General features: G+C 71.8%; 60 protein-coding genes (2 of these 60 only partly in view). 30 read left to right on the plus strand and 30 right to left on the minus strand.

Annotated features, from left to right (window positions below; genetic code table 11):
* Positions 1-442 carry the 5' portion of a YceI family protein gene (locus JSX79_RS07325; protein WP_229085610.1) on the minus strand. The gene continues 269 nt to the left of window position 1, outside the view, so only the first 442 of its 711 coding nucleotides appear in the window; the start codon lies at positions 440-442; the stop codon falls past the left edge of the window.
* A gap of 64 nt (positions 443-506) precedes the next feature.
* Between JSX79_RS07325 and JSX79_RS07330 the strand changes: the two genes are divergently transcribed.
* The 4 genes from JSX79_RS07330 to JSX79_RS07345 all read left to right on the plus strand — a co-directional run bounded on the left by JSX79_RS07330 (position 507) and on the right by JSX79_RS07345 (position 3,892).
* Entirely contained in the window at positions 507-1,784 is a 1,278-nt protein-coding gene (locus tag JSX79_RS07330; protein ID WP_229085611.1) for a hypothetical protein, read from the plus strand.
* On the plus strand, positions 1,781-2,089 hold the full coding sequence (locus JSX79_RS07335) for a thiamine-binding protein (protein WP_070416362.1): 309 nt from the start codon (positions 1,781-1,783) through the stop codon (positions 2,087-2,089). The genes JSX79_RS07330 and JSX79_RS07335 overlap by 4 nt, the downstream gene beginning before the upstream one ends.
* A gap of 94 nt (positions 2,090-2,183) precedes the next feature.
* Entirely contained in the window at positions 2,184-2,363 is a 180-nt protein-coding gene (locus JSX79_RS07340) for a hypothetical protein (protein WP_139199272.1), read from the plus strand.
* Positions 2,364-2,626: 263 nt separating this feature from the next.
* Positions 2,627-3,892: an MFS transporter gene (locus JSX79_RS07345; RefSeq protein ID WP_229085612.1), complete on the plus strand. Its 1,266-nt coding sequence runs from the start codon at positions 2,627-2,629 to the stop codon at positions 3,890-3,892.
* A gap of 171 nt (positions 3,893-4,063) precedes the next feature.
* Here the strand turns inward: JSX79_RS07345 and JSX79_RS07350 are convergent, their stop codons facing one another.
* From JSX79_RS07350 to JSX79_RS07375, 6 genes are all read right to left on the minus strand, one after another.
* Positions 4,064-4,735, minus strand: a complete 672-nt coding sequence (locus JSX79_RS07350) for a response regulator transcription factor (RefSeq protein ID WP_070416359.1) — start codon at positions 4,733-4,735, stop codon at positions 4,064-4,066.
* Between the two features lie 114 nt (positions 4,736-4,849).
* Positions 4,850-6,172, minus strand: coding sequence for a hypothetical protein (locus JSX79_RS07355; RefSeq protein WP_083294960.1), 1,323 nt, complete (start codon positions 6,170-6,172; stop codon positions 4,850-4,852).
* Complete coding sequence (locus JSX79_RS07360; protein ID WP_071296181.1) at positions 6,169-7,326, minus strand: sensor histidine kinase; 1,158 nt, start codon at positions 7,324-7,326, stop codon at positions 6,169-6,171. Before JSX79_RS07360 ends, JSX79_RS07355 begins: the two co-directional genes overlap by 4 nt.
* Before the next feature lie 136 nt (positions 7,327-7,462).
* Positions 7,463-8,677: a homoserine O-acetyltransferase gene (locus JSX79_RS07365; RefSeq protein ID WP_071302568.1), complete on the minus strand. Its 1,215-nt coding sequence runs from the start codon at positions 8,675-8,677 to the stop codon at positions 7,463-7,465.
* A gap of 304 nt (positions 8,678-8,981) precedes the next feature.
* Positions 8,982-10,313 (minus strand): bifunctional o-acetylhomoserine/o-acetylserine sulfhydrylase, encoded by a 1,332-nt coding sequence (locus JSX79_RS07370; RefSeq protein ID WP_071302567.1) that lies wholly within the window; start codon positions 10,311-10,313, stop codon positions 8,982-8,984.
* 277 nt (positions 10,314-10,590) lie between these two features.
* Complete coding sequence (locus JSX79_RS07375; RefSeq protein WP_229085613.1) at positions 10,591-11,679, minus strand: acyltransferase family protein; 1,089 nt, start codon at positions 11,677-11,679, stop codon at positions 10,591-10,593.
* Between the two features lie 80 nt (positions 11,680-11,759).
* Between JSX79_RS07375 and JSX79_RS07380 the strand changes: the two genes are divergently transcribed.
* The 5 genes from JSX79_RS07380 (at position 11,760) to JSX79_RS07400 (ending at position 15,198) form a co-directional block, all read left to right on the plus strand.
* Positions 11,760-12,536: an SDR family oxidoreductase gene (locus JSX79_RS07380; RefSeq protein WP_229085614.1), complete on the plus strand. Its 777-nt coding sequence runs from the start codon at positions 11,760-11,762 to the stop codon at positions 12,534-12,536.
* A gap of 111 nt (positions 12,537-12,647) precedes the next feature.
* Entirely contained in the window at positions 12,648-13,181 is a 534-nt protein-coding gene (locus tag JSX79_RS07385; protein WP_175473674.1) for a phosphoribosyltransferase, read from the plus strand.
* The gene (locus tag JSX79_RS07390; protein ID WP_229085615.1) at positions 13,178-13,897 is read left to right on the plus strand and encodes a Type 1 glutamine amidotransferase-like domain-containing protein; all 720 of its coding nucleotides are present in this window, start codon (positions 13,178-13,180) and stop codon (positions 13,895-13,897) included. The genes JSX79_RS07385 and JSX79_RS07390 overlap by 4 nt, the downstream gene beginning before the upstream one ends.
* A 4-nt stretch (positions 13,898-13,901) precedes the next feature.
* Positions 13,902-14,585 (plus strand): uracil-DNA glycosylase, encoded by a 684-nt coding sequence (locus JSX79_RS07395; protein ID WP_229085616.1) that lies wholly within the window; start codon positions 13,902-13,904, stop codon positions 14,583-14,585.
* 10 nt (positions 14,586-14,595) lie between these two features.
* Positions 14,596-15,198, plus strand: coding sequence for a GNAT family N-acetyltransferase (locus JSX79_RS07400; protein ID WP_070416352.1), 603 nt, complete (start codon positions 14,596-14,598; stop codon positions 15,196-15,198).
* A 328-nt stretch (positions 15,199-15,526) separates the two neighbouring features.
* On the opposite strand, the gene JSX79_RS07405 is transcribed toward JSX79_RS07400, so the two are convergent.
* Positions 15,527-16,225 (minus strand): FadR/GntR family transcriptional regulator, encoded by a 699-nt coding sequence (locus JSX79_RS07405; protein ID WP_229085617.1) that lies wholly within the window; start codon positions 16,223-16,225, stop codon positions 15,527-15,529.
* A 206-nt stretch (positions 16,226-16,431) separates the two neighbouring features.
* Here JSX79_RS07405 and JSX79_RS07410 point away from each other — a divergent pair, with 206 nt between their 5' ends.
* Positions 16,432-17,994, plus strand: a complete 1,563-nt coding sequence (locus JSX79_RS07410; protein ID WP_229085618.1) for a GntP family permease — start codon at positions 16,432-16,434, stop codon at positions 17,992-17,994.
* Between the two features lie 38 nt (positions 17,995-18,032).
* Complete coding sequence (locus JSX79_RS07415; RefSeq protein WP_083403481.1) at positions 18,033-18,512, plus strand: gluconokinase; 480 nt, start codon at positions 18,033-18,035, stop codon at positions 18,510-18,512.
* Here the strand turns inward: JSX79_RS07415 and JSX79_RS07420 are convergent.
* The 3 genes from JSX79_RS07420 to JSX79_RS07430 all read right to left on the minus strand — a co-directional run bounded on the left by JSX79_RS07420 (position 18,484) and on the right by JSX79_RS07430 (position 21,288).
* The gene (locus JSX79_RS07420) at positions 18,484-19,215 is read right to left on the minus strand and encodes a 3-keto-5-aminohexanoate cleavage protein (protein WP_229085619.1); all 732 of its coding nucleotides are present in this window, start codon (positions 19,213-19,215) and stop codon (positions 18,484-18,486) included. The genes JSX79_RS07415 and JSX79_RS07420 overlap by 29 nt on opposite strands.
* Positions 19,216-19,252: 37 nt before the next feature.
* Positions 19,253-20,917: an ABC-F family ATP-binding cassette domain-containing protein gene (locus JSX79_RS07425; protein ID WP_229085620.1), complete on the minus strand. Its 1,665-nt coding sequence runs from the start codon at positions 20,915-20,917 to the stop codon at positions 19,253-19,255.
* Between the two features lie 65 nt (positions 20,918-20,982).
* On the minus strand, positions 20,983-21,288 hold the full coding sequence (locus tag JSX79_RS07430; protein ID WP_229085621.1) for a putative quinol monooxygenase: 306 nt from the start codon (positions 21,286-21,288) through the stop codon (positions 20,983-20,985).
* A 119-nt stretch (positions 21,289-21,407) separates the two neighbouring features.
* On the opposite strand from JSX79_RS07430, the gene JSX79_RS07435 reads away from it, so the two are divergent.
* Together JSX79_RS07435 and JSX79_RS07440 are read left to right on the plus strand one after the other, a co-directional pair.
* Positions 21,408-21,968, plus strand: a complete 561-nt coding sequence (locus tag JSX79_RS07435) for an RNA polymerase sigma factor (RefSeq protein ID WP_071302559.1) — start codon at positions 21,408-21,410, stop codon at positions 21,966-21,968.
* On the plus strand, positions 21,965-22,825 hold the full coding sequence (locus tag JSX79_RS07440; RefSeq protein WP_229085622.1) for a hypothetical protein: 861 nt from the start codon (positions 21,965-21,967) through the stop codon (positions 22,823-22,825). Before JSX79_RS07435 ends, JSX79_RS07440 begins: the two co-directional genes overlap by 4 nt.
* Before the next feature lies 1 nt (position 22,826).
* Here JSX79_RS07440 and JSX79_RS07445 read toward each other — a convergent pair whose 3' ends face one another.
* From JSX79_RS07445 to JSX79_RS07465, 5 genes are read right to left on the minus strand one after another with little or no spacing between them, the layout of a single operon-like run.
* Entirely contained in the window at positions 22,827-23,711 is an 885-nt protein-coding gene (locus JSX79_RS07445; RefSeq protein ID WP_229085623.1) for a biotin-dependent carboxyltransferase family protein, read from the minus strand.
* On the minus strand, positions 23,708-24,361 hold the full coding sequence (locus JSX79_RS07450) for an allophanate hydrolase subunit 1 (RefSeq protein ID WP_229085624.1): 654 nt from the start codon (positions 24,359-24,361) through the stop codon (positions 23,708-23,710). Before JSX79_RS07450 ends, JSX79_RS07445 begins: the two co-directional genes overlap by 4 nt.
* The gene (locus JSX79_RS07455; protein WP_229085625.1) at positions 24,358-25,125 is read right to left on the minus strand and encodes a LamB/YcsF family protein; all 768 of its coding nucleotides are present in this window, start codon (positions 25,123-25,125) and stop codon (positions 24,358-24,360) included. Before JSX79_RS07455 ends, JSX79_RS07450 begins: the two co-directional genes overlap by 4 nt.
* Before the next feature lie 25 nt (positions 25,126-25,150).
* Entirely contained in the window at positions 25,151-26,041 is an 891-nt protein-coding gene (locus tag JSX79_RS07460) for a universal stress protein (protein WP_229085626.1), read from the minus strand.
* Positions 26,038-26,583: a DUF308 domain-containing protein gene (locus JSX79_RS07465; RefSeq protein ID WP_229085627.1), complete on the minus strand. Its 546-nt coding sequence runs from the start codon at positions 26,581-26,583 to the stop codon at positions 26,038-26,040. The genes JSX79_RS07460 and JSX79_RS07465 overlap by 4 nt, the downstream gene beginning before the upstream one ends.
* A 144-nt stretch (positions 26,584-26,727) precedes the next feature.
* On the opposite strand from JSX79_RS07465, the gene JSX79_RS07470 reads away from it, so the two are divergent.
* The 4 genes from JSX79_RS07470 to JSX79_RS07485 all read left to right on the plus strand — a co-directional run bounded on the left by JSX79_RS07470 (position 26,728) and on the right by JSX79_RS07485 (position 29,244).
* The gene (locus JSX79_RS07470; RefSeq protein WP_229085628.1) at positions 26,728-27,084 is read left to right on the plus strand and encodes an HIT family protein; all 357 of its coding nucleotides are present in this window, start codon (positions 26,728-26,730) and stop codon (positions 27,082-27,084) included.
* Between the two features lie 52 nt (positions 27,085-27,136).
* Positions 27,137-27,436 carry a hypothetical protein gene (locus JSX79_RS07475; RefSeq protein ID WP_229085629.1) on the plus strand — a complete coding sequence of 100 codons (300 nt, stop codon included), beginning with the start codon at positions 27,137-27,139 and terminating at the stop codon, positions 27,434-27,436.
* A gap of 2 nt (positions 27,437-27,438) precedes the next feature.
* Complete coding sequence (locus JSX79_RS07480; RefSeq protein WP_229085630.1) at positions 27,439-28,461, plus strand: S66 peptidase family protein; 1,023 nt, start codon at positions 27,439-27,441, stop codon at positions 28,459-28,461.
* 252 nt (positions 28,462-28,713) lie between these two features.
* The gene (locus JSX79_RS07485) at positions 28,714-29,244 is read left to right on the plus strand and encodes a glyoxalase superfamily protein (RefSeq protein ID WP_229085631.1); all 531 of its coding nucleotides are present in this window, start codon (positions 28,714-28,716) and stop codon (positions 29,242-29,244) included.
* A gap of 123 nt (positions 29,245-29,367) precedes the next feature.
* Here the strand turns inward: JSX79_RS07485 and JSX79_RS07490 are convergent, their stop codons facing one another.
* Positions 29,368-29,955 (minus strand): GNAT family N-acetyltransferase, encoded by a 588-nt coding sequence (locus JSX79_RS07490; RefSeq protein WP_229085632.1) that lies wholly within the window; start codon positions 29,953-29,955, stop codon positions 29,368-29,370.
* Positions 29,956-30,055: 100 nt separating this feature from the next.
* Here JSX79_RS07490 and JSX79_RS07495 point away from each other — a divergent pair, with 100 nt between their 5' ends.
* From JSX79_RS07495 to JSX79_RS07510, 4 genes are all read left to right on the plus strand, one after another.
* Complete coding sequence (locus JSX79_RS07495; RefSeq protein ID WP_229085633.1) at positions 30,056-30,460, plus strand: GNAT family N-acetyltransferase; 405 nt, start codon at positions 30,056-30,058, stop codon at positions 30,458-30,460.
* A gap of 93 nt (positions 30,461-30,553) precedes the next feature.
* Positions 30,554-30,772 (plus strand): hypothetical protein, encoded by a 219-nt coding sequence (locus JSX79_RS07500; RefSeq protein WP_229085634.1) that lies wholly within the window; start codon positions 30,554-30,556, stop codon positions 30,770-30,772.
* A 240-nt stretch (positions 30,773-31,012) separates the two neighbouring features.
* Entirely contained in the window at positions 31,013-31,237 is a 225-nt protein-coding gene (locus JSX79_RS07505) for a cold-shock protein (RefSeq protein ID WP_229085635.1), read from the plus strand.
* Between the two features lie 119 nt (positions 31,238-31,356).
* Entirely contained in the window at positions 31,357-32,439 is a 1,083-nt protein-coding gene (locus JSX79_RS07510) for a hypothetical protein (RefSeq protein ID WP_229085636.1), read from the plus strand.
* 59 nt (positions 32,440-32,498) lie between these two features.
* Here JSX79_RS07510 and JSX79_RS07515 read toward each other — a convergent pair whose 3' ends face one another.
* Positions 32,499-32,927, minus strand: a complete 429-nt coding sequence (locus tag JSX79_RS07515) for a hypothetical protein (protein ID WP_229085637.1) — start codon at positions 32,925-32,927, stop codon at positions 32,499-32,501.
* A 145-nt stretch (positions 32,928-33,072) separates the two neighbouring features.
* Here JSX79_RS07515 and JSX79_RS07520 point away from each other — a divergent pair, with 145 nt between their 5' ends.
* Complete coding sequence (locus tag JSX79_RS07520; protein WP_229085638.1) at positions 33,073-33,984, plus strand: phosphotransferase; 912 nt, start codon at positions 33,073-33,075, stop codon at positions 33,982-33,984.
* Positions 33,985-33,992: 8 nt separating this feature from the next.
* Here the strand turns inward: JSX79_RS07520 and JSX79_RS07525 are convergent, their stop codons facing one another.
* The 3 genes from JSX79_RS07525 to JSX79_RS07535 all read right to left on the minus strand — a co-directional run bounded on the left by JSX79_RS07525 (position 33,993) and on the right by JSX79_RS07535 (position 36,274).
* Positions 33,993-34,538 carry a cysteine hydrolase family protein gene (locus JSX79_RS07525; RefSeq protein WP_229085639.1) on the minus strand — a complete coding sequence of 182 codons (546 nt, stop codon included), beginning with the start codon at positions 34,536-34,538 and terminating at the stop codon, positions 33,993-33,995.
* A gap of 114 nt (positions 34,539-34,652) precedes the next feature.
* Complete coding sequence (locus JSX79_RS07530; RefSeq protein ID WP_139202001.1) at positions 34,653-35,231, minus strand: hypothetical protein; 579 nt, start codon at positions 35,229-35,231, stop codon at positions 34,653-34,655.
* 872 nt (positions 35,232-36,103) lie between these two features.
* Positions 36,104-36,274 (minus strand): hypothetical protein, encoded by a 171-nt coding sequence (locus tag JSX79_RS07535; protein ID WP_175475883.1) that lies wholly within the window; start codon positions 36,272-36,274, stop codon positions 36,104-36,106.
* Positions 36,275-36,729: 455 nt separating this feature from the next.
* Between JSX79_RS07535 and JSX79_RS07540 the strand changes: the two genes are divergently transcribed.
* Genes JSX79_RS07540 through JSX79_RS07550 form a run of 3 tightly spaced genes read left to right on the plus strand, consistent with a single transcriptional unit; the run spans position 36,730 to position 38,581 of the window.
* Positions 36,730-37,035, plus strand: coding sequence for a hypothetical protein (locus JSX79_RS07540; protein WP_092386890.1), 306 nt, complete (start codon positions 36,730-36,732; stop codon positions 37,033-37,035).
* Complete coding sequence (locus tag JSX79_RS07545) at positions 37,032-37,931, plus strand: NmrA family NAD(P)-binding protein (protein ID WP_229085640.1); 900 nt, start codon at positions 37,032-37,034, stop codon at positions 37,929-37,931. The genes JSX79_RS07540 and JSX79_RS07545 overlap by 4 nt, the downstream gene beginning before the upstream one ends.
* 41 nt (positions 37,932-37,972) lie before the next feature.
* Positions 37,973-38,581, plus strand: coding sequence for a dihydrofolate reductase family protein (locus tag JSX79_RS07550; protein ID WP_229085642.1), 609 nt, complete (start codon positions 37,973-37,975; stop codon positions 38,579-38,581).
* Between the two features lie 59 nt (positions 38,582-38,640).
* Here JSX79_RS07550 and JSX79_RS07555 read toward each other — a convergent pair whose 3' ends face one another.
* From JSX79_RS07555 to JSX79_RS07570, 4 genes are all read right to left on the minus strand, one after another.
* Complete coding sequence (locus JSX79_RS07555) at positions 38,641-39,312, minus strand: response regulator transcription factor (RefSeq protein WP_229085644.1); 672 nt, start codon at positions 39,310-39,312, stop codon at positions 38,641-38,643.
* On the minus strand, positions 39,309-40,715 hold the full coding sequence (locus JSX79_RS07560; RefSeq protein ID WP_229085646.1) for a sensor histidine kinase: 1,407 nt from the start codon (positions 40,713-40,715) through the stop codon (positions 39,309-39,311). The genes JSX79_RS07555 and JSX79_RS07560 overlap by 4 nt, the downstream gene beginning before the upstream one ends.
* Positions 40,702-41,670 carry a CPBP family intramembrane glutamic endopeptidase gene (locus JSX79_RS07565; RefSeq protein WP_229085648.1) on the minus strand — a complete coding sequence of 323 codons (969 nt, stop codon included), beginning with the start codon at positions 41,668-41,670 and terminating at the stop codon, positions 40,702-40,704. Before JSX79_RS07565 ends, JSX79_RS07560 begins: the two co-directional genes overlap by 14 nt.
* Positions 41,671-41,822: 152 nt before the next feature.
* The gene (locus tag JSX79_RS07570) at positions 41,823-42,608 is read right to left on the minus strand and encodes a glycoside hydrolase family 16 protein (protein ID WP_092386902.1); all 786 of its coding nucleotides are present in this window, start codon (positions 42,606-42,608) and stop codon (positions 41,823-41,825) included.
* A gap of 280 nt (positions 42,609-42,888) precedes the next feature.
* Here JSX79_RS07570 and JSX79_RS07575 point away from each other — a divergent pair, with 280 nt between their 5' ends.
* Positions 42,889-44,334: an amidase gene (locus JSX79_RS07575; RefSeq protein ID WP_071296216.1), complete on the plus strand. Its 1,446-nt coding sequence runs from the start codon at positions 42,889-42,891 to the stop codon at positions 44,332-44,334.
* A gap of 28 nt (positions 44,335-44,362) precedes the next feature.
* On the opposite strand, the gene JSX79_RS07580 is transcribed toward JSX79_RS07575, so the two are convergent.
* Genes JSX79_RS07580 through JSX79_RS07590 form a run of 3 tightly spaced genes read right to left on the minus strand, consistent with a single transcriptional unit; the run spans position 44,363 to position 47,941 of the window.
* Entirely contained in the window at positions 44,363-46,018 is a 1,656-nt protein-coding gene (locus tag JSX79_RS07580) for an extracellular solute-binding protein (protein ID WP_229085649.1), read from the minus strand.
* A 49-nt stretch (positions 46,019-46,067) separates the two neighbouring features.
* Positions 46,068-46,961 (minus strand): carbohydrate ABC transporter permease, encoded by an 894-nt coding sequence (locus tag JSX79_RS07585; protein WP_229085651.1) that lies wholly within the window; start codon positions 46,959-46,961, stop codon positions 46,068-46,070.
* Positions 46,958-47,941, minus strand: a complete 984-nt coding sequence (locus JSX79_RS07590) for a sugar ABC transporter permease (RefSeq protein WP_229085653.1) — start codon at positions 47,939-47,941, stop codon at positions 46,958-46,960. The genes JSX79_RS07585 and JSX79_RS07590 overlap by 4 nt, the downstream gene beginning before the upstream one ends.
* A 132-nt stretch (positions 47,942-48,073) precedes the next feature.
* Here JSX79_RS07590 and JSX79_RS07595 point away from each other — a divergent pair, with 132 nt between their 5' ends.
* From JSX79_RS07595 to JSX79_RS07610, 4 genes are all read left to right on the plus strand, one after another.
* On the plus strand, positions 48,074-49,183 hold the full coding sequence (locus JSX79_RS07595) for a substrate-binding domain-containing protein (RefSeq protein ID WP_229085655.1): 1,110 nt from the start codon (positions 48,074-48,076) through the stop codon (positions 49,181-49,183).
* A gap of 176 nt (positions 49,184-49,359) precedes the next feature.
* Positions 49,360-50,343, plus strand: a complete 984-nt coding sequence (locus JSX79_RS07600; RefSeq protein WP_229085658.1) for a hydroxyacid dehydrogenase — start codon at positions 49,360-49,362, stop codon at positions 50,341-50,343.
* A gap of 14 nt (positions 50,344-50,357) precedes the next feature.
* Entirely contained in the window at positions 50,358-52,226 is a 1,869-nt protein-coding gene (locus JSX79_RS18195; protein WP_267484187.1) for a heparinase II/III family protein, read from the plus strand.
* Positions 52,223-52,891, plus strand: a complete 669-nt coding sequence (locus JSX79_RS07610; protein ID WP_229085660.1) for a ThuA domain-containing protein — start codon at positions 52,223-52,225, stop codon at positions 52,889-52,891. The genes JSX79_RS18195 and JSX79_RS07610 overlap by 4 nt, the downstream gene beginning before the upstream one ends.
* Before the next feature lie 52 nt (positions 52,892-52,943).
* Here the strand turns inward: JSX79_RS07610 and JSX79_RS07615 are convergent, their stop codons facing one another.
* Both JSX79_RS07615 and JSX79_RS07620 read right to left on the minus strand, forming a co-directional pair.
* Entirely contained in the window at positions 52,944-54,479 is a 1,536-nt protein-coding gene (locus JSX79_RS07615; protein ID WP_229085662.1) for a DUF4832 domain-containing protein, read from the minus strand.
* 107 nt (positions 54,480-54,586) lie between these two features.
* A protein-coding gene (locus JSX79_RS07620) for an ABC transporter ATP-binding protein (RefSeq protein WP_229085664.1) crosses the window boundary here: on the minus strand, positions 54,587-54,916 show its end. 453 nt of this gene lie beyond the right edge of the window; 330 of the gene's 783 nt are visible here — the last part of the coding sequence; its start codon lies off the right edge, out of view; its stop codon occupies positions 54,587-54,589.

Here is a 54,916-nt window from a genome sequence, read left to right on the forward strand (position 1 = left end):
AGGTCGCGGTGGGGAACGCCGACGTGTCGAGCGCCGAGTCGCGGAAGTACGAGTCGCGCTGGGCCGAGTCCGTGGCGATGTCGGCGACCTGCACGGTGATGGTCGCCTTCGTGATGGCGGTGCCGTCGACGGTCGCGCTGCCGGTGACGCTGTCGGTGCGCCCGGTGACGGTGACGTCCGAGCCGTTCAGGACCTCGTGGACGCGGTACCCGGCCTCGGAGTCCCCGCCGACCGTCCACGCGCCGGACAGGTCCGCGGCGTCGAGCGTCGACGGGGCGCGGCTCGCGGCGACGCTCGGGGCGGCGGAGGCCTTGGCGTTCTCGCTGCTCGTGTAGAGGTTCGTGCCGACGATCGCGGCGACGACGCCGATGACGACGACCGCGGCGACGACCGCGATCCAGATGACGGCTCTGCGGCGCGTGCGCGGGGTGTCGGAGGTCACGAGGGGAACGGTGACACGTCATGCTCGGGGGAACCTGTGACGGGCGTGCCGCTACGCTCGTCCGGTGCAGAGGACGGTGTGGCGTTCGCGGTGGCGTTCGCGGTGGCCCGAGGTCGCGGCGTTCGTCGTGGCGTTCGCCGCCGTGCACGCGGTCCTCTGGTGGCTGACCTCCGTGTCGGCGAACCTGCCGCTCGGCGACGTCACGATCACCTACCGGCGGTGGATCGAGACCGGGCACGCGTCCGGGTTCTGGGTCGGGATCGACGAGGACTGGGTGTACCCGATCCTCGCGATCGTCCCGATGGCCGCTGCCGCCGTCGGGGGCGTGACGTCGATCGGCACCGGGTGGCTCGTGCTCATGGTCGTGCTCGACGCCGTCGCGTGCGCGTTCCTGTGGCGCTTCCGTGGGCTCGGCGTGCGCGTCGTGTGGTGGTGGCTCGCCTTCCTGCTCGCCCTCGGGCCGATCGGCCTCGGACGCATCGACACCGTCGCGACCGTCCTCGCCCTGGTCGGGGTGGCCTTCGTCGCGTCGCGGCCGGCCGTCGCCTCGGCGCTCTTCACCGCCGGTGCGTGGACGAAGGTCTGGCCCGCGGCGCTCGTGGGCGTGCTCCTGCTGCTCCGCCGTGGACACCGCCGCGGGGTGCTCGTCGGTGCGCTCGTGCTGACGGCGCTCATCGTCCTCGTCGACGTCCTGTACGGGGGAGCGGCCCACCTGTTCTCGTTCGTGGGGCAGCAGAGCGGCCGTGCGCTGCAGATCGAGGCGCCCCTCGCGACCCCCTTCATGTGGGCGGCGGCGCTCGGCGTCCCCGGTGCCGCGGTCTACTACGACCAGCAGATCCTGACGTTCGAGGTGTCCGGCGCGGGGACGCACGCGGCAGCCGCGGTGTCGACGCCGCTCATGGCCGTGGTCGTCGTCGGCGGGGTGCTGCTCGCGCTCTGGGCCGTGCACAGCGGCGCGCACCGGGCCGAGGCCGCGCCGCTGCTGGCACTGCTCCTGGTCGCCGCGCTGGTCGCCGCGAACAAGGTCGGGTCGCCGCAGTACATCGGGTGGTTCGCCGTGCCGATCGTGTGGGGGCTCGTCGCCGGTCGTCCGAGCGCCCGGCGCTTCTTGCCCGTCGCCGTCGCCGCGATCCCGATGGCGCTGCTGACGCAGGTGATCTACCCCGGGTTCTACGACCAGGTGCTCACCGTGCAGCCCTGGGTGCTCGTGGTCCTCACGCTCCGGAACGCGCTCGAGGTCGGGGTGCTGGTCTGGAGCGTCGTCGCGATCGTCCGGCTCGGCGTGCGGGCCCGTACCACCGCTGTGCCGGTCGTCCCGGCAGGGGGCAGGATGGACGCATGATCGTCGCGTTCTCCGTCGCCCCGTCCGGTGGTCCCTCCGCGAGCTCGGACGGGTCCGTGCACGACGCCGTCGCGGCCGCCGTGCGGATCGTCCGCGAGAGCGGCTTGCCGAACCGCACCTCGTCGATGTTCACCGAGGTCGAGGGGGAGTGGGACGAGGTCATGGACGTCGTGAAGCGCGCCACCGAGGCCGTCGGGGCGTACGGCACGCGGGTGTCCCTCGTGCTCAAGGCCGACATCCGCCCGGGGCACACCGGCGAGATCGACGGCAAGCTCGAGCGGCTCGAGGCTGCGCTCGACGACTGAGCGACACGCCGAGCGCCTCCCACGGATGTCGGTGGTCGGGTGTGTCCTGTCGGTGTCGGACGGAACGCGTCCGCACGACGACGAGGAGCACGTGATGATGCACGACGGCTGGTGCCCCGACTGCGACCTGCGGACGGTCGTCATCGACTCGGATGAACACGGCGACACCGCCTGGGCGAGCTGCACCGAGTGCGGCGCCGGGTGGGTCCACCGTGACGAACTCCCGGGGCTCGTCGTCGCGGCCCACGCGGAGCCGGAGCGTCGCGCCGCCTGACGCGGGTCGAATCGATTCGGCCGGGCGACTTCCGTTCGGCCTTTGGAGCGGTCTACACTGCTGAGACCGGTCGCTTTCGGCGGCCGGTCGTCCACGTTCGCCGCTGAACCAGGACCACCCTCCGCCCGTTCCCGGTCGCACCGTCAGCGACGTCGACGGCACGGAGGCACGGTGCGGCGACCACGCGCACCGACGGTCCCAGCCGACTCACGCGAGTCGACGTCCGGAACCCGTCCCGCTCCTCCCGTCCCGAAACAGGCACCATGTCCCAGCTCACGCCTGCGCGTCGCGCACTCGCGCTCATCGCCCTCGCCCTCGGCGGGTTCGCCATCGGTTCGACCGAGTTCGTCGCGATGGGGCTCCTGCCGAACATCGCCGAGGCACTCCTGCCGCGCCAGTACGGCCTCGACCCGGACGCCGGGATCGCGCACGCCGGCTGGCTCGTGAGCGCCTACGCCCTCGGTGTCGTCGTCGGTGCCCCCACGATCGCGGCGATGTCGGCGAAGTTCCCGCGCAAGGGCCTGATCCTCGTGCTGCTCGTCGGGTTCGTCCTGGCGACGATCGCGAGCGCGATCCTGCCGTCGTTCGGCCTCGTGCTCGTGGCGCGGTTCGTCGCGGGACTCCCGCACGGTGCGTACTTCGGCATCGCGTCCATCGTGGCGGGCGACATCATGGGGCCGGGCAAGCGCGGCAAGGGCATCGCGATGGTGCTGCTCGGCCTGTCCGTCGCGAACGTCGTGGGCGTCCCGGCGATCACCTGGGTCGGGCAGGTCGCCAGCTGGCGCATCGCGTACGGCGTCGTCGCCGTCCTGTTCGCCCTGACGTTCCTCGCGGTGTGGGCCTTCGTGCCGCGCAGTGCCCGTGACGAGCACGCGACGATCGGCCGCGAGCTGCGGGCGTTCCGCGTGCCGCAGGTCTGGATGGTGATGGGCCTCGGAGCCGTCGGCTTCGGCGGCTTCTTCGCGGTCTACTCGTACATCTCGCCGCTCGTGCAGAACGTCACGGGGCTGTCGGAGTCGTTCGTGCCGCTCGTCCTCGTGGTCGTCGGCATCGGCATGGTCATCGGCGGCGTGCTCGGCGGGCACCTGGCCGACCACAGCGTCAAGCGCACGATCTACGTCGGCATGTTCGCGCTGATCGGCGCCCTGCTCGTCACCGTCCTCACCGCGCAGTGGGTGTGGGGGGTCTTCCTCGGTGCGTTCCTGCTCGGTGCGACCTCGTCCGCGATCCCGCCGGCCGTGCAGTCCCGCCTGATGGACGTCGCCGGAGACGCACGGACCATCGCGGCGGCGCTCAACCACTCGGCGTTCAACATCGGCAACTCGATCGGTGCGGCCCTGGGCGGCGCGGTCATCGCGGCCGGGTTCGGCTTCAAGGCACCGGGGTGGCTCGGTATCGTGCTGGCGCTGCTCGGTGTCCTCATGACGATGGTGAGCTACGGCGCCGAGCGCCGCAGCACCCGCCGTGCGTCGCTCCGGTCGTCGTCGCCGTCCACCGGCCCGATCACCGCGCCCGTTCCGCTGGGCTGACGCGGGTCCCACCGGCCAGGAGGCGCGGGGCGGCCCCGCACCGCGCCTCCAGTCCGTCGCACGGTGCGGTAGACCGCCGATCGTGAGCAGAAGAGGTCGGGTCCTGTGACGGGACCCGACCTCTTCTGCTCACGAAGCGTGCGGCGTGCGGCGCGCGGCGTGCGGCGCGCGCTACAGGCCGAGCGGGCTGCCGTCCTGGACGATGATGCCGTCGGTGATCGCGCGCTTCCGCAGCGCCACCTTCGTGCCGACGTCGAAGCCCGCGACGCGGTACTTCTCGCGGATGCGCTTGAGGTAGCTCTTCGCGGTCTCCTCGGAGATGCCGAGCTGGTACGCGACGCTCTTCACCGGCTCGCCGCCGCCGTACAGCGCCATGACGCGACGCTCCTGGGCGCTGAGCTTCGGCACGCCACCGACGTCACCGCTGTTGATCGCCAGGTCGAGCTCGGCGGAGACGTACTGCTCGCCGCGCTGGGCGGAGCGGATGGCCTCGACGATCATCTCGGCGTCCTCGCTCTTCACGAGGTAGCCGAGGGCGCCGGAGGCGAGGGCCTCGCGGACGACGTTCGGCTCCGAGTAGGTGCTCATCACGACGGTTTTCACACCGGCGGTCTTGAGCGTCGAGATCTTCAACGAGACCGGGATCGAGTCCTTGAGGTCGAGGTCGAGCAGCACGACGTCGACCGGGAACGCCGGGCTCGTGAGGAGCTCGGGCCAGGTGGTGACGGCGGCGACGAGCGTGATGTCGTCGGCTGCGTTCCGGATCCACTCGGTGAGCGCGCCGAGGAGCATCCTGTGGTCGTCGACGAGTGCGAGTCGGATCGGTTCCTCTGGAGTCGCCATGGTGGCGTCCTTTCTCGGGGGCGGTCGTGGGCCGATCCTAGGGGGACGGACCACGGGGCACGGGCAGGCTGGTCAGGGTGTCCGGCAGTCGGGCCAGCCGGTTCCGTGCGACGACTACATCGACGGATGTCGGTCGACGACGCAGTGCGCGACGACGTGCAGCACGCCGTCGCGGACGGAGTCCTGGTACGGGCCGATCCGCTGCAGGGCGCTCCACGCGGTCGGGCCGAGTCGACGCCGGGGGACACCGCGCGACTCGAAGACGACCGGGACGTCCATCGTCTCGTCGGTGACGGGGTGCCCGTCCGAGCCGACGGGGCCGAGCGTCACGGAGACGACGGGCGATCCGGCCTGGGTCTGCTTGCCGTCGCCGACCATCTGCCAGAGCGTCTGCAGCAGGCCGTCGCGCTGCGCGGGGGAGAGGTGGCCCGCGAGCGACTGCGGATCCGCGACGCTGACGGAGCGGCCGAGGTTGTCGGACTCCGTGATCGCGTGGTACAGCCAGGTCTCGCGGCGGCCCTCGATGAGGTGCAGGCGCAGCTCGGTGGCGAGCGAGGCGGCGACCGAGGCGGACGCGTCCGAGAGCGGGAGGGGGTCGCTGCCGTTGGCGACGGCGTCGAGGAGCTTCTCGGCGGCGAGGTCGAGCCGGGCGAGTTCGTCGGAGGCGAGCATGCCCACGGCGAACTGCGGTGCCTGCACGTTGCTCTGCACGAGGACCCGGTCGAGTTCACGCTGCACGAGCTGGCGGAACCGGTGCACCACGAAGAGCGCGATCGACGGCGGGACGGTCACGAGCGCCACGGTGGACACGATCGCGGGCAGGGTGTCGCTCGTGATCGGCGTCGAGGCGACCGCCATCCCGACGAACGCGAGGCCGAGGACGGCGATGGCGGCGGCGACCTCGCGGGCCGGGCGCAGGGTCGCGACGGGCAGGAGCGCGAAGCCGGCGGCGACGGACGCGGACGCCGAGTGGGCGATGTCGTGCTCGGGCCAGATGCCGATGAAGTCGAGCGTCACGACGCAGCCGAGGACGACGCAGATCAACGCGAAGGCGAGCCCGGTCAGTCGTTCGCCGTACGTGAGCAGGCTGAGCCCGACCCCGACGGCGGCGACGAGGTAGAGCGCCCAGGCCGCTGCGGGCAACCACGGGTCGGTGAACTCCGTCCAGCGGATGAGGAAGAAGACGATCCCCGCGACGGCTTCGATACCGGTGAGGACCGCGGCGCCGAGTCCGAGGTAGCCGGCGCCGAGCGAGGCGCCGGGCTTGGCGGCCTGCCGCAGCGAGCGCGCGCCGGTCGAGGTGGAGGGGAGGCCGCGCGCCTGTCGACGTTCGCTGCCCCGGTACCGCTCCCGCGCCTCCCGTCGGGTCCGCGGAGCGGGCTGCACGGTCTCGCCGGGGAGGCCGCGGCTGATGGTGTCCTCGGGGACGCGGCTCATCTGGGTGCCTCCAGGACGACGGTCGTGCCGGATCCCGGCGCGGAGAAGAGCTTCGCGTCGCCGCCGACCTCGCGGAGGCGGTTCACCACGCTCTCCTTGAAGCCGAGCCGTTCGGCACTGACGTGGGTGAGGTCGAAGCCGACGCCGGAGTCGGTGACCATCGCGCGGACCATCTCGTTGTCGTGCACGATCGTGACGTGCGCCTCGCCGACGCCGGCGTGCCGGCGGACGTTCTCGAGGCACTCGCCGAGCGCGAGCAGGAAGGCGTCGAGCACGTTCGACGGCAGGAGGACCTGCCCGGTGCCGTGCCAGCTCACCTCGAGGCCCATGCGGCCGAAACGCTGCTTGACCGACTCGAGGGTCTGGCCGAGCGGGGACTCTTCCTCGCGGGTGAGCGAGTAGTCGCCGGACTGCTGCGGCTGCGGCGTCGCACCGAGACGGAGGTGGCGGAGGAGTCGGGCGTCCTCGGCGGCCTGCTCACGCATCGCCTGCTCGGAGACGCCCACGCCGGAGTGCGCGAGGAGGGTCAGCGTGGCGAGCACGGTGTCGTGCAGGAGCCGGGCACCCTGTCGTCGCTGCGCCTCGGTCTCGCTCGCCTGGCGTTCGGCGCGGTGCGCGGTGCCGATGCTGTAGATCCGGCGGGCGACGCGCGGGATGCTCCGGGAGATCCAGATCGTCACGACGGCGATGAGCACCCACCCGAGCAGCGCGCCGGTGACCGGGGCGGCGAGGACGCTGCCGCTCGCCCAGACGATCGCGACGACGACGGCCGCCCCGGCGACGATGGTCAGTCCGAGGCCCACGGGCTTCCCGCGCTGGGACATGAGCGGTGCCGAGATGCTGCCGGCGGCGAGGGGCACCACCGCGGAGGCGATGATCGGACGCGCTGTCTCGTCGACGCCGAGCAGCAGGAGTGCGAGCGCGCCGAGGCCCGAGGCGAGGATGAGCGCCGTCCACCACACCGAGCCGTTCCACCCGAAGACCAGGAAGCCGGCGATCATGATCGCGATGCAGGCGAGCCCGCCGAGCAGCGGGACGACCGGGACCGCGAGGGCACAGATCACCGCGACGACCGACACCAGGGCGCAGACGATGCCGACGACACGGGTCGTCGACCGGAGCAAGCGGTCGCGTTCCTGTGCGATGAAGTCCATCGGTGTCCTGGTCGTGGCGGTGTGGCTGAGGGAAAACCGAGCCTGGTTCAGGCTGGGCACCACGCCATCATTCCACGCGCGACACCCATTGGGGGGTGTTCGGCGCGCCAGCCCGTGTCGGATGGTGCCGCGATCGTCATTGCAAGCGTTGTGCGTCCAAGAGCCGCCGGAGGTGCGCCCCCACGGCCTCGTGCTCGATCAGGAACCCGTCGTGCCCGAACTCGCTCTCGATCACGGCCGCGCGGTCACCGTCGAGGGTGTCCGGCACGCCGGCCGCGATGCGGTGCTGGTCCTCGATCGGGAACAACCGGTCGCTCGACACCCCGACCACGAGCGTGCGGGCCGTCACCTGCGCCAGCGCCGCCGCGATCCCGCCCCGACCGGCTCCGACGTCGTGCGAGTCCATCGCGTGGGTGAGCGTCACGTAGGAGCTCGCGTCGAACCGACGGGTGAACTTGTTCCCGTGGAAGTCGAGGTAGCTCTCGACCGAGAAGCGGCCGTCGTCGCCGAGCGGTGAGACGTCGCTCTGCCACGACCGGGCGAAGCGGCCGTTCAGCTCGTCGGACGCCCGGTAGGTCATCAACGCCATCCGCCGAGCAAGCGCCAGCCCGCGGTGGGGGCCCTCGCCGGCGTCGGCCTCGTAGTAGTCGCCGCCCGCGAACGCCGGGTCCATCTGGATCGCAGCGCGCTGCAGCGAGTTCGCGGCGATCTGGTCGGCGGTGGTCTGCGCCGTGCTCGCCAGCACCGCGAGCCGGGACACCCGTGCAGGGTGGGTGACGGCGAACTCGAGCGCGTGCATGCCGCCCATCGACCCGCCGACGACGGCCGCGAAGACGTCGATGCCGAGCCGGTCGGCCAGCTGCGCCTGCACCGCCACCTGGTCGCGCACGGTGACGAACGGGAAGCGGGATCCCCACTCGAGGCCGTCCGGCGACACCGACGACGGCCCGGTCGTGCCCTGGCAGCCGCCGAGCATGTTCGGTGCGACGACGAACCACCGGTCGGTGTCGATCGCCCGGCCGGGGCCGACGACGTCGCCCCACCAACCGGCGGTGCGGTGTCCGGGACCGGGTGCGCCGGCGACGTGCGAGTCGCCGGTCAGCGCGTGGAACACCAGGACCGCGTTGTCGCGGTCGGCGTTGAGCGTGCCCCAGGTCTCGTACGCCACGCGCACGGCGGGGATGCGTCCACCCCGCACCCACTGCTCACCGAGGGACGCGAAGTGCCGGGAGCCGGGGTGGTCGCCCGGGCGCCAGGCGCCGGTCACCGGGGGCTTGCCGAGCGTGCCGAGTTCGGTTCCGGGCACGAGGGTGGACGGCACGGAGTCCTCGGGGGTCGTCTGCCAGTCCATCGGGTCCAGTCTGCCGGGAGGCGCGGCGCGGGCCGCCAGTGTTACGTCACGTCCGGCGCGTCGCGGGTCCGCTGCGGCGGGTCGCGGGCGCTCGCGGCTGCGTGCGTGCGGGCGGGTGCGGGTGCGTGCGTGCGCATGTTCCGACATCGCACTCGTCGTTCGACGCGTGGATCGTCGCACCATGCACACGCACCGGATGTGTGCGCAACCAACGACGTCCCACGAGTCGATCGACTCGTGGGACGTCGCATGGTGCACACGCATCGAGCGCGAGGGTCCGCGACAGCGCCCGCGCCCGGGGCCGCTACGCGCGCTGGCCCTCCTGCGCGACCGCACGGGCCGCGGCGAGCCCGGCCTCGAGGTCGGCCTTGAGGTCCTCGACGTTCTCGATCCCCACCGACAGCCGCACCAGTCCCGGGGTGACCCCGGTGGTGAGCTGCTGCTCGGGCGTCAGCTGCGAGTGCGTGGTCGACGCCGGGTGGATGACGAGGGAGCGCACGTCGCCGATGTTCGCGAGGTGCGAGAACAGCTGCAGGTTGTCGACGAACGCCTTGCCGGCGGGCACGCCGCCCTTGAGCTCGAACGACAGCACGGCCCCGACGCCCTTCGGCGCGTAGCGGTTCGCCGCGGCGTACCACGGCGAGGTCGGCAGCCCGGCGTAGGCGACGGTCGCGACGTCCGGGTGCCGGTCGAGCCACTCGGCGATCTCCTGCGCGTTCGACACGTGCCGCTCGATGCGGAGCGACAGCGTCTCGATGCCCTGCAGCAGCGCGAACGCGGTGTCCGCCGAGTTCGACGCACCGAGGTCGCGGAGCAGCTGCACCCGGGCCTTGACGATGTAGGCGAGCTCGTTGCCGACGGCCTCGGCGAAGACCGCGCCGTGGTACGAGGGGTCCGGCGTGTTGAACTCGGGGAACTTGTCCGGGTGCTGCGACCACGCGAACTTCCCGGAGTCGACGATGATCCCGCCGATCACGGTGCCGTGCCCGCCGAGGAACTTCGTCGCCGAGTGCACGACGATGTCGGCACCGTGCTCGAACGGACGGATGAGGTACGGCGTCGCGATCGTGTTGTCGACGATGAGCGGCACGCCGGACTCGTGGGCGACCTCGCTGACGCCGGTGATGTCGAGCACGTTGATCCTCGGGTTGCCGATCGTCTCGGCGAAGAACAGCTTCGTGTTCGGTCGGACCGCGCGGCGCCACTCGTCGAGGTCGTCCTGGTCCTCGACGAACGTGGTCTCGATGCCGAGCTTCGCGAGCGTGTACTTGAACAGGTTGTACGTGCCGCCGTAGATCGACGACGAGGACACGATGTGGTCCCCGGCGCCCGCGATGTTGAGCACCGCGTAGGTCTCCGCCGCCTGGCCGCTCGACACCAGGAGCGCCCCGGAGCCGCCCTCGAGCGCCGCGATCCGCTGCTCCACGACGTCGTTCGTCGGGTTCATGATGCGCGAGTAGATGTTGCCCGGCTTGGCCAGGGCGAAGAGGTCACGGGCCTCGTCGGAGTTCGCGAAGACGTACGAGGTCGTCTTGTAGATCGGTGTCGCGCGGGCCCCCGTGGTCGGGTCGGGCTGTGCGCCGGCGTGGATCTGCGTGGTCTCGAACCGCCACTGGGCGGCGTCGTTCTGGGTCATCTCGTGCTCCTGTCCGGTGGCGGTCGTCGGGTCGTCGGGTCGTCGGGTCGCCCAGCGCTCGGCCCAGGAGGCGCGGCGCGGCTGTGCGTCGCCCGTCACGGTACGCAGGTGGTCGCGTCGGCACCAGCGCGCCCGCCTCGGGACGTAACGACCGAGGCGGAGGCGAGCCGCGCCTCCTGGCCCGCGCCGCACTGTGCGAGGTTCCGCGCGCCGTGGGACGCTCGTTCCCTCGCACCGTGGGCGGAGGCTCGCACAGTACGGACGCGCGGGCGCAGTCTCACTCTTCGCGGCGGAAGAGCCAGCGCACGTTCGGTTCGAGGAGCCAGCGCATTCCCCGGCGGACGAACGGCTGGGCGAGGAACAGGCTCACCGCGCAGGCGATCGCCACCATGAGCAGCACGTACGGCCACGCCGAGTGCTGCCCGGCGAGCACCCCGGACTCGCGGATCGGGTAGAGCACGAACGTGTGCAGCAGGTACACGTACATCGTCGCCGCGCCGAACTGCGTGATCCAGACGTTCCGACGGGGCACGAGCAGCAGGAACGACGCGGTGAGGAGGGTCGCCAGCAGCATCAGCCCGAAGCGGACCGCACCGGCCCACCAGGCGTCCTCGCCGAGGCCCGAGTACGAGTCGTCGTAGAAGAACCAGTGGTGCAGGTCGAACTGCTTGAACTGCGGGATCCAGATCGCACACGCCACCGCCCACGCCACGAACACGGCACCGGCCGCGATTCGCACCCGGACCACGATCCGCCGCGGAGCCTCGTACCAGCGGTCGAAGACGCCCCACTGCTTCACCTGCCAGCCGAGCAGGAAGAACGGCAGGAGGCTGATCGCCCGCGACAGCGAGAGCGTGGAGTCGACGTTGTCGAAGTAGCCGACGCCGATGCTGAACACGACGGCCCAGAACAGCGGCCATCGGAGCTGCGCGAGGTACGGGAGGATCAGCTTGAAGATCCCCAGCGCGAGCAGGAACCAGAGGGTCCAGGTCGGCTGCGTCGGGTTGAACTTCTTCCCGCCCTCGACCAGGGCCTGCACGACGGTCCAGATCGTCTGCATGATGATGTACGGCACGACGATGTCCGTGATCGTCCGGCGCATGCGCTTCGCGGTCGGGGTGTCGGCGGAGGAGAAGTACCCGCTGATGACACCGAACGCCGGCATGTGGAACGCGTAGATGAAGGTGTACAGCGCGAGGGCGTGCTCGCTCGCCGCCGTCTGGCGCTGGATCGCATGGCCGATCACCACGAGCGTGACCGCCAGGAACCGCGCCGTGTCCCACATCGGGATACGGCGCTTCGCACGTCCGGGCTCGAGCTGCGAGGCGGGCGCCGAGGGCGCGGGAGGGGCGGCGTCCGTCGTCATCGCCCGTCACGTTACCCGATCGTGACCTTGCCGGATCGGTACGGTTGGGACATCCCACCCCGTCCCTCTGGAGGAAGCACATGGCATCTCGTCGCGCAGTCGTCACCGGAGCGAGCTCGGGCATCGGAGCAGCGACCGTCCGACTGTTCCGCGCGCACGGGTGGGACGTGCTCGCCGTCGCCCGCCGTGCCTCGAAGCTGGAGGCGCTCGCCGGGTCGACCGGAGCCGACGTCCTCGTGGCGGACATCACGAGCGCCTCCGACGTCGAGGCGCTGGCAGCCCGTGTCGACGAACTCGGGGGAGCGGACGTGCTCGTGAACAACGCCGGCGGCGCCTTCGGGTCCGCGTCGGTCGAGGAGTCGGACGTCGAGGACTGGCGCGCCATGTTCGAGGTGAACGTGATCGGCACGAAGCGGGTCGTCGCGGCGTTGCTCCCGCACCTCCGTCGGCGTGCGGCGGCCGCCGGGAGCGCCGACATCGTCACGGTGACCAGCACGGCCGGGCACGTGGCGTACGAGAACGGCGGCGGGTACAACGCCGCGAAGTTCGCCGAGCACGCCCTCGTGGCCGCGCTCCGGCTCGAGCTGAACGGGGAGCCGATCCGGGTCGTCGAGATCGTACCGGGCCTCGTGAAGACCGACGAGTTCGCCCTGACCCGGTTCCGTGGCGACGCGGAGAAGGCCGCGGCGGTCTACGACGACGTGCCGGAGCCGCTCGTGGCCGAGGACGTCGCCGAGGCGATCGTGCACGCGGTCGAGCTGCCGGCGCACGTGAACCTCGACCTCGTGACGATCCGCCCGGTGGCGCAGTCGGCGCAGCACAAGCTCGCGCGGGGGAAGCTGACCCCGCGGGTGTGATCCCCGCGGGTGCCGCGCACCCGGCCCGCACCCGGCCCGCACCCGACCCGCACGCGCCCGGGCCGCACGTGCGGGTCGCGGGCGCGGGGTCCGTGCCGGTACCGTTGTCGGATGCCGATCAGCAGCGAATCCGGGTCACCCGCCCAGGCTCCCTCGACCGTGACCGTGACGAGCGGGCCCGAGGTGCTCGGATGGCTCGAGTTCGGTGACGCAGCACGCCTGCTCGCCAAGGACGTCCTGTCCTCCGGCTTCGAACCCGAGGTCGTCGTCGCCGTGGCCCGCGGTGGGCTCATCATCGCCGGTGCGGTCGCCTACGCCCTCGGCACCAAGGAGTGCGGCTCGATCAACGTCGAGTTCTACACCGACGTCGAGCAGCGTCTCGAGGAGCCGGTCATCCTGTCGCCGGCGCTCGACGCCCCGAGCCTCGCCGGCAAGCGCGTCCTCGTCGTCGACGATGTGTCGGACTCCGGCCGGACCCTCCGCCTGGTGGTCGACATCATCCGGAACGCCGGCGCCGACGTCCGCAGCGCCTGCCTCTACTCCAAGCCCGGCACCGTGCTCGAGCCGGACCACGTCTGGCGTCGCGTCGACGGGTGGATCACCTTCCCGTGGAGCGCCCTCGCGCCGGTGACGGCCGAGTCGTGAGCATCCACCTCGTCGGCGGCGGACCCTTCGCCGCCTCGGACGCCGCCGCGCCCTTCGTCGCCGAGGCCACGGTCCGCTCCGCAGCCGTCGGCCGCACGGTCCCGCGCATCGCCCTGCTCTCCGTCGCCGACGGGTCCGGTGCGAGCCCGTCCAGCACGGCCGACATCGGCGAGGTGCTCGCCGGTCCGCGCACGGCCGAGGTCCTCGTCACCGAGATCGCTGCCGGTCAGGTGTTCGACACCACGGTCTTGAGCGACGTCGACGCCCTCGTGGTCGGCGGCGGGGTCACGCCGGACTACCTCGACGCCGTCGCCCCGCTCGTCGACCAGATCCGCCTGCTCGTCTCCGACGGCCTGCCCTACCTCGGCTACTCGGCCGGCGCGATGATCGCCGCCGATCGTGCCCTCGTCGGCGGCTGGCGCATCGGCGGCGTCGAGATCTGCCCCGAGGAAGCCTCCGAGGGCCTCGACGAGGTCGAACTCCGCGAGGGGCTCGGCCTGGTCGACCTGACGATCGACGTGCACGCCGTCCAGGCCGGCACGCTCGCCCGGCTCATCGCGAGCGCCGAGGCCGAGTTCGTCACCGCGGGCCTGGCGATCGACGAGGACACCACGCTGGTCGTGGGCGAGGGCGCGCTCGAGGTCCGCGGCACCGGCAGCGTCTGGCGCGTCGTCGCCGGCGAGGACTCGGTCGCCGTCGCCACGATGGGCGCCTAGCCCCGTGCAGGCCCGACCGCTCGCCGACCTCGTCGACCCCGGCTGGGCCGAGGTGCTCGCCCCGGTCGAGGACGACGTCCACCGGATGGGCGACTGGCTCCGCGCCGAGACCGGTGCCGGTCGCCAGTACCTCCCGGCCGGGGAGCACGTCCTCCGCGCCTTCGCCGAGCCGTTCGACGACGTCCGGGTCCTCGTCGTCGGACAGGACCCGTACCCGACTCCCGGGCACCCGATCGGCCTGTCGTTCGCGGTCGACCCGCACGTGCGACCCGTCCCGCGCAGCCTGGCGAACATCTACCGCGAGCTCGAGGCCGACCTCGGGGTGACGCCGCCGGCACACGGGGACCTGCGGGCGTGGTCGGCCCAGGGCGTCCTGCTGCTCAACCGCGTCCTCACCGTCGAGGCCGGAGCCGCCGGCAGCCACCGAGGGAAGGGCTGGGAGGCCGTCACCGACCAGGCCGTCCGTGCCCTCGTCGCCCGCGGGAAGCCCCTCGTCGCCGTGCTCTGGGGTGCGCAGGCGGCCTCGGTCCGGCCGCTCCTCGGGGACACCCCGGTCGTCGCGTCCGCCCACCCGAGCCCGCTCAGCGCCTCGCGCGGGTTCTTCGGCAGCCGCCCCTTCTCGCAGGTGAACGAGCTGCTCGTCGCCCAGGGCGCCGAACCGGTCGACTGGATCCTGCCCGCGGCATAGGCTCGGACCCGTGCTCGAGGAGGAATACCAGCGACGGCGGGTCCTGCCGCGACACCTGCGCGCCCCGGTCCCCGCCGAAGCCGCGTTCACCTACACGATCCGGGCTGCCGAGCCCAGCGACCTCCCCGACGTCCGCGAGATCCACACGCACTACGTCCGGAACTCCTCGGTGACCTTCGACCCGTCGGCGTTCACGTTCGCCGCGTGGAAGCGTCGGTACGACGAGATCCGTCGTCGGGGTCTGCCGTTCCTGGTCGCCGAGAACCCCTCCGGGCAGGTGCTCGGCTACGCGCTCGTCGACCCGTGGAACCCCCGCGACCGTTCGAACCGCGTCGTCGAGGACTCGATCTACCTCGGTGCCGCGTCCGGCGGGAAGGGGCTCGGGCGGGCCCTGATGGAGGCGCTGATCGACGAGTGCCGTTCGGCCGGCGTCCGCGAGGTCGTCGCCGTCATCGCCGACCGCCAGGCCGAGGCGTCGATCCGGCTCCACGAGCGGCTCGGCTTCGAGGAGGTCGGCCGCATGGGGAAGGTCGGCTACAAGTACGACCGGTGGCTCGGCACGGTGACGATGCGGCTGCGCCTGCGCGGTCCGCGCCTCTTCGCGCGCGGGTAGCGCGCGCGGCCGGCGGCCGGGCGGGCCGCGGCCGACGTCGAGGTCGCACGATCGGCCGCTTCCGGCGTGCGCGCGCGGCGTGTTGCGCGACCTCGGCGGAGAGCGTGCGGCGTGTCCTGCGACCCGGCCACGGTCGGACGGGAGGCGCGGTGCGGGGCCGACCCGCGCCTCCAGTCCGTCCGTCGGTCGCGTCCCGGGCACGCGAGGTCGCGCGATCGGCCGCTCCCGTCGCGCGCACACAGCGTGTCGTGCGACCTCGGCGACCCGCACGTGGCGTGTTGCGCGACCCCGGCGACTCCGGCGACCCCGGCGACTCCGGCGACTCGGGTCAGGACGTCGGCGCCTCCGCGATGAACTCGTCCCGGGTCACCCGCACCAGCTCGCGCGCCGCAGCCGACGCGGCCCCGCCGTCGCCCGCGACGAGCGCCAGCCCGACGGCCTCGTGCCGTGCCGCCGCATCGCGGGTCCAGCGTGTGATGGTGTCCCGCGACTCCGAGGTGCGGGTCCGCAGCAGCGCCTCGACGGTCCCGGCGAAGTGTGTGAAGACGGCGTTGCCGGAACCGGTCAGGAGCGCTCGGTGGAAGCGGACGTCGGCCTCGAGGTAGGCGCGGCTGTCCTCCCGACCGCAGGCGTCGATCATGTCGGTCGCGGCGGCGAGGACCGCTGCGGCGCCCGGTGTCCCCGCGGTGAGCGATGCGGCGACGGGCTCGACGCCGAGGCGCAGCTCGAGCAGTTCCCGCTGCTGGGCGAAGTACCAGGGCGAGGCGCCGCGCCACCGGATCACGGTCGGCGCGAGCAGCTCCCACGACACGATGTCGAGCACCAGCGTGCCGACGCGCTGGCGGGGTTCGACGAGCCCGAGCGACTGCAGGACGCGCAGCGCCTCGCGGACGACCGACCTCGACACGCCGAACTCCGCCGCGACGGCCTCGGGCCGGACGACGGTGCCCGGGGCGAGCACGCCGTCGACGATCCGCTGCCCGAGCGTCTCGAGCACCTGGGCGTGCAGTCCGCGGCCGGTCGCCATCGTTCCTCCGTGCAGTACGCGGCACGCACGGCGCGTGACACGGTGTCCATCGAATCGGCAGACTGCCCCGGAGGGCGGATGCCGCGCGGTGGATCGTCGTATAGTCTGATTAATCAGATTATTGACGGTCGACGCGCAGCACGCCAGACCGTCCTCGACACGAAGGCGACGGAGCCGCGCGGCAGCGGCTCCAGGAAGGGGCACCGATGCCTCACGCTCTCCCGGCCGATCCGGCCACGGTCCACGCGACCGCGGCCCACGCGGTCACCGTCCTGGCGGCGGAACCAGCCGGTACCGAAGCCGTCGACCCGTCGGGGCCGGTCGCGCAGCTGATCATCGCGGCGATCATCGGCATCGTCGTGATCATCGCCCTCATCACCTGGCTGAAGGTGCACCCGTTCATCGCGCTCACGATCGGGGCGCTCGGCGTCGGGATCGGCGCGGGCCTCGCTCCGGACAAGGCGGTGACGAGCTTCGGCAACGGCTTCGGTGCGACGATGACGAGCGTCGGCATCCTCGTCGGCCTCGGCTCGATGTTCGGCAAGATGCTCGTCGACTCCGGGGCGGCCGACCGCGTGGTCGACACCCTCGTGCGGAGGTCGTCGAAGGCGGCGCTGCCGTGGACGATGGCCCTGATCGGCGCACTCATCGGCCTGCCGATGTTCTTCGAGGTCGGCCTCGTCCTGCTCATCCCGATCATCGTCCTGGTGGCGAAGCGCAGCTCCGTCCCGATCATGAAGATCGCCGTGCCCGCCCTCGTCGGCCTCTCCACGATGCACGCGTTCGTGCCGCCGCACCCCGGCCCACTCGTCGCCATCTCGACGGTCGGTGCGAACCTCGGCACGACGCTCGCGTTCGGCATCGTGCTCGCGATCCCCGTCATCGTCCTCGCCGGTCCGGTCTTCGCCCGCTTCGCGGCGCGCTGGGTCGACATCCCCGCGCCCGACATGTTCGGGTCGCGCGGTTCCGACGCGGGTCCCGTCGGCGACGACCCGGCACACGCGGGTCGGGAGGCGCGGCGCGGCCCCGCCACGCAGGACACCGCATCCCTGCCCCACGGCAAGAGCGACTTCACCCGCGTCATCAGCGAACCGCGCAGCCCGTCCTTCACGGTCGCACTCGTCGGCATCCTGCTGCCCGTCGTCCTGATGCTCGCGCAGGCCATCCGCGAGGCCACCGTCCCGGACGCCTCGGGCTCGTGGGTCAGCCTGCTCGACTTCCTCGGGTCGCCGATGATCGCGATCGGCATCGCCGCGGTCTACGCGATGATCTTCTTCGCCATCGGCGGCGGCATGGACCGTTCCGCCGTGTCGAAGTCCCTCGAGAGCGCCCTGCCGCCGGTCGCGGGCGTCCTGCTGATCGTCGGCGCCGGCGGTGGCTTCAAGCAGGTGCTCATCGACACCGGGATCGGCGGGGTGATCGCCGACGCCGTGAAGGACTCCGGCATCTCGGTACTGCTCGTCGCATGGGTGGTGTCCGCCCTCGTGCGCGTCGCCACCGGGTCGGCCACGGTCGCCACCGTCACGGCCGCGGGCATCATGGCGCCGATCGCGCACGACCTGTCCTCGCCGATGACCTCGCTGCTCGTGCTCGCGATCGGCGCCGGGTCGGTCTTCCTGTCGCACGTGAACGACGCCGGGTTCTGGCTCGTGAAGGGGTACCTCAACACCACGGTGGGGCAGACCTTCAAGACGTGGACGATGCTCGAGTGCCTCATCTCGGTGTTCGGCCTCGCCGGGGTCATGCTCGCGGGGGTGTTCATCCATTGAGCGACGACACCGCACTCGACGCCCGCGTCCTCGTCGTGATGGGGGTTTCCGGATCGGGCAAGTCGACCGTCGCCGCGATGGTCGCCGAGCAGCTCGGGTGGGACTTCGCCGAGGGCGACGCCATGCACCCGCGGGCGAACGTCGACAAGATGCACGCCGGCACCCCGCTGACCGACGAGGACCGCTGGCCCTGGCTCGACGTGATCGCGGCGTGGATCCGGTCGCACCTCGACGGTGGCACCCCCGGCGTGGTGACCTGCTCGGCGCTGAAGCGCTCCTACCGCGACGTCCTCCGGGCACCCGGTGTGGTGTTCGTGCACGTCGCCGGCGACGGGTCCCTCATCGAGGACCGGATGTCGAAGCGCTCCGGGCACTTCATGCCGACCTCGCTCCTGCAGTCCCAGCTCGCCACCCTCGAGCCGCCGCAGGACGACGAGGCCCACATCACCGTCGCGGCGGACCGGACCCCGCAGGAGGAGAGCGCCGAGGTCATCGAGCGGCTGGCGCTCCGCCGCTGACCATCGCGGCCGCGGCGGCGGCGAGCTGACGGTTCGACGTCGCCGCGGTCCCGTCCTCGAGCACGGAGGTGTCCTCGAGGCCGGTGCGGATCGCGTGCCCGCGGGCGAGGGCACGTCGGCTGATCTGCCATGATGCAGCGCCGATGCCGTGGTGGAGCTGGGGGAGCGTGACACCGGCGGCGTCGAGCATCGACTCCAGCTCGGCGTCGAGCGCGAGGGCGTCGTCGACGTCCTCCAGGAGGGGCTCGACGACCACCCGGACGAACCGATCGTGGCGACCGGCCCGGACGAACCGATCCGCGTCGGAGCCACTGAGCAGGCACGCCTCGATGCCGACGCCGCGCCGCGCGAGCACCTCGCTGACGTCGTCGATGCCCGCTTCGCCCTGGTTCGCCGCGACGAGGTCGGGCAGTTCGGTCCACGACGACACGAGGTCGAGGCGTTCGCGCGGGTCCGGCACGATCGCCGCGAACGTCGTGACGTTGACCGGGATGCCCGGACACGCCGCCCGCACCGCGCGCAGCATCCTGCCGACCGGACCGGCGGCGAGCGACTCGTCCCCGTCGTCGTCGAACGCGTGCAGGTGCAGCAGGGTGGCGCCGGCGGCGACGCAGGCCGCGGCGTCCCGGGCGATCTCGTCGGCGGTCCGGGGCATCGCCGGGTGGGTGGTGTCCCCGTTCAGCGCGAGTTGCAGGTCCACCATGGTCCGAGCCTACGGATCACGGTGGAGGCCGGGCGCGTCAGGCCTCGGTGACGCGGCCGGCCTCGACGCGCCACTGCCGGTCGAGGCGGACGGTCTCGAGCATGCGGCGGTCGTGCGTGACGAGGAGCAGGGTGCCGTCGTACGAGTCGAGGGCCTGTTCGAGCTGCTCGATCGCGGCGAGGTCGAGGTGGTTCGTGGGCTCGTCGAGCACGAGCACGTTCACTCCGCGGGCCTGCAGGAGCGCGAGGCCGGCGCGCGTCCGCTCACCGGGGGAGAGCGCGTTCGCCGGACGGCCGACGTGGTCCGCCTTCAGCCCGAACTTCGCGAGCAGGGTCCGGACGTCGGCCGTCGTGTACTCGGGCACGATCGCCTCGAACGCGTCGGCCAGCGGCTGCTCACCCGTGAAGGCCGCGCGTGCCTGGTCGATCTCGCCGACCGCGACGCTGGAGCCGAGCGACGCCGTGCCCGTCGTCGGCGCCTGCTTGCCGAGCAGCGCCCGGAGGAGCGTGGACTTGCCGGCACCGTTCGGACCCGTGATGCCGATGCGGTCACCGCCGTCGACCTGCAGGGAGACCGGCCCGAGCGTGAAGTCGCCCTGGGTGAACGTCGCGTCGGACAGGGTCGCGACGACCGCCGAGGACCGGGGCGCGCTGCCGATCGTGAACTCGAGCTGCCACTCCTTGCGCGGCTCCTCGACCTCGTCCAGCCGGGCGATGCGGGACTCCATCTGCCGGACCTTCTGCGCCTGCTTCTCACTCGACTCGGAGGCGGCACGGCGGCGGATCTTGTCGTTGTCGGGACTCTTCCGCATCGCGTTCCGGACGCCCTGGCTCGACCACTCGCGCTGGGTCCGGGCACGGGACACGAGGTCGGCCTTGGTGGACGCGTACTCCTCGTAGGCATCGCGCTTGTGCTGCCGTGCGATCTCGCGCTCCTCGAGGTAGGAGTCGTACCCGCCGCCGAAGAGCCGGTTGGTGGACTGCGCGAGGTCGAGCTCGAGGACGGCGGTCACCGAGCGCGCCAGGAACTCGCGGTCGTGGCTGACGAGCACGGCACCGCCGCGGAGGCCCCGGACGAAGGCCTCCAGCCGGTCGAGGCCGTCCAGGTCGAGGTCGTTCGTCGGTTCGTCGAGCAGCACGATGTCGAACCGCGAGAGCAGCAGTGCGGCGAGCCCGACGCGGGCCGCCTGCCCGCCGGACAACGCGGTCATGAGCGACTCCGGCCCGACGCCGTCCTCATCCGACCCGACGGCCAGGCCGAGGTCGGCGAGCACGACGGGGATGCGGTCGTCGAGGTCGGCCGCGCCTGCCGCGAGCCAGCGGTCGAGCGCCGCCGAGTAGGCGTCCGCCGCGGCGTCACCGGCGTCGGGGTCGCCGAGCGCAGCGGCTGCGGCGTCCATCGACGCGGTGGCTTCAGCGCACCCGGTCCGCCGGGCGATGTACGCGGCGACGGTCTCACCCGCGAGGCGTTCGTGCTCCTGCGGCAGGAAGCCGACGAACGCGTCCGTCGGTGCGAGCGACACGGTGCCGGCCAGCGGCTCGTCCACCCCGGCGAGGAGTCGGAGCAGGGTCGACTTGCCGGCGCCGTTCACCCCCACGACGCCGATGACGTCCCCCGGAGCGACGGTGAGGTCGAGGGAGTCGAAGAGCGTGCGTGCGGCGTACCCGCCGGAGAGTCCCTTGGCGACGAGCGTGGCGGTCATGCCCCAATCGTCCCATCCCCGCGACGGACCATCGACCGGAGCGGGGCCGGCTCAGCGGTGTCGCGTCAGTCGAGCGTGATCGTCCGACCGAACCGACGGGTGACCGGTGGGGCGGCGACGACGGCGGCGAGGGCGTTCGCCGCGCCCTCCGGCGTGCCGCGCCAGGCGACGTAGGCGTCGTGGGCCTCAGGCGTCGTCCAGCGCTCGACGACGACCACCCGTGACGGGTCGGTGTCGTCGACGAGGACCTCGAGCGACTCGTTGCCGGCGAACGCACCGGTCTGGGCGAGGGTCTCCCGGATCGCGGCCTCGGTGGTCTCCTCGGGGAGGTCGCTCCGGAGCTGGACCTCGAGCAGGACGGTCATCGACATGGTGCACCTTTCGTCGTCGTTGCCCGATGCAACCGCACCCGGCAGCGGGGTGTTCCGGACTCGCCGTCGACCGGTGCGGCGGGATGGAACCGATCCGGGTGTCCCGGACACTGCAGGGTATGGACAGCGGGGACTGGGCGATGGCGCTCGAGGGTGACGGCGAGGCGTTCGGGCGGGTGTTCGACCGGCACCGCCACCGGGTGCAGCGCCACTGCATGCGGCTCGTGCCGGTCGACACGGACGCGGCCGACTCGGTCGCGATCGTGTTCCTCGAGGCCTGGCGGAACCGGGCTCGGGTCCGGCTGGTCGACGGGTCGCTCCTGCCGTGGCTGCTCGTCACGGCCACGAACGTCGCCCGCAACCAGACCCGTGCGGCCCGGCGGTACCGGGCCGCGCTCGACCGGTTGCCGCCACCCGAACCCGTCCCCGACCACGCGGACCGGGACGACGACGGGGACGCCGTCCGGGCGCTCCGGCAGCTCGGGCACCGCGACCAGGAGATCATCACGCTGTCGGTCCTCGAGGGCTACAGCGAGCGGGAGATCGCCGCCGCACTCGGCATCGCGCCGGGAACGGTGAAGTCGCGTCTCTCCCGCGCACGGACCCGGCTCGCCGCGGCACTGACCGCGAGCGGGCCCACGACCCAGCCGGCCGTCGAACGGAACGGAGCACGATCATGAGCACCTCCACGAACAGGGACACCGACGACCGCGACCGGGCACTGCGGGCATTGCTCGTCGACACGGTCGAGCACACACCTCGGCGGCGTCGACGGTGGCGGGCGGCGACGATCGCGGGAGCGGTGGTGTGCGTCCTCGGTGGCGCCGCCGCCGGTGGTGCGATCACCGCGGCGGCGAGTCCGGACCCGGCCGCCCTCGAGGCCCAGAGCCAGGCCGCGACGGTCGTCGGCGGGTCGGGCGCGACGTACCTGCGGGTCGTCGGCAGCCCGGTCGGGCGGGTCGGGTCGTCGGACGAGACGATCTCGGTCGGACGCGCTCCCGCCCGTGCCGACACGTTCACCTGGGTCGCCACGTGTCGCACCGGGAGCGGCGAGATCACCGAGCGCGGGTCCGGTGTCGATGACGGTAAAGCGTCGTGCGCCGCCGGGTCGCACGTCACGGGCTCGTACGCGGCGTCGGAGATCGCCGGGCACCGGATCCGGCTCAGCGTGGACGGGGACCTGGGGTGGACGCTGTCGTACGGCTGGCTGCGCACACCCCCGATGCCCGCGGCGAGCGCGGCGCAGGACCAGGCGACCGAGGACGGCGTCGTCACCCGGAGCGAGTACCTCGCGGCCTTCGACCGCCTGCAGGGGTGCATGACCGCACGGGGGGAGTCGCTGGGCCGGATCCCGAGGTCGTCGTTGTTCGTGGCGCCGACGGCCCACGACGCCTACGTGCTCGACTGGTGCAGCGCATCGGAGTGGTCCGCGGTCGACACGCTCTGGCAGAACGAGCACCCCGCCCCGTCGTCGGACGACGACTCGTGGGGATGGCAGCCGTACGACCCCGCGTCCGATCCGCGCTACGCCGGCTGAGTCAGTCGAGGACGCGGAAGCGGACCGCGTCGCCCGGTCGGAGCTGGGCGGCGCGGTCGACCGACGCGGGGGTGAGCACCGCGACGACGGGGTAGCCGCCCGTGACGGGGTGGTCGGCGAGGAACAGGACGGGGTGGCCCGTCGGCGGGACCTGCAGCGACCCGGTCTCGACGCCCTCGCTCGGCAGCTCGCGGGTCACGGCGCGGACGAGCGGCCGGGCAGCGGTGGTCCGCACGCCGACCCGGTCGCTGTCGGGGGTGACGTGGTGGACCTGGCCGGCCAGGACCGTCCGCCACTCCGGGGTGAACCAGTCGTCGCGGGGTCCGGCGGTGACGTCGAGCACGACCGCCTCGCCCGGTGGTGACCAGCGCGGCGGGGCGACGGCGTCGACGAGCGGCCAGGCATCCGCGGCGTCCCCGATCGGCAGGACGTCCCCGACCGTGACGGGAGGCGGACCGAGGCGCGCGAGGGAGTCCCACGAGCGGCTGCCGAGCACGGGTTCGACGGCGAGGCCTCCGTGGACCGCGAGGTACGTGCGCAGTCCCGCGGTGGCAGTACCCACCCGGAGCACGTCGCCCGGTGCGAGCGTGACGACCTCGAAGCAGGCCGCGCCGCGGACCCGGCCGTCCGCGGACTCGACCGTCACCGGGCAGGTTGCGCCGGTCAGGGACGCGACCACGTGCGCGTCCGAGCGGAGCGTGACGGAGCCGAGCAGCGCCTCCAGGACCGCCGCGTCGGGACGGTTGCCGACCAGGCGGTTGGCGAGTGCGGCTGCCCCGCGGTCGGCGGCACCCGCGGCGCCGAGGCCCGTGTCGCTGAACCCGGGCCGGCCGAGGTCCTGCGTCGACGTGCCGGGGCCGACCTGCAGGACGGTGAGGGTGCTCATGCGCGGCCGGCGTCGACGAACCGGATCCGGGTGCCGGCCGGCGCGAGCGCGGGCGGGTCGCGGTCGAGCGACCACATCGCCACGTCGGTGCGGCCGATGAGCTGCCAGCCGCCGGGCGACGCGCGCGGGTAGACGGCGCTGAACTCGCCGGCGAGGGCGACGCTGCCGGCGGGCACGGACGTGCGGGCGTCGGTGCGTCGGGGCAGGTCGAGCGACGGGGCGGAGCCGGTGAGGTAGCTGAAGCCGGGTGCGAAGCCGCAGAACGCGCTCGTCCAGGTCTGGCCAGTGTGCCAGGCGACGAGCTGGGCGGCTGTGGTGGCGACCAGTGCGGCGACGGTGTCGAGGTCCTCGCCGTCGTAGGTGACGGGGATCGTGGTCACCTCGCCGACGTCGGCTCGGGTGGGCACGACGGGTTCGACGGCCTGGAGGCGCGGTGCGAGTCGCGTGGGATCGGTGCGGTCCGGGTCGAAGCGGACGAGCAGTGTGCGGGCTCCGGACACGAGTTCGGTCACGCCCGGCACGGGTTCGGCCTCGAGTCCGGCGCGGAACGCGGTGACCTCGGCGAGCGTGCCGAAGGTCACGAGCACCGCGCGGGTACCCGCACGACGCACGTCGAGGGCGGGTCCGGCGTGCTCGGCCGGCGCGCTCACGGTGTGGGGGCGAACGGGGTGCTCGCGACCCCGTGCCGGTCGAGGAGCTCGCGGATCGCCCGGGCCATCGCGACGGCGTCGGGGGAGTCGCCGTGCACGCACACCGAGTCCGTCCGGACCGGGACGACCGAGCCGTCCACCGCGGTCACGGTGCCGTCGGTGACCATCCGGAGGACCCGGTCGGCGACCGCTGTCGGGTCGTGCAGGACGGCGCCCGGACGGCTGCGCGGGACGAGGGACCCGTCGGGTTCGTACGCCCGGTCGGCGAAGACCTCGGACACGGCGCGGAGCCCGTGCGCGGTCGCTGCGCGGAGGAGCTCCGAGTCCGGCAGCGCGAGGACCGCGAGGGACGGGTCCACGTCGGCCGTGGCGCGGGCGACGACCTCGGCCTGGACCGGGTCGGCGCAGGCGGTGTTGTACAGGGCGCCGTGGGGCTTCACGTAGGTCACCGCGGTGCCGGCGACCCGGGCCGTGGCGAGCAGGGCGCCGAGTTGGTGGACGACGTCGGCGTAGAGCGCCTCGGGTGTGACCTCGACCGCGCGACGACCGAACCCGACGAGGTCGCGGTAGGCGACGTGCGCCCCGACCGCGACGCCCCGCTCGGCGGCGAGGCGGCAGGTGTCGAGCATGATCGCGGGGTCGCCGGCGTGGAACCCGCAGGCGACGTTCGCCGAGGAGACGACGTCGAGCATCGCCCGGTCGTCGCCCATCGTCCAGGCGCCGAAGCCCTCGCCGAGGTCGCTGTTGAGGTCGATCGTCGTCACGCTGTCAACCTACCGGCGGGGTCCGTCACGAACGGTGGACCACCACCGGGCAGGACGCGTGCTGTGCGCACTCCTGGGTGACCGAGCCGACGAGCAGCCCGCGGAACCCACCGAGGCCACGACTGCCGAGCACGAGGAGTGCGGCGTCGCGGCTGGCGTCGAGCAGGACCTCGGCGGGGCGGCCCTCGACGAGGTCGGACGTGACGTCGACGTCGTCGTCGATGAGGTCCTCGGCGGCGTCGAGCGCGGGGGAGGCGGTCGAGAGTGCGTCCTGCTCGGGGGACCAGTGGTCGAACGGGGGTTCGTCGCGGTTGAGGGCCTCCGGCCACTGCCACGTCGTGATCGTCCGGACGGGGAGCCCGAGGCCGCGGGCCAGGGTGATCGCGAACCGCAGGGCGCGGCCGGACTCCGGGGAGCCGTCGACACCCACCACGACGGCCCCGCCGGCACCGGACGCACCGCTGTCGTCCGTCCCGGTCGCCGCTCGCCCCCGGTCCACGAGCACGGGGCACGTCGCGTGCTGGATGCAGGCAGCGCTCACCGAACCGAGCAGCAACCCCCGGAACCCACCGCGTCCGCGGCTGCCGACGACGAGCAGCCCGGCGTCGGACGCGGCGTCGAGGAGCACCTCCGGCGTACCGCCCTCCGCCGAGCGGGTCGTGACCTCGACGGGGAGCGGGCCGTGTCGCTCGATGAGGTCGACGGCCTGCTGCCGGATCTCCTCGGCGTCGTGCAGCGGTGACCAGCTGTTCGCGACCGGCAGGGTGCTCCAGGTGATCGGCCACCGCCAGGACGTCACGACCTCGACCGGGCTGCCGAGTCGTGCGGCGAGGCCGAGGCTGCGCTCGAGCGCGGCGTCGGCCGGCTCCGATCCGTCGTACCCGACGACGATGCGTCCGATGGCTGCTGTGCTCATGTGCCCGTGCTCCCTGTGTTCCCTGTGTTCTCGGTGTTCCTCGTGCCGGGGATGTTCCCCCACGTGAAGGCGATGACGAGCTGGACGACGCCGGAGACGATGAGGACGCCGCCGACCACCGCGACGACGAACACCGCGCCGAGTGCCGGCAGCGTGATGAGGATGAGTCCGCTCACGAAGCTCAGTGCGGCCGCGACGACCGCGAGCGCTCGGTGGCCGGTGTCCGGCGCGTAGAGCAGGGTGATGCCCTCGAGCAGCCACGCGAACCCGATGGCGAAGGCCAGCCACCGAGCGCCGACGGGCGGGTGCACGATGGCGAAGACGCCCGCGACGACGACGAGCACGCCGACGACGACGAGTGCGATGCGTCGCCAGACCGGCGCCCCGCCCGGGACGGCGCGCACGAGGAGCGTTCCCCCGGCGACGACCAGGTAGATGCCGAACACCCAGACCACGGCGACGAGCGTCGCGTGCGGGAGCAGCAGGGCCGCGATCCCCGCTGCGAGCGCGACGGCTCCGAGGACCGCGACGGCAGTCCGCAACCGTCGATGCGGAGCACGGTTCCCTGACATGGTGTCCACGGCGTCCACCGACCTTCCCTGCAAGGTGCTTCCTGGCCTACACCCCTCGGTGGTGTGCCGGTCCGGGAACCGGCGACCGCGATCCGTCCCGGTACGGTCGAGGGCATGACCGACGACCACGACTGCGACTTCTGCGCCGCCCTCGCGGCCGACTCCTTCGAGGTCGTCGTCCGCGGCGACCTCGCCGCGCTCGACACCCGCGAGGTCACCGAGCTCGCCCTCGTCGCCCAGCGCGCCGACCGTGCACTGCGCCAGGTGCTCGGCGCGGCCGTCGAGGGGACGAACCTGGTGACGTCGAACGGCTCCGTGGCCGACCAGGGCGTCCCCCACGCACACCTGCACGTCATCCCGCGCGCCTCCGGGGACGGGTACGAGTTCCGCGAGGACACGAGCCGGTACCCAGTGGCGCCGCTCGACCCCGCCGACCGTGCGGCGATCGCGGCGCACATGCGCGACGGCTGAGTCCGGACCGACCGGCAGGCTGTCGCGCGCGGCGGCCCCGTATCCTGCGACGGTGGAAACGACACAGCCGTCCGGCACGACCAAGCGTCGCGTGGAACTCGAGATCACCCGCCCGATGCTCACCTGGTTCGCCCGACCGACCGTGACGATCGACGGCGTCGGGCACCCGGCGCAGTGGGGGACCGGCACGTGGGCGGTCCCGGACGACGGCGGCACGGAGATCGGCGTCTACCTCTACAACCGCGTGTGGCGCTTCGGCGCAGCCACCAGGACCGTGACCGCGACCGACGTGTCGCTCGTGTACCGCGCCGGACCGCTGCCGGTCGGCGCCGGTCGGATGGCCCCCGCCTGAGCATGGCGGTCATCACCTACCCGAGGCCCCTGGTCGCCGGCGGGCGCGTCGAGGTCCCCGCGCCGTCGATGGGCGTCCCCGAGCACCTGCACGGCCGACTGCAGGACGGTGCGGACGCCCTGACGGCACGCGGACTCAGCGTGCACGTGCGGCCGCACGCCACCACCCCGGGGCTCGTCCCGGCCAGCGTCGCCGAACGCGTCGCCGACCTGCAGGACGCGTTCCGGAGCGCCGACGTCGTCCTCCCGCCGTGGGGTGGTGAGCTCGCGATCGAACTCGTCCACTCGGTCGACTGGCACGCCCTCGCCGCCTCGCGCGCCTGGTTCGCCGGCTGGTCGGACATCTCGACCCTGCTCCTCCCGCTCACGACGATGACGGGCCTCGCGACCCTGCACGGTGCGAACCTGATGGACGAGCCGTACGAGCTCCCTGCCGAGTTCGCCCGGTGGACCGACGTCGCAGCGCTCCCAACCGGCGGCACGGTCGAGCAGCGCAGTGCCCCGCGTCGTCGCAGCCGCCCGTGGGGCGCCTGGGTCGACGAGGTCCTCGACCGCGACGGCGCCTACGATGCCCCGACCCGCTGGCGCGCCCTCGACGGCGCGTCCCAGGTCGCGATCCGCGGACGCCTCATCGGCGGGTGCCTCGAGACCGTGTCACTGCTCGCCGGAACCCCCTACGGCGACGTCCCCGGCTTCGCCCGGCGGCACGCGCCGGAGGGAACGATCGTGTACCTCGAGGTCGCGGAGTCGAACGCGGTCACCGCGCTCCGGATGCTCACGTCGCTGCGGCTCGCCGGCTGGTTCGACGACGCGAACGGCGTCCTGATCGGGCGCACCGAGGGCGCGGCGGTGCCCCAGCTGGACCAGGACGAGGCCGTGCGGCACGCACTCGGCGACCTCGGTATCCCCGTGGTGCTCGACTTCGACACCGGCCACCAGCCGCCGCAGATGCCGCTGGTGAACGGCGCGCTCGCCGACGTCGTGCTCGACGGACCGGTCGGCAGCATCACCCAGCAGTTGGTCTGACGGACGGGAGGCGCGGTGCGGGCCCGACCCGCGCCTCCCGTCCGACGGTGCGCACGCCGACCGGACGACCGGAGCGCCGTGCGCTCCGCGACCCTCGACCGGCAGCACGCCCGGCGGTAGGCTGACGTCGGCTCCGGTGGCCAGCCCCTGCATCCGGTGAACACCGACGAACGATCCTCTTCCGGTCGATCTCGATCCTTCCGCGATCCCTGGCAACGCAGGAACCAGGCCCCATCGCGCGATTGGAACATCGTGATCACGATCGAAGAAGCCAAGCGACTCGCCCGCGAGCTCAGCACCGGCACTGACATCCCGCACTCGAAGGTGCTCGAGGCAGCCGCCCACGCAGCAGGCCTCCGTGACTGGAACACCCTGGCCGCGTTGCACCACCGGCAGGACTCGGAGAAGCACACCGCGCCGAGGGTCATCCCGGTGTTGCGCGTGTTCGACCACGCGGTCGCCCGAGCCTTCTACTGCGACTACCTCGGGTTCGAGTGGGAATGGCAACACCGGTTCGAACCGGACCTCCCCGTGTACGCGCAGGTGTCGCTCGACGGCAAGGTGCTGCACCTGACCGAGCACCACGGTGACGCCACACCGGGAGGGGCCGTCATGCTCGTCGTCGACGACGTCGCCGCCTACCGGGACGTCCTGCTCGCGCAGCGGCACCCGCGATCCCGGCCCGGCCTGGACTCGAACGATTGGGGACGGACGATGCTCGTCATCGACCCGTTCGGCAACCGGCTCCAGTTCTGGGAACCGAACGCGTCGTCGCGGAGCTGAGCTGGACCAGGACGAGGCCGTGCTCGACGGACCAGTCGGGAGCATCACCCAGCGGCTGGTCTGACGGACGGGAGGCGCGGTGCGGGCCCGACCCGCGCCTCCCGTTCGACGGTGCGCACGTCCTCACTGAGGGCGCGGCTCGAGCGTCACCCACTCCTCGTCGCGGACGTAGCCGAGGGCGGCGTTCGCCGCCGTGATCGCGGTGTTCTCCGCGGAACCGCCGGTGCGGAACCGGGTCGTGCCCGCGTCCGCCAACGCGAGCACTGACGCAGCCTTGACCGCCTGTCCGAGCCCGCGGCCACGCAGGCCGGGGTGCACGACCGTGAAGTGGGTCTCGGCGTGGGGCCCGTCCGTGTCGACGAACGTCATCGCGACGAGTTCGCCGTCCGACGTGACCGTGCCGAACGCGGGCCGCGCCGATGAGGGGGTCGCTGCCCCGCGGTCGAGCGGTTCGTGCTGGGTTGCGACGCCGCCGGGGTAGTCGTGGGCCGTCAGCGCGTCGAGCCGCAGGACCGCGTCGACGTCGTCGGGACCGAGCGGCCGCGTCGTCCCGATGCCGGCGGTGCGGTCCACGAGCGACTGCAGCTGCTGCCGGTCGATCCGGTCGGCGTCGAGCTGGGCCCCGAACGACCGGGCGGTGACGCTCCAGCCCTGCGCTTCGAGTTCCGCGACCTCGGGCGCGTCCGCTGGCATCACTCTCGTTTCCCCCACGGCTCCGATCCTCGCACGGCCGCTCCGGGAGTGGTCGGTCGAACGCCGGTCCGCGATGACGCCCCTGGTGCAGCCGACTCCGTCGTGGGAGCTTGGGACGATGCACCACAAGGACGTGACCCTGACCTGGCGCTCGAGCATCGGTGACGACGAGCTCGTGGACCTCACCGCGGCACACGGAGGGACGCCCGAGCCCGGTTGGTGGGATCGGGTCCGCCCGCACTCGCTCGGCTGGGTCGCAGCCCGGGACACGCACGGGGCCCTGGTCGGATTCGTGAACGTCGCGTGGGACGGCGCCGACCACGCGTTCCTCATCGACACGAAGACACATCCGTCTCGTCAGCACCAGGGCCTCGGGACCGCGGTCGTCCGCTTCGCGGTGGAAGCGGTCCGCGCTGCCGGCTGCGAGTGGTTGTTCGTCGACTACGGCGAGGACATGGTGCCGTTCTACGAGGGGGCCTGCGGCTTCCTCCCGACGCGCGCTGGACTCGTGCACCTGCGCTGATCCGGTGTCTCGGTCGTCGGTCGTCGGTCGTCGAGGAGTACCCAGTCGCTCGCGTCGCGATCAGGACCAGGGCTCATCCGGCATGCTCGTCTCGTGGAGTTCTCGTGGTGGACGTGGTGGGGCATCATGGTCATAGCGCTGGCGGGGCTCGGGCTGATCGGGCGCGCGGCTGTGATCGCCATCCGCAGAGATGGGATCGGCCGAGCGAGAGCCGAGCGCGGGACCAGTGCTCCGTGGTTCTGGTCCGGGATCGGTGTGCTGATCGTCGCGGGCCTCCTGCTGATCCGGTGGGTCATCGCACTCGACAGCTGACTGCTCGGACGACCGACCTGGCTCGGTGGGAGCTCCTCCGAAGAGGCGCGAGCCGGGCCGGGTCCGTAGGCCTCACTTCGCTGCGGGCGATGTCGGAGGCCACCAACAGCGTGGTCGCCGACCCGCGCGCCAGCGGATGGGGCAGCGATTGGTCGCCGACAGGCGTGGACGGCCCCGACCGATGATCCCGCTGTGGTTGACCTTCACCAGCTGGTTGCCTCCACGCGGTACGTTGCGGTCGTGCAGGTCGTCGAAGGCGTTTGCGTTTGGTGGAGTGACGACGACGGCTGGGGTGCCCTTCGTTCGGAAGCGCTCGAGTCTGACGTCTTCGTGCACTTCTCCGTCCTGGATGGTCCCGGCTTCCTCTCGCTGCGGCCCGGCCAGGCCGTGCGGTTCGCGGTGGAGCCCTACCCCGCCGGACAGGACGGGTACTTCTTCCGAGCGCACAGCGTCACGGGCATCTGATCACTGACCGATGGTCGAAGGGACGGCCGTGCGCGGACCGAGCGGCCCCCGTTCACGGTGCTGTGCGGACGGTCGAGCGCCGCTAGTGTTCGGGGACATCGACGTGAGGGAGGGCGCGCATGGCGAGCACGGATGTGGTGACGGGCACGATCGACCCACGGTGGGCGAGAGTCCGTCCACTGGTGTTCCGGACGATCATCGGTGCCGTCGTCGCTGCTGGCCTGGTCGGCATCGTCGCGGTGCTCCTCGGGGACTTCGGCCGGGTCGCCGTGCAACTCCTGCTGACCGTCGTCGTGGTCGTCGTGTTCGCGCTCCTGTCCTGGTACGACGCCGACGTGTCGTCGCGGCGGTCCGGGAGGTTCGCGTTCGCGAGCATCGTCGTCTCGCTGTACTTGCTCGTGACCGGCTTGGCCAAGGTCTGGATCGTGCCGGTCGACCCGCTCGGTGGGGACGGGATCTGGCTCGTCGGCGAACGGTTCATGCAGTGGATCGGCATCGTGTTCGTCGCACGCTTCGCGCTGCTGCACGTGCACCTGCTCCTCGTCATCCACCGGCGGTACCCGACCCCGCTGCTGCAGCTCGTCGCGAAGGCGACCGTCGGGGTGATCGCGCTCCTCGCCCTGCTGCTGTCGGTGCCCCTCCTCGCTCCCGACCTCGACCTCGCCAGCGGGTTCTGGCGACTGGTGTGGGTCGTGGTCATCCTCGACCTGCTCGGAACCGTCGTCGTGCCGCTGAGCAACGCGCTGTTCCGACCGCGTGACCACGACCGCGGGGGCCAGGGTGGGTCCTCCGCGCCGTCCGCAGCCGTGTGGCCACGACCGTCCTCGACGCCGGACGGTGCGGCCTCCACCACGCCACCGGTGGTGGAGCCCACGGCGACGTCAGGCTCGGAGCGGCACGCTGCAGCCGTTCCGCCCGTCGGCGAGTGGACGAGCGTGCCCGGACCTGCCGTCCCTCCAGCGGCATCCGGGCGGCTCGTCGACCACGAGGTGCCTCCGGCTGAGGCGGCCCGGTCGGCCCGAGCGGACGGCGCTTCGACGACCCATGAAACGGCGCTGACGGTCACGGGCAGCGACGGTCTGCTCTACGAACGGCGACCTGACGGCGCCCGCGCGCTCGCGTGGCCGCGCTACGTCGACGGAACGCCGCTGCCGGCGGCGCCGGACGGCTCCCCGGACTTCAGCGGCGTCGCTCGCCCCTGATCCGCCGGCTCCACACCAGGCGGCGAGACGCTCTCGGTGGAGCGCGAGCAGCCGACGGGTCAGACCTCTCCGAGCACCTTGCGCCAGACGGCCGTCAGCGTGGCGTACTCGTCGTCCGAGACGAGGTCGCGTACCCCGCTCGCGAGCACCGCGGATCGGACTGCTTCCTCGGCGCCCGCACGATCCCGGAGGTGCGCCTGCGAGTGTCGCACCGCGCGTCCAGCCTCCTGCGCGGCCTCGATCTCCTCGACGCGTCCCGCTGCGCCAGCGGCCTCGAGCGCGTGCTGCCAAGCGGCCACGAGGTCGGCGTTCGTGACCATCCGCCCGTCAGCGCCTCCCTGGATCGCGAGGGAGGCACTCGGTTCCGGCAGCAGGATCGCCTCGTCGGCTTTCCACGCGATGTCGAGCGACTCTGCCTCGTCGGCGGTGATCTGCCCGGCTCGGTCGATCATTGCCTGCAGTCCGGCATCGCTGCTGTCGTTCGTCACGGTGTCCTCTCCGACCGCCGCGCTCGCGTGGTCCGATCCATCTTGCTGGCCGTCCCCGTCTCGCGCTCAGCCGCCACCCAGAGGAGTGCGGGCGGACGACCGGTCGGCCCGCAGCTGCGGGCTCCATCCGCATCACAATGGGAGGGTGGACACCAACATGGTCGACGACGCCTGGCTCAGCGCGGTGATGCGGAGCATCGGTGGAACGCCCACACGTCTCGAACCGCTCCCGGGCGGCACGGTCAACCACACGTTCCGCGTCGAACGCGCAGGAAGCAACCCCGTCGTTCTCCGGTACCCGGTGGATCCGCTCCGCGCCGATGAGTTCCCAGTCGAGGCCTGGGCGGCGGACGCTGCGGCCCGAACGGGCATCGCCACCGCGGAACCCCTCGCTCACGGAGTGGAGGCTGGGGTCGCCTTCTCGCTGTCGACCTACGTCGCACCTGACGACCGCGCGGTCCTGCGGCCGTGGTCATGGCTCGGCGTCTCCGCCCGCACGGTCGGCAGGGTGCCCCTGCACGACGCCCCGCTGTCCCTCTACTCCCGGTTCGGGAAGGACCTCCACACCGCGTGGGCCGCGCACCTCGACTACAACCGCACTTCCCTCGGGCCGGATGACGTGCTCTTCGAAGACGGCGCCTACGAGCAACGAGCAGTCGTCGATCGCATGTTCGCCCACCTGGCCCGTGGGGCCTACGAACACGGCCTGGCACACGGCGACCTCGCGCCCCGCAACCTCATCTCACGCGGCCCGGAGGTCCCACCCGTCCTGATCGACTGGGGCGGCGCCGAGACCGGACCAACGCCTTGGACCGACGCTCGGCGGGTCTTCGAGTGGTGCTTCATCGATGAATCGGTCGATCGGCAGGACTACGACGACTTCGTGGAAGCCGCCGGTCTCAGCTCGGACCGGGCGCGGGATGAACTCGCGATGATGACCGCTCTGCACCTCGTCGACGTGACCCGCTGGGCGCTCGACAACCGTGCGGACCTGTACGCCGGGTACGTCCAGCGCTGCCGCGACGGCCTCGATGTGATCCAGGAGCTCATCCGGTAGCCGATCCGTCAGGGACCGGGCGCGAATTCCACTCGGTCGTGTCGCTCGGCGGCGTAGTGCCGGCCGGGGTACCTGAGCCCGCCGAAGTACATGTTCGTGTGGGCGACGATCTGCTCCCCACTGATGCGGACACCGTCGTGCTCTGCGTCCGTCGTCGTGTGTGCATCGGACACCAGCGTCACGTCGAAGCCCCGCGCGGCCGCGGCCTGGGTCGTCGTCCGAATGCAGTAGTCGCTCTGCGCACCCGCGACGACGAGATGCCGCACGCGCAAGCGATCCAGGACCTCGTCGAGGTCCGTGTCCGAGAACGAGTCCCGGTACTCCTTCTTCACCAGTGGCTCGTTCGATCGCCGCTCCAGCGGCGCCGCCAGTTGCCAGTCTGCGGACCCCTCCGCGAAGTCGTCGTGATCCTGCACCCACACGACAGGCACATCGCTTGCTCGGGCACGATCAACGAGTCGGGCGGTCCGCGCGAGCACACCCTCCGCGTCGAAACAGTCCCTCATCACGCCCCGCTGCAGATCGATGACAAGAAGCGCACTCATGGTCGGCATGACCAGCATCCTGTCACCCATGTGCGATCCGGATGACTGGTCGGACAAGCGTGGGGACCTGAGCAAGGTCTCGACATCTGATCCGCAACCGGTCGCCGCCACAGGCGCGTGGCTTCAGTACTCGAGCCGGGGCCACTCCTGCAATCGCGGGAAGCGCGGGCGCGGAGGCATCGACTCGTCGTCGTCCAAGATGCGGAGCTCGGTGATCACCGTGACCTGATCCACTCCGTACGAGCGGTAGGCGACTCCGTCACGTTCGTCGATGACAAGCGTCGTGCGTTGTGCGGGGTCGAGCTCGTGCTCGAACGTGAAGAGCAGCCAATGACCCCTGACGCGCTGGACGAGCACCGGGGCGTAGCTCGCGGGTGAGCCCCAGAGGAGGAGCAACTCAGGGGTGAGCAGGCGGACGGGAGAGGCAACCGTGCCGCTGCGAGCGAAGCTGACTTCCGAAGACCCGTCAACGGTGTGGAGGACGCCGTCCTGGTAGCGGTCGCGGTGCGCATACCCCTGCTGGTCGAACGTCCAGCTCTTGTTCCGCTCGTCGACGACGGTTTGAAACTGCGAGGGGCCTTTACGCCCGTCGCGTCGCGTGGTCACGCCTCGCGCCAGTCGACGTCCCGGGAGCCGGAGCGCAGCAACCTCAGCTCGGACGGTGGGGACGTCCGCCTCGGTCAGTACGGTATCGAGACGCACCCGACCAGTGTGGCCGATCCTCGTGGCTCTGACCACAGAGGGGCACGTAAGCCGATCCGCTACCGGCCACCTCCGGATAGCTTCACCAACACGACGACTCTTGGGCGATCAGGTCGACGCCTCCCGCTGTGGACGTTGGTGCTCGTAGGGGTCGTTCTCCTGGGTGTCGCTGCGCTCCTGTTGTTCCGCGTCGACTCGATGATCGTGTTCCTGGCGATCTCTCCACTCACGATCAGTGGGCTGTACACGCTTGACTACGCTGGCGGCGAGTGGCGACAGCGAAGCGACGAACGGGACGTTCGATAGCCGATCGTTCAACGAGACGTCGGTGCCCCCGTTCCACGGGTCCATGACCGGTCCTCTCTGTCGGACCCGCGCTGCCGATGGCAAAGCGTTAGTTGCTCACAAGCTGTACAACGAGCGAGGTCGCCGCGAGAGCGAGAACGATCCCGAACACGACCCAGGTCCCCGGAGTGATGGGCTTCCGCGGTTTTCCCTCAACTCGATCACGAGCGGCATTGCCCCATCGAGTGGCGCGCACGACGATGAGCGCGAAACAAACCACCACCGCCAGGATCCCGAGAGCAACCGTCATCGGGCGACATTCGCGGTCGTTGCGACGCACGCGCGAGAAAGTCGTGTTTGACGCTGAGTCATCGGAGACAATGCAAGCTTCGATCGGGGCACCGTTCCTACGCTACCGAGCAAGGCCGGGAGCAGTCGCGCACATCGCGCCCCGTTAGCCGATCCTCTCCCGCACGCGTGTTCGGTAGGCGGGGCGGGGCGTTCTGGTGATGAGTGTCACGCTGAGAACGCTGCGGTGTGGAGAAGCGAGAGCCCCAGCACCGATGGGTGTTGGGGCTCTCGTTGTCTCAACGGCGTGCTGACGTCTGCCGCTTGCGTCGAGCGATCAGGGCGTCCCCGGCGATGAGGGCAAGTGCCGAGGCGGCTCCGAGGATGGCGAGCAACCACCAACTAATGTCGGCGAGGAAACCGATCAAGCCGAGGATGATGATCGGGATCGGGATGAACTTCAGCAACATCGGTTGCACCTCAACTGCAGTTGTTCCGGGCGGTCTTCACGAAGGCCGTGCGTCGAAGTGCGTATGTTCTTGTATTCACGTTCGATCCCCTCATCGGTACGACACGGCGCGCCGGTCGGAGCTTGACAGCTGCGCGAGATCCCGCGCATCCACCGAGAGGGGGAGGTGCTCCACCGGTCGGCCAGCCCGCGGTCCGCCTGGGCAGGTGGGCGTCTGACACTCGCCGCGTCCAGCCACAGGCCTGCGAGCTCGGCTCGTCAGCCGATCGGCCACCGAGGCGGGCGGCCGAGGGCTCGCTGGGGCCAGCCGCACCGCACGAGTCGGCGTCGCACCGCGGACCGGAACGTCCCCGAACCACCCGGTGACCAGTCGAACGCGACGGAGACGAGTGGGCGCGCAGCGACGAGATCCGACCCCTCCGGGCGGCGACAGCGACGAGGGAGAACACTGGCCCCATGACGACCAAGATCACCCTCATCATCGACAACCCGACCGACCCCGCCGCCTTCGAGCAGGCGTACCCCGCACTCGAGGAAGCAGCCGGCGCCCTGCCGCAGCTCCGCCGCCTCGAGGCCGGCAAGGTCTGGCCGAAGGAGGACGGCACGCCCACCCCGGCCCACCGGACGCTCGACCTGTACTTCGACTCCTACGACGACGCGTCCGCAGCCGTCGCCGGCGAGGAAGCGGGCGCGTTCTTCGGCCAGCTCGGCGCCACCGGAGCGACCTTCACCGGGCTCTTCTCCGACGTCGAGAAGGCGTGACCACCACCGTCCTCGTCGCCGGCGCGACCGGTGACCTCGGCGGACGCATCGTCCGGGCACTCCGCAGGCACGACACCCACGTCCGCGTCCTGACCCGCCCCGGGTCCACGGCGACGGCACCGACCGAGGACGACGACCACGTCGAGGTGGTCCGTGCCGACTACGACGACCACGCAGCGTTGACCTCGGCGCTCGCCGGGGCCGAGGTCGTGGTGTCCGCGGTCAGCGGCACGCGCTCGGTGATCGTCGACGCGCAGCGCGCCCTGCTCCGGGCAGCGGTGGACGCTGGCGTCGAACGGTTCATCCCGTCCGACTACGCCGCCGACTACCGCTCCATCACCCCGGGGACGAACCGGAACTTCGAGCTGCGCCGGGAGTTCGCCGCCGACCTCGACGCCGCACGTATCCGGGCCACGTCGGTGCTGAACGGCGCGTTCACCGACATGCTCACCGGGCAGGCGCCGCTCATCCTGTTCGACCGACAGCGGGTGCTCTACTGGTCCTCGGCCGACCAGGTGCTCGACTTCACCACGAAGGACGACGTCGCCCGCACCACCGCCCTCGTCGCGCTCGACCCGGGTGCACCGCGCTTCGTTGAGGTCGCGGGGGACCGGGTGACCTCGCGGAGCATCGCCGACACGATGTCCCGGCTCACCGGCACCCCCTTCCGACTGCAGTGGGCGGGGACCGCGTCGACGCTCTCGGCGATGGCCCGGGTGGGACGACGCCTGTCGAAGGCCGGCGGCGACGAGCCGTTCCCGGCGTGGCAGGGCATGCAGTACTTCGTCAGCATGTTCAGCGGCGAGGCCACGCTGCGTCACGTCGACGACGAGCGGTACGGTGCAGAGGGTTGGACGACGGTGAAGGACGTGTTCGCAGAACACGTCCGAGCCTGAACCCACGACCGAGCCGGAGCCCTCGAACGGAAGCGCACCTGATGACCGACACCACCTGCCACATGTCGATCTCCCTCGACGGCTTCGTCGCCGGGCCCGACCAGCGCCTCGACCAACCCCTCGGACGCCGGGGCGGGGAACTCCACACCTGGCACATGCCCGGCGCCGACGTCGGCGAGGCGGACCGCACGGCAGCGGGCTGGCTCATGCGACCCCGCGGCGCGTACGTGATGGGCCAGAACATGTTCGGGCCGCCCAGCACCGAGCGGCCCGACGACTGGACGGGCTGGTGGGGCGACGAACCGCCGTACCACGCACCCGTCTTCGTGCTCTCGCACACGGCCCACGACCCGATCGAGCTCGACGGCGGCACGACCTTCCACTTCGTCACCGACGGCTTCGACGCCGCCTACGCCCGCGCGGTCGAGGCGGCCGGTGACGCCGGGGTCGACATCGCCGGGGGCGCCTCGACGGTCCGCCAGGCGCTCGCCGCCGGGGTCGTCGACGAACTCACGCTCGACGTCGCCCCGGTGCTGCTCGGCTCCGGGGAGCGGATCTTCGCGGACGGCGCCGAGTCGTTCGACTTCGAGCCCGTCGAGGTCCTGCACTCGCCGCTGACGACCCACATCCGGTACCGCCGCCGCGCCTGACCATCGCCGCAGAACACGGCCACGAGCACGAACAGACGCACGAGCACGCGCCGAGACCGTCACGCCCCGTCCGGCACCGTCACGATCCGGTTCTGGTACGCCCACACCACGGCCTGCAGCCGCGACCGCACCCCGAGCTTCGGCAGCATCCGGGCGAGGTGCGACTTCACCGTGGAGACCTCGACGACGAGCGCGGCGGCGATCTCCTCGTTCGACATCCCCTGGGCGAGCAGCAGGAGCACGTCCCGCTCGCGAGCCGTGAGGACCTCGTCCGCCCGGTCGCCCGACACCGGCTGCAGGCTCCGCCGCGCGACGAACTCGCGCAGCACGCGACGGGTGAGCGCCTGGTCGATGGTGCCGTTCCCGGCCGCGACCTGCCGCACCGCCCCGACGATCACGTCCGGCTCGGCGTCCTTCAGGAGGAAGCCCGACGCACCCGCCTCGAGCGCGCCGAACACGAGGTCGTCGAGGTCGAACGTGGTGAGCACGAGCACCGGGACCGAAGGGTCGGCCCCGGGCGCGCAGAGTTCGCGCGTGACCTCGATGCCGTTCAGCACCGGCATCCGGATGTCGAGGCACGCGACGTCGGGCCGGGTGCTCCGGGCGAGCGCGAGGGCCTCGCCGCCGTCGGCGGCGACCCCGACGACCTCGATGTCGGGCTCTGCGGACAGCAGGGCGGAGACACCGGCGCGGACCAGCGGCTGGTCGTCCGCCACCAGCACGCGGATCACCCGGCCACCTCCGGCGCGTGGGCCGACGTGTCGGCGTCGGGTCGCGCCTCCCGAGCCGTCACCAGCTCGACCGTCCAGCCACCGTCACCGGTGGGTCCGACCTGGAGGCGCGCCCCGACCAGTTCTGCCCGCTCGCGCATGCCGCGCAGTCCGTTCCCACCCGACCGCGAGCTGCCGACGGACGGTGCGGTGGGCACCCCGTTCTCGACGCGGACCGTCAGGCGGTCGGGGTCGCGGTCGTCGACGGTCACCCGGCACGGTGCGCCGGCGGCGTGGAGCGCGACGTTGGCGAGGGCCTCCTGCACGGTGCGGTAGGCGACGAGCTGCGTGAGCGGCCCGATGCCGTCCGCCAGCGGGTGGTCGCCCGGCTGCACGGTGAGCTCGACCGCGCTGCGCGTGCGGGCGGCCTCGACGAGGTCGACGATGCCGGCGACGGTCTCGACCACGGTCTCGGCGGGGGTGTCGTCGCGGAGGAGTCCGACGAGGCGGCGGAGGTCCTCGAGGACGGCCGTGCTCTGCTCGCGCACCTGCCGGACACCCTCGTGCGCGCCGTCCGGGTCGGTGTCGATCTGCCGGTCGACGACGGCCGACATCAGGGCGATCCCGGACAGGTGGTGGGCCGCGATGTCGTGCAGCTCGCGGGCCATCGCGGCGCGTTCGCGGGAGACGGCCGCCTCGACGCGGGCGTCCTGCTCCCGGGCGAGGGCGGCTGCCTCGGCGGTCCGGGCGTCGGCTGCCGCGGTGCGGGCGTCGGCTGCTGCGGTGCGGGCGTCCGACTCGGCCCGGCGTGCGGCCCGGAGCTCGCGGCGGGACCGGACGATGAGCGTCACCACGAGGGGGAGTCCGACCGCGCCGACGGCCTGCAGCACGCCCTGCCCGGCCGACGCGCCGAGCCCGGACACGACGCCGCTCCGCATCGCGCCGGAGCCGTGGGCCCACGTGATCCCCGTGCCGACCGCCACGAGCGCCGCCGATCCCGCGACGGCCGGCCAGAGGCGGGGGAGCGGGACCCGGAGCGTGGCGAGCACGACCGCCACGACGACGGGCAGCGCGGTGAGGCCGAACGCGGCGCTCGTCGACACGAGGGCCAGGAGGATCGGCAGCGCACCGACGGCGAGGAGCACGGAGCGGGGTGCCCGGCGGGCGCCGAGCAGCAGGGCCGACTGGGCGACCAGGGTGACCGCGAGGAGGGTCCACGCGGTCCCGCCGACATCGGGGAACCCGGGACCGGCGCCCATCGTGTCCGTGGTGTCCGGGTCCATGGCATCGAGTGGCGGCAGGCCGAGCAGGAGTCCGAGCGTGACCACGGCGGTGCCGGCGGCGACGAGCAGGTCGGTCCAGCGGCGTCGTCGGGTGGGCACGCCGCGTGCGTCGCGTCGGTCGGGCGCGTCAGCGGGTGCCATCGTTCGATCCTACGAGTCGGGGCGTGCCGACGGTGCGGCCGCTGCCGCCGCGTCCGCCGCCGGTGTAGCCGAGCCGCCCCCGTGTCACCACGAGCAGGACGAGGGCCGCGACGGTGGACACGATCGCGAGGCCGTGCATCATCGTGCCGGCGGTCATCCCCGGGTACATGTCGGCCCACAGCGTCGAGATGGTGTTGTTGACGCCGACGTGCAGGAGGAGGGCGACGGGCAGGCTCTCGCCGGTGCGGTTGAACACCCACGTCATCACGACGTTGAAGGTGATGGTGAACACGGCGAACACGACCGGCTCCGTCCAGTGCGCGTCCGGCCATCCGCCCCAGTCGCTGAGGTAGAGCGGCATGTGCCAGAGCGCCCACAGCGGGCCGAGGACGGCGGCGGCGCCCAGCGGGCCGAACCGTTCCTGCAGTCGCGGCAGGGCGAAGTCGCGCCAGCCGGGCTCCTCGGACAGCCCGGTGGAGAAGAGCTGCACCACGAGTCCGGGAACGAGGGCGAGCAGCGCGAGCGCACTCGGCGCCTGCACCTGGCCGCCGGCGAAGGGCAGCCCGGTGGCGACGATGATCGCGGGCACGCCGACGAGGGCGAGGGCGTACCAGTACCAGGCGACCCGCCAGTGCCAGAGCCGACCGACCCAGCGGCGGAGTCCGGGGCGGCCGTCGGCGATCGCCGTCACGAGGAAGGCACCGCCGAGGGGGCCGAGCAACGCTCCCGGCAGGACGCCGGTGAACTGCGCCGTGCCGAGGAACTCGGGGAAGTGGAGGTCCCAGACGCCGAGGCCGTGCGGCGACAGGATGTAGGGGATCCACGCCAGCCAGCTGAGGCCGAGGGCGAGGGTGGCGAAGGAGGCCAGCGGGTGCCGCGTGATGACCCCGCGGACCCCGGTCCGACGGGCGGTGCCGGTGCCGGCGGTGTGCCGGTCTTCGGTGGTGATCGTCATGGCATCGACGCTACGAACGGCGCGTCCGACGGACGACCGGCGAAGGGACGCACTCCGCGGGGTTCCTCCGAAGGATGCAAGGACGTGGACGCGAGGACCACGGACTGGAGGCGCGGTGCCAGCTGGCACCGCGCCTCCAGTCCTTCACTCGGTCAGTCCCAGATCGAGACCCAGTCGATGTCGACGTGTCCGCTCGCGGACGCCGGCACGGAGCCGCCGATGGCGGTCTCCGCCTGCAGCGTGACCCGCATCGGGTCCGTCGGGACCGCCTTGCGGGTGACCGACACGAGCGAGTTGTTCCAGTAGAACCGGACCACGCCGTGGTCCCACTCGGTGGTCGCCACGTGGTAGCCGCTGCTCTGGGCCGACTTGGTCGGCTTCTGCACGCTGCCGTCGAACGACATCATTCCGTTCCGCATCGATCCCGGGATCGCCGACGCGGGTCGAGCCGTGCTGCCGAGGTCACCCTCGGGCCAGTCGATCTCGCCCTTGTTCCAGTCGTCGTCCGTCGGCCACAGCATCCCGACGAACTTGTAGCCCGGGGTGTCCGTCGTCTTGTAGCGGATGGACACCCGACCCGTGGTGTGTGCGCGGTAGTTGTCCGGCAGCACCGTGGCGACGAGCGGCTGCCCGTTCTCCGAGTGCACCCAGAAGTCGAGCTTGCCGTCCTTGACACTCAGCACCTTGTCCGGTGCGTAGAGCCCGCGACCACTCGTGTCGCGGTAGCCGTCGTAGGCCCCGAGGCCCGGGTACTTGCTGAGGACGCTGCCGCGCGGTGCAGCGGTGGAGAAGTCCTCGGCGTACGTCTGCTTCCACGTCCGACCGTTCGACACCACCGTGCCCGTGGGCATCTTGGTCAGCGAGGTGGTCGCCGCTTCGGACGCGCTCGGTTGCTGCGCGAGTCCGATGACGACGGCACCGGCCGCGACGAGTGCCATCCCTGCGGCGACTCGCCTCCTGGTGCGGGTCCTGGTCGTGTGGTTCGTTTCCCTGTTGTCCATGTCCTTCTTCCGGGTGTCCCTGATCACCATCTGCTCGCGTCCTCCTGCGGGTCGTGAGCGACGCGGAACCGTACCCCGTGCTCACTGCCCGCGCGCCGAGGAGTCCCCAGGGAAATCGGATGAGCAATGCGCTGGGACAGCCGCGGATCCGCCCCCCGAACGGGGGACGCGTCACTGAGGGGATGTTCAGGATTCCGGTCGCACCTAGGCTGAGGCGGTGTTCGAACTCCACCACCTCGCCGCGCAGGAACTCTGGGACTGGATCCGACGCGGTGAGGCGACCGCGCTCGAGGTGACCGACCACTACCTGGCGAGGATCGCCCGGCTCGATCCCGGTCTCGGCGCCTTCGTGACGGTGACCGCGGACGCCGCACGCGACCGAGCCGAGCACCTCGGCCACCGGGTGCCGACGTCGAGGCCGCTGTGGGGCCTCCCGTCCGCCGACAAGGACCTGTACGACCGCGCCGGCGTCGCCACGCGGAACGGAACCACGAGCCTGCCCGACCGCCCCGCGGCAGCCGACCACCCGCTCGTCGCGGCGCTCGACGCCGCCGGTGCGGTGAGCCTCGGGAAGACGGCGTCGCCCGAGTTCGGGATGTCCTCGTCGTCGGAGACCCGGTTCGGCGTGACCCGGAACCCGTACGACACGAGCCGCGCGCCCGGGGGATCGTCGAGCGGTGCGGCGGTCGCGGTCGCGGCCGGACTCCTCCCGGCCGCGGTGGGGTCGGACGGTGGGGGCTCCGTGCGGATCCCGGCGGCGGCGACCGGGTTGGTGGGGCTGAAGCCGAGCCGTGGTCGTGTGCCGTCGATGCCCGGGCGCTCGGGCGTCGGCGGGCTGTCGGTCGCGGGGCCGATCACGCGGAACGTCGCGGACGCGGGCATGCTGCTCGACGCGCTCGTGGCGCCGACCGGGCTCCCGGAACCGCACCCGTACGCGCTGGTCACGCCCGACGTCGGCGAGGGGCCGTTCACCGCCGCGGCCGTCCGCGGCGAGGGGCGCTTCGTCGTCGGACTGCTCGAGGGCTCCCCGTGGGACGACACCGTCGACGTGGTGGTCGACCCCGCGGCGCGCGCCGCCGTCGAGACCGCCGTCCGGGTGCTCGGCGAGGTCGGGCACGGCGTCGAGGACGTCCGGATGCCCCGGGCGCCGTACGCCGACGCCTTCCGGGTGGCGTGGGAGTCGAGCGCTGCCCGGCTGCCGATGGTCCCCGGGATCGACCTGTCCGGGTTGACGCCGCTGGTGTCGTGGCTCGTCGACCGCGGCCGCGCGCTGACCGGCACGCAGGTGCTCGACGCGATGACGGCGCTCGACACCTTCTCGGCGGCGCTCATCGGTGCGTTCGACCGGTTCGACGCCGTCCTCACGCCGACCCTCGCGCTCACGCCGCGGCCGCTCGGCTGGTACGGGTCCGACCCGGAGGAGGACTTCCGCCGCCAGTGCGCCTACTCGCCGTGGACGTCGATGGCGAACGTGGCCGGGCTGCCGGCGATCACGCTGCCCGTCGGTGTGACGGACGAGGAGCACCCGGACGGCGCGGGACTGCCGATGGGCGTGCAGCTCATCGGGCGTCCCGGTGGCGAACGGGTGCTCCTGGCGATCGGCGCGCAGCTCGAGCGACGGCTCCGCTGGCAGCGGCGGCACCCGGCGGCCTGGACCGCCTGACCGGGCGCTCGGTTTCGGAGCCCAGGGCTCAGCCCTGCTTCTCCATCGCCTCGCTGTACTCCTTGCGCATCTTGTCGCCTGCGGCAGCGGTCCACGTCTTCACCCCGGCCTTGACGGCGGCGAGGTTCGTCCGACCGAGCACGTAGTCGTTGCAGACGCTGTTGAACGCCTGGTTCGCCGACTGCGTGGACGTGGCCGACGGGGAGTAGAAGCCGTCGACCGGGTTCTTCACGAGCATGTCCTGCGTGGCGACCTGCCACGCGTGCGACTGGCGGAGCTGCTCGTCGATCCGGACCGCGGTGTTGAGCACCTGCGGACCCGCCGCGAGCCGGTACAGCGAGCTGGCGTTGATCATCTGCTCGCCGGTCTTCGTGAGCACCGCATCCGGTCCGCTGCCGGTGTGGTGCACGTTCTTCTTGCCGTGGGTGAGCGTGAAGGCCTCGCGCGAGCCGAACGGTGCCGACAGGTAGTCGAGCAGCCGGAGCTGGGAGCGGATCCTCGCCGGGGTGGTCTTCTTCAGTGCGGCGAACGAGAAGCTCGACGTGCCCTGGTAGTTCGCGCCCTTCCCGCCGTCGGCACCGAACGGCACGATGCCGCCGGTCACGATCCCCTTCGGCATGGTGACGTCGAGCAGCGCCGAGATGCCGTCGAGGTGCATGAGCACGGTGCCGTTGTTGATGTACGTCTTCGCCTTGGCGCTCTCGAGGCTCGGGGTGTCCGGGTGGTAGATCCCGAGGTTCCAGAGCTTCTTGATGTACGAGAGCATCTCGAGCCAGGCACCGGTCTCGTTCTTGTGCGTGAGCGTCCCGCCCGAGGACTGCTTCCACTGGTTCGGGACGCCGAAGGTCGCGCCGATGAAGTCGTACGACCAGTCGACGCCGCTCGACCCGCCGCCGCCGGCGATCGCGTACCGGCCGGCCTTGGTGTCCGTGACCGCCCTGCAGAGCTCGGTGAACTCGTCCTTGTCCTTCGGCGCGGGGGCTGCGCCGGTGAGCTGTTCGATGAGGTCGGGGCGGCAGACCATGACCGAGCCGAACGGCGGACGATGCTCCGGGACGCCGTAGATCTTCCCGTTGATGCGGGCACTCCGCCACGAGGCGGTGGGGATGTTCGCGAGGTTCGGGTAGTCCTTCACAGCGTCGCCGGACAGGTACTCCGACAGGTCCGAGAACTTCGAGTCGAGCAGCTGCGGGAACCGTGGTGGCATCGCGAAGGTCAGGAACTCGACGATGTCCGGGATGTCGTTGCCCGCCGTCATCGTGGCGAACTTCGTGTCGAACGAGTCGCCGGGGACGAACGTCAGGTCGTACTCGGTGTTCGTCAGACCACCGATGTAGTCGAGGAACGAGTTGTCGGCGGGCGGCGGCGCCGTGTACGTGACGACGAACCCGGACGTCTTCGACCCGTCGGCGACCTTCCCGCTCACCGAGGTGAAGAGTTCGCTGTCCTGGGGGTACGAGTAGTACACGGGCTGCACGACGTCGTTGCCGGGCAGGTCCGGCTTCGGACCCTTCGTGATCGGCACGTACGTCGGCAGCGCGGCGACCGTGTCGGAGATGGTCGCGGCGGTGCCGCCGGAGGAGCAGCCGGCGAGGCCGCCCGCCGCGCTGAACGCGACGAGGCCGAAGGCGGCGCCGGAGAGGAGGGTCCGTCGGCTGAGGCCGGCGGTGGTCGTGTCGGTCATGGCTTCTCCCTTGAAGCGTTCGGGTGGAGGGTGGTTCGGCGGGGCCGCGTCAGCCCTTGACGGCGCCGGTCAGGACGCCCTTGGTGAGGTGGCGCTGGACGAGCGGGTAGGCGGCGAGGATCGGGATGATCGCGATCATCACCACCGCCATCTGGATCGACTCCGCCGGCGGCTGCATGGTCGCGTCCGACCCGGCGCCGGACACCAGGCTCGATCCCTGCAGCACGTACGTCCGGAGCACCAGCTGGAGCGTCCACTTCGTCGAGTCCGACAGGTAGAGCAGGGCGTTGAAGAACGCGTTCCAGTACCCGACCGCGTAGAACAGCCCGACGACGGCGATCACCGCGCGCGACAGCGGCAGCACCATCTGCCAGAGGATGCGGAACTCGCCGGCGCCGTCGATCTTCGCGCTTTCGATGAGCTCCTGCGGGATGCTCATCATGAAGCCGCGGACGACGACCATGTTGAACACGCTGAACGCGCTCGGCAGGATCAGCGCCCAGTAGTTGTCGAGGAGCCCGAGCTGCTTGACCATCAGGTAGAGCGGGATCATCCCCGGCGCGAACAGGAACGTGATGAGGACGAACGTCAGCAGCGGCCGCTGGAAGAGCGATCCCTGCCGGCTGAGCGCCCAGGCGGCGAGGACGGTCGACGCGAGGCTGATCGCCGTGCCGACGATCGTCACCAGGAGCGTGACCACCACGGCGCGGGTGACGACCCCGCCGGACAGGATCTGCACGTAGGCGGAGAGGTCGAAGGACCGTGGCCAGACGACGTAGCCGCCGGCGGCCGTGACGTCGGCCTGGCTCGACACGCTCGTCGAGAAGACGATGAGGAACGGGAACAGCACCACCGCGAGGATCAGGACGATCGCGACGGCCTTCAGTGCGAGGACGACGGGCTTGGGCTTCCCGGCCCAGACCGGACGGACGATGGTGCTCATGATCGCGAATACACTCCCTGCTCACCGAGCATGTGGGCGGCCTTGTTCGCCGCCATGATGAGGACGAACCCGACGAGGCCCTTGATCAGGCCGACGGCGATGCCCGTGGACCAGTTGCCGTCGACGACGCCGTGGTAGTAGACGTAGGTGTCGAGCACTTCGGCGGCATCGGCCCCCACGGCGTTCCGTTGCAGGATGATCTGCTCGAAGCCGACGGACAGCGCCTCGCCGAGCCGCAGGATGAGCAGCAACACGATGATCGGCCGGATGCCGGGCAGCGTCACGTGCCAGAACCGGCTCCACGCACCCGAGCCGTCGATCGCGGCGGCCTCGTACAGGTTGTCGTCGATCGCCGCGAGGGCCGCGAGGAAGATGATCGTCCCCCAGCCGGCGTCCTTCCAGATCACCTGGCTCGTCAGCAGCAGCTTGAACGTCGACGGGTCGCTCATCACGCTGATCGTGCCGGCGTCGAGTTGCCGGAGCGCGTGGTTCACGACACCGCCCGAGCCGAGCGACTGCTGGAAGAACCCGACGACGATGACCCAGGACAGGAAGTGCGGCAGGTAGAGGACCGACTGCACGGTCGCCCGCAGCCACGGCCACACCAGCGAGTGGATGAGCAGCGCGAGGGCGATCGGCACCGGGAAGAACAGCACCAGCTGGATGAACGTGATCTCCAGCGTGTTGAGCGTCGCGCGCCAGAAGTCCGGGTCCGCGAAGAGCACCTGGAAGTTCGACAACCCGACCCAGGGGCTCTGAGCGATCGGGATGTACGGCTGGTAGTCCATGAACGCGATCACGTTCCCGAGCATCGGGACGTACACGAACAGCAGGAGCAGGACCACCGCCGGCGCGACCATGATCAGCAGCGGGTAGTCCCGTCGCAACCTCGCGGTGAACGGGACCTTGCGGGCCACCGGGACGCCGTCGGACCGTGGGGTCCGCGTCTCGGTGGCCGGGTCGACCATCGTCGCGCTCATGTGGCTCCTTTGCTCACGTGGCTGGGGTCCGCGGCCGGACCTCCGGTGGCGGTTTCGTCATCCTGGGACGTCCGTATGATGACGGTCAAGCGAGCGTATTCACCCGCACACGAAACGAACATGGGAGCGACGATGCACCCGACCAGACGGCAGGAACGGATCCTGGCCGAACTCCGTGTCCACGGCAGCCTGTCCGCCTCGGACTTCGCAGCGCGCGAAGGGATCTCGGCGATGACGGTGCGCCGCGACCTGTCCGAACTCGCCGACCGCGGACTCGTGCGACGTGTGCACGGCGGCGCGGTGTCGGTCGAGACACTGCCCACCGCCGGCGCACCGCACCGTCCGGCACCGCGACCCGAGCCGACCACGCGGACCGCGACCGAACCCGGCGCGCTGTTCACCCTCGGACTCGTCGTCCCCGACCCGGGCTACTACTTCCCGAAGATCGTCGCGGGCGTCGCCGAGCGCACCGAGGCCCTCGGCGGACGGGTCGTCCTCGGGGTGTCCCGCTACGACCCGGACCGCGAACGACAGCAGGTCGAACGGCTCATCGCCACCGGGGTCGACGGGCTCCTCGTGACGACCACCGTCGCGGACGCGGTCGACACCCTCGAGCTCCTCGACCGGGCACCGATGCCCGTGGTCGTCGTCGAGCGCTCCCTCACCGAGGCACCCGTCGGCACGCAGCTCGAGTCCGTCCGGAGCGACCACGAGGCCGGGGCCGGGATCGCCCTCCGCCACCTCGCCTCGCTCGGGCACCGGAAGATCGGCATGGCCGTGTTCGAGACCCCGACGACCCCGCAGCTCCGTACCGGCTACGAGCGCAGCGTCCGCCAGCTCGGCCTCGGCACCGACGCACCCGTCGAGGTGATCGACGAGACGCACGCGGTCGGCGAGGCCACACGGGCGTTCGTCCGACGCTGCATCGGCACAGGCACCACCGCGGTGTTCGTGCACTCGGACCACTACGCCGTGGAGTTCGTCGAGACCGTCACCGAGATGGGCCTGACGATCCCGGGCGACCTCTCCGTGGTGGCCTACGACGACGAGGTCGCCGCGCTCGCCGGGGTCCCGCTCACCGCGGTGGCGCCACCGAAGAACGACGTCGGCCGGTTCGCGGCGACGATGTGCTTCGAGCGGATCTCGGCCACGGCGCAGACCGGGTTCGCCCGACGGCACATGACCCTGACGCCGACGCTGAGCGTGCGCGGGTCCTCGGTCGCGCCGGTGTTCGCTTCGTGATCGTTTGCGCGGCCGTTCTTGACATCGAACACCGCGCGGCGCTGGCATGGTGATCGCCGACCGCCTACGAGGAGCCGCCGACGATGACGTCACACCCCCGCACGCACCGCGCCGTACCGCGGGTGTCCGAACCCGTGCCCCCGCCCGGAACAGGCCGCGTACCGGTCGCGTTCGTGATGCCGGAGACGACCTTCGCGCGGGTGTTCGACCACGGGAACCTGGCCGCACTCCACGCCTCCGAGGCGGTCCGGCTCATCGCCGACCGCCCGCTCGACCCGGACGACCCGCGTGACGCCGTGCTCCTCACCGAGGTCGAGGTCCTCGTGACCGGGTGGGGGAGTCCGGAGCTCGACGCGGGCCGCCTCGACCGGATGCCGCGGCTGCGCGCCGTGGCGCACTCCGCCGGGTCGGTGAAACCCGTGGTGGACGACGACGTCTGGTCCCGGGGCATCGCGGTGACCTCGAGCGCCGCTGCGAACGCCGTGCCGGTCGCCGAGTTCACGGTCGCGATGATCGTCCTCGCCGCCAAGCGCGCGTTCGCGACCGCTGCCGCCCTCGGGTCCGCCACCGGGCCCGTCGACGTCGAGGGGTCCTGGCCGGTCGTCGGTATGCACGGCATCACCGTCGGCGTGGTCGGTGCCTCCCGCGTCGGCCGTGCGGTGATCGAGCGGCTCCGGGCACACGACGTCCGAGTGCTCGTCAGCGACCCGTACCTCGACGACGACGAGGCCACGCTGCTCGGTGTCACCGTGGTCGACCTCGACACGCTCGCCGTCACGAGCGACATCGTCACGCTGCACGCGCCGCTGCTGCCGTCCACCCGGGGCATGATCGACCGGCACGTCATCGGCCTGCTCCGCCCGGGGACCACCGTCGTGAACACCGCCCGTGGCGCGATCCTCGACCAGGACGCCCTCGCCGACCGACTCGACCGCGGTGACCTCGCCGCCGTGCTCGACGTCACCGAACCCGAGCTCCTGCCGCCGGACGCGCGCCTCCGCTCGACGCCGAACACCTTCATCACGCCCCACATCGCGGGCTCACTCGGCAACGAGCTCCGCCGGCTCGCCGAGAACGCGGTGCGCGAGACCATCGCCTTCGCCGCGACCGGCGCCTTCACCGACCCCATCGTCCCCGACGGCTTCGCCGTCCAGGCCTGACCGCTGGAACCCCCATGACCGTCACCGTCGACGCCCAGACCCTCACCGACCGCTTCACCGCGACCGCCCGCCGGGCGCTCCGACCGAGGACGTGGCGACCCGCGCCTCCCGTCACCGACCGCGCCGCGTGGGCCGACGTGGCGACGGCGGACCAGGAGGCGCTGCTCGCGGTGGCGAGGGACCGTCGCGACGCCGCCGCGGTCGCCTTCCCGACCCTCTCGCTCTGGGCGCGCTACAGCCGGGACGGCGACCGGCAGCCGTACGAGCGCGCGCAGCGGAACCTGCTCGAGTCGGCCGCTTCGGCCGCGCTCGCGCTCGCGGTGACCGACGAGGACGAGTGGGCGACGGTCCTCGCCGACCAGGTCTGGCGGATCTGCGAACTGCGCGCGTGGTGCCTGCCGTCGCACTACGCGCTGCCGGAGAGCGGCGAGCGGCCGTTCCTGCCGGTGCCGCGCCGGGACGTGCTCGACCTGTCGGACGCGTACGTCGGCGGCATGCTGGCGGCGATCGACGCGATCGCCGGTGAGCGGCTCGAACGCGACGCGCCGGGCATCCGCGCCCACGTGCACCACGAGGTCCGCCGCCGCGTCCTGGACCCGTGGGAACGCGAGGAGTACTTCTGGCACGGGGTCGACGGGCCGCCCAACAACTGGGCGCCGTGGATCGTGTCGAACGTGCTCGTCTGTGCTGCCGTGGTGGAGCCCGACGCCGAGCGACTCGGAGCGACGATCGACCGCGCGCTCGTCATCCTCGACCGGTTCCGGGCCGGGTACGACGCCGACGGCAGCTGCGACGAGGGCGCGACCTACTGGTGGTGGGCCGGTGCGACGCTGTTCGAGGCCCTCGACCTCGTCGAGCAGCTCACCGACGGGGCCTTCGACGGCTTCGTGGTGGAACCGGTGGCCGCCACGGCACGGTTCCCGATGGGCATGCAGATCGACGCCCACCGCCAGGTCAACCACTCCGACGGGTCGCCGGTGCTGCCCGAGAACGCGAACTGGCACCTGTTGGCCCGGTTCGGTGCACGCGTCGGGGACGACGAGGTCGTGCAGCACGCCCGGTGGATGGGGCGCCGGCACGCGTTGCGGTTCGACGGGCAGCTCGCAGCGCTCTTCCGCCGCACCCTCGCCGAGCTCCGGGCACCGGGGTGGCAGGACGCCGGACCCGCGGCGCCGGGCATGCCCACGTCGCTGTACCTGCCCGGCACCGAGGTGGCCGTTGCCCGCTCCGACGCCTTCTTCCTGTCGGCGAAGGGCGGCCACAACGCCGTCAGCCACAACCACAACGACGCGGGGTCCGTCATCGTCTCGCTCGACGGCGAACCCGTCGTCGTGGACGCCGGTGTCGGGGTGTACCGCCGTGAGACGTTCATGCCCGAGCACCGGTACGGCATCTGGACCATGCGGTCGAGCTGGCACAGCGTGCCGTGGCCGAACGGGGTCGAGCAGCACGAGGGGGAGTCGTTCCGGGCCACGGGCACCGAGTTCGCCGACGACGGCGACCGAGCGACGCTGTCCACGGACCTGACCGCGGCGTACCCCGCGTCGTCCGGGCTGGTGCGAGCGGTGCGGATCGCCTCGCTCGACCGGGCCGCCGAGGTCGTCGAGCTGCAGGACGAGTGGGCGTTCGCGGAACCGGGTGTCATGACGCTCGTGCTGTTGACGCTCCACGAACCGGTGGTGACTCCCGGCGGTCTGGACGTCGGGCCGGCACACGTGGCGGTCGACGGCGCGCGCTTCGAGGTGCGCACGGAGCGACGCGAGCTCGACGACGAGAAGCTGCGGGCGGCCTGGGGCGCGGCGCTGCACCGGGTCCTGCTCGTCGAACGCGAGCCCGCCCGCGCGGGGTCGCACACCGTCCGCATCACCCGGGCCACCGCGTGAGTGCGGTTCTGCTCGGCGGGGTCGGACGGTGGACGGACCCCTGGCACCCCTTCGACGAGACGACCGCGGCGCTGACGGCGATCGCGGCCCAGGTCGGGATCGAGCTGTCGTCGTCGTCGGACGTCGACCGGACGCTCGAGTCCTTCGGGGTCGGCCCGCTGCCGTCGCTCGTGGTCGTGGACCTCGGCCTGCCGCGGGACGGCCTGCCGGTGCCGTTGCCCGCAGCGGACCCGGGGTTCCGTCGGCTGCTCGCGAGCCGCGTGCCGATGCTCGTCGTGCACGTGTCGTCGACGTCCTTCGCCGGAGACGACGACTGGGAACGGGCCCTCGGCGGCGTGTGGGTGCGCGGCACGACGATGCACCCGCCGTCCGGACCGTGCACCGTGCACGTGGTCGACGACGAGCACCCGGTCACGGCGGGCATCGGCGACTTCTCGCTCGACGACGAGCGGTACTCCCACCAGCGGGTCTCGGCGGCGGTCCGGGTCCTGGTCGACCACGAGCACGACGGTGTCCGACACCCGCTGGTCTGGGTGCACGAGCGTCCGGGCGGCGGCGTCACGGTCTACGACGGCCTCGGCCACGCCGGGGCGTCGTTCGCCTCGCCGGATCACCGCCGGCTGGTCGCACAGGCGCTGGGATTCCTGATCGAGTCCGGCTCGTGACCGTTCCGGTTCGCGATCGCGGGGGATCGCGAACCGGAACGGTCACGACGGCTCAGGAGACCGTGACGTCCCCGACGACGAGCCAGCCGTTCGTCGTCGTCCCCTGCGCCGCGAGCGCGATCGCCGGGGTGTCCGACCGGGTCGTGTCCACGATCGCGACGCCCCAGCGGTAGGAGCCGCGGGCGACGCCGGCGACCGACGGCGTGTACGAGTACGCGGTGGGCGTGCCCCGCAGCCAGTCCGAGGGCTCGGACGCCGCGTCCACGACGACCCGGACGGGCGTTCCGTCCGCCCCGAGCAGCGCGAGCGCGGCCTTGTACTTGTGCTTCCAGACCGGGAGGTTCGTCGGCAGGAAGCCCCACCCGAGGTTCGTCCACTCGTGGGTGATCGCAGCGGTACCGCCGGCACGGAGCGCGTCCGGGGCGACGACCTTCGACGGGTAGAGCCGGTACCCGCCCTCGGCGTCGAAGCGCTGCGTGAGCGGGGCGGTCTCGGCGGCGAACCACGAGAGTGTCTCGCCGTTCCGGAAGTCCATCATGTTGACGTGGGCCTCGACGGAGTCGTCGAACTCGCCCTGCCGCACGTCGGCGACCGTCTCGTAGCCGCGGGGGTCCTGCGTGACGTCGTGCTGGCCGGTGACCCAACCGCCCTCCATGATGATCGGGCGCCGGTACCGCCACTTCGCGGCCATCGACCTCTCCCAGTCGGAGTAGTAGGTGGTCATCCCGAAGGCGTCGTGGCGGAGGACGTACCCCTTCTCGTACGCGCCGTCGAGCATCCGTTCGCTCTCGGGGTCCGGCGCACCCCAGTCCTTCCCGCCGCCGATCATCCGGTGGTAGTTCAGCGCCAGCGGCACGGTGGTGAAGTGCCGCTGGTACAGGTCGATGATCCAGTCGAACACGGGCTCGCGGTTCGCGGCGTCCCGGTAGAGCATCGAGTGTCCCTCGCCCCACTTGCCGAGGCCGTACCCGTCGATGAAGTCCGTCGTCTCCGGGTCGTCGTACTGCGCGGCGAAGGCGGCGACGAACGCCGCGTACTTCGCCTGGAACACCGGGTCGTCCGGGTAGGGCGACCAGACCGTCTTGCTGCCGGTCTGCGTCTCGTACCCGGAGGCACCCGCGGCCCGCACCCAGTCGGGCGTGAAGTTCGACGCCTTGTCGCGGCTGTCGACCACCACGCGGAACGCCAGCCGGAGTCCCCGACGGCGGGCCTCGGCGAGGATGCCCGCGAAGGCAGCGTTCGTGTCCCATCCGTAGACGCCCTCTGACGGTTCGAGGATCGTCCACGACACCCGCATGTACAGCACCGAGGCGTGGTCGGACACGGTGATCGTGGTGCCGTCGGGCAGCGGGACGTCGTCGTACTGCGTCCAGTAGTCCGCCGCCGGGGTGGACGAGCCGTACAGCGCCCAGCCGTTGAGCGGGTTCTTCAGCAGCGTGGTCGTGTCGGCCGCGAACTCCTTCGTGACCGTGGCGGCGAGGTGTGGTCGGCCGTGCCCTGGTCCGAGGACCCCGCTCGCGGCCGATGCGGTGGCGACGATGCCGAGACCGAGTGCCGTCCGTCTGGTGATGTCGTTCGACGTGCTCATGCGTTCTCCCCTTCGAGAAGCGATCGATGCACGTCGATGCTCCCGAGGGTCCCGCACAGTGGGCAAGGACTCCCGCCCAGTCGAACAGGAGTCGCACACGGCCGGCGCTACGGCAGCGTCGGCGCAGCCTCCACCAGGGTCCGGGTCACCGGGTGCTCCGGCGCATCGAGCAGGGACACCGGCCCGTGCTCGACGATCCGCCCCGCGGACATCACCGCCACCGTGTCGCACAGCCGCTGCACCACGCCGATGTCGTGCGACACCAGCACCAGCGTCAGCCCGAGGTCGTCCGCGAGCGACCGGAACAGCTCGATCACGCGGGCCCGGACCACCACGTCGAGGGCGCTCATCGGCTCGTCCCCGAACAGGATCCGCGGCGAGTGCACGACGGCCCGGGCGATCGCGATGCGCTGCCGTTGGCCGCCGGAGAACTCGTG

The sequence above is a fragment of the Curtobacterium sp. GD1 genome (assembly GCF_020882855.1).
GTDB lineage: Bacteria > Actinomycetota > Actinomycetes > Actinomycetales > Microbacteriaceae > Curtobacterium.

Bases quoted from the DNA above. Each gene is read 5' to 3' on its own strand.
- JSX79_RS07335 (WP_070416362.1), top strand. From the start codon at position 1,781: ATGATCGTCGCGTTCTCCGTCGCCCCGTCCGGTGGTCCCTCCGCGAGC.
- JSX79_RS07340 (WP_139199272.1), top strand. From the start codon at position 2,184: ATGATGCACGACGGCTGGTGCCCCGACTGCGACCTGCGGACGGTCGTC.
- JSX79_RS07345 (WP_229085612.1), top strand. From the start codon at position 2,627: ATGTCCCAGCTCACGCCTGCGCGTCGCGCACTCGCGCTCATCGCCCTC.
- JSX79_RS07350 (WP_070416359.1), bottom strand. From the start codon at position 4,735: ATGGCGACTCCAGAGGAACCGATCCGACTCGCACTCGTCGACGACCAC.
- JSX79_RS07355 (WP_083294960.1), bottom strand. From the start codon at position 6,172: ATGAGCCGCGTCCCCGAGGACACCATCAGCCGCGGCCTCCCCGGCGAG.
- JSX79_RS07360 (WP_071296181.1), bottom strand. From the start codon at position 7,326: ATGGACTTCATCGCACAGGAACGCGACCGCTTGCTCCGGTCGACGACC.
- JSX79_RS07365 (WP_071302568.1), bottom strand. From the start codon at position 8,677: ATGGACTGGCAGACGACCCCCGAGGACTCCGTGCCGTCCACCCTCGTG.
- JSX79_RS07370 (WP_071302567.1), bottom strand. From the start codon at position 10,313: ATGACCCAGAACGACGCCGCCCAGTGGCGGTTCGAGACCACGCAGATC.
- JSX79_RS07375 (WP_229085613.1), bottom strand. From the start codon at position 11,679: ATGACGACGGACGCCGCCCCTCCCGCGCCCTCGGCGCCCGCCTCGCAG.
- JSX79_RS07380 (WP_229085614.1), top strand. From the start codon at position 11,760: ATGGCATCTCGTCGCGCAGTCGTCACCGGAGCGAGCTCGGGCATCGGA.
- JSX79_RS07385 (WP_175473674.1), top strand. From the start codon at position 12,648: ATGCCGATCAGCAGCGAATCCGGGTCACCCGCCCAGGCTCCCTCGACC.
- JSX79_RS07405 (WP_229085617.1), bottom strand. From the start codon at position 16,225: ATGGCGACCGGCCGCGGACTGCACGCCCAGGTGCTCGAGACGCTCGGG.
- JSX79_RS07410 (WP_229085618.1), top strand. From the start codon at position 16,432: ATGCCTCACGCTCTCCCGGCCGATCCGGCCACGGTCCACGCGACCGCG.
- JSX79_RS07415 (WP_083403481.1), top strand. From the start codon at position 18,033: ATGGGGGTTTCCGGATCGGGCAAGTCGACCGTCGCCGCGATGGTCGCC.
- JSX79_RS07420 (WP_229085619.1), bottom strand. From the start codon at position 19,215: ATGGTGGACCTGCAACTCGCGCTGAACGGGGACACCACCCACCCGGCG.
- JSX79_RS07425 (WP_229085620.1), bottom strand. From the start codon at position 20,917: ATGACCGCCACGCTCGTCGCCAAGGGACTCTCCGGCGGGTACGCCGCA.
- JSX79_RS07430 (WP_229085621.1), bottom strand. From the start codon at position 21,288: ATGTCGATGACCGTCCTGCTCGAGGTCCAGCTCCGGAGCGACCTCCCC.
- JSX79_RS07435 (WP_071302559.1), top strand. From the start codon at position 21,408: ATGGACAGCGGGGACTGGGCGATGGCGCTCGAGGGTGACGGCGAGGCG.
- JSX79_RS07440 (WP_229085622.1), top strand. From the start codon at position 21,965: ATGAGCACCTCCACGAACAGGGACACCGACGACCGCGACCGGGCACTG.
- JSX79_RS07445 (WP_229085623.1), bottom strand. From the start codon at position 23,711: ATGAGCACCCTCACCGTCCTGCAGGTCGGCCCCGGCACGTCGACGCAG.
- JSX79_RS07460 (WP_229085626.1), bottom strand. From the start codon at position 26,041: ATGAGCACAGCAGCCATCGGACGCATCGTCGTCGGGTACGACGGATCG.
- JSX79_RS07470 (WP_229085628.1), top strand. From the start codon at position 26,728: ATGACCGACGACCACGACTGCGACTTCTGCGCCGCCCTCGCGGCCGAC.
- JSX79_RS07480 (WP_229085630.1), top strand. From the start codon at position 27,439: ATGGCGGTCATCACCTACCCGAGGCCCCTGGTCGCCGGCGGGCGCGTC.
- JSX79_RS07495 (WP_229085633.1), top strand. From the start codon at position 30,056: ATGCACCACAAGGACGTGACCCTGACCTGGCGCTCGAGCATCGGTGAC.
- JSX79_RS07510 (WP_229085636.1), top strand. From the start codon at position 31,357: ATGGCGAGCACGGATGTGGTGACGGGCACGATCGACCCACGGTGGGCG.
- JSX79_RS07525 (WP_229085639.1), bottom strand. From the start codon at position 34,538: ATGCCGACCATGAGTGCGCTTCTTGTCATCGATCTGCAGCGGGGCGTG.
- JSX79_RS07535 (WP_175475883.1), bottom strand. From the start codon at position 36,274: ATGTTGCTGAAGTTCATCCCGATCCCGATCATCATCCTCGGCTTGATC.
- JSX79_RS07540 (WP_092386890.1), top strand. From the start codon at position 36,730: ATGACGACCAAGATCACCCTCATCATCGACAACCCGACCGACCCCGCC.
- JSX79_RS07550 (WP_229085642.1), top strand. From the start codon at position 37,973: ATGACCGACACCACCTGCCACATGTCGATCTCCCTCGACGGCTTCGTC.
- JSX79_RS07560 (WP_229085646.1), bottom strand. From the start codon at position 40,715: ATGGCACCCGCTGACGCGCCCGACCGACGCGACGCACGCGGCGTGCCC.
- JSX79_RS07565 (WP_229085648.1), bottom strand. From the start codon at position 41,670: ATGACGATCACCACCGAAGACCGGCACACCGCCGGCACCGGCACCGCC.
- JSX79_RS07570 (WP_092386902.1), bottom strand. From the start codon at position 42,608: ATGGCACTCGTCGCGGCCGGTGCCGTCGTCATCGGACTCGCGCAGCAA.
- JSX79_RS07580 (WP_229085649.1), bottom strand. From the start codon at position 46,018: ATGACCGACACGACCACCGCCGGCCTCAGCCGACGGACCCTCCTCTCC.
- JSX79_RS07585 (WP_229085651.1), bottom strand. From the start codon at position 46,961: ATGAGCACCATCGTCCGTCCGGTCTGGGCCGGGAAGCCCAAGCCCGTC.
- JSX79_RS07590 (WP_229085653.1), bottom strand. From the start codon at position 47,941: ATGAGCGCGACGATGGTCGACCCGGCCACCGAGACGCGGACCCCACGG.
- JSX79_RS07595 (WP_229085655.1), top strand. From the start codon at position 48,074: ATGCACCCGACCAGACGGCAGGAACGGATCCTGGCCGAACTCCGTGTC.
- JSX79_RS07600 (WP_229085658.1), top strand. From the start codon at position 49,360: ATGCCGGAGACGACCTTCGCGCGGGTGTTCGACCACGGGAACCTGGCC.
- JSX79_RS18195 (WP_267484187.1), top strand. From the start codon at position 50,358: ATGACCGTCACCGTCGACGCCCAGACCCTCACCGACCGCTTCACCGCG.
- JSX79_RS07615 (WP_229085662.1), bottom strand. From the start codon at position 54,479: ATGAGCACGTCGAACGACATCACCAGACGGACGGCACTCGGTCTCGGC.